This is a genomic window from Rhizobium sp. FKY42, assembly GCF_005222835.1.
Taxonomy (GTDB): Bacteria; Pseudomonadota; Alphaproteobacteria; order Rhizobiales; family Rhizobiaceae; genus Neorhizobium.
This window is the reverse complement of record NZ_STGA01000008.1, coordinates 57517-115061: the sequence shown is the minus strand read 5'-3', so window position 1 is coordinate 115061 and position 57545 is coordinate 57517. Positions and strand designations below refer to the sequence as shown.

Sequence of the window (57545 nt, the reverse complement as noted above, 5' to 3'; positions counted from 1 at the left end):
CCTACAGCGACCAACGCGCTCATTTCGCAAAAACGACCACATCCACGATGCGACTCGATGTTTGTCCTGCGTTGCTATTGAGCAACGCATTGTGGCGAAAATGCAACGAGCCTTGATCCTATGTCAAGCTCGAAGGGCAAGGGCTGCTATACGGTCCGTGAGCTACGATAGACCGAAACGCCCAGTTCGCGGATCTTCTTCCGCAAAGTGTTGCGGTTGAGCCCAAGCAGATCCGCTGCCTTGATCTGGTTTCCTCGTGTTGCCGTGAGTGCGGCAAGAATGAGCGGATATTCCATTTCGGTCAGAACGCGGTCGTAAAGCCCCGGCGGCGGTAATGCTTCCCCGAAGCTTGCGAAATAGGTCCGCATGTTTTCCTCGACCGCCTGGGCAATCGTCATGTTTTCCGGTCGCGCGCCCATTTTCTCGATCGGACTATCGGGTACATCGGACCTGAGTTCCGTATCGATGATCTCACGCGTGATCACTTCCTGTGGATAGAGCGCCATTAACCGGCGCACCAGGTTCTCCAGTTCGCGAACGTTTCCGGGCCACGCATAGGCTTTCATCAGATCCAGCGCTTCCGTGTCAAAGCGTTTGCCATCAAGGCCCTGTTTTTCGGCCTGCTGCATGAAGTGACGAACGAGATCCGGAATATCTTCAGCGCGGTCCCGCAAAGGAGGCAGGCGCAGCGGCACCACATTAAGGCGATAGTAGAGATCCTCTCGGAACAGTCCCTGATTGATGAGCTGCTTGAGATCCTTGTTCGTTGCGGCCACGATCCTGACATCGGTACGGATCGGAGTCCGTCCGCCAACCGTCGTATACTCGCCTTGCTGCAACACGCGCAGCAGGCGTGTCTGGGCGTCCATGGGCATATCGCCGATTTCGTCGAGGAAAAGCGTTCCACCCTCAGCCTGCTCGAAGCGGCCAGTCGAGCGGTTCTGCGCCCCGGTGAATGCACCCTTTTCATGTCCGAAAAGTTCAGATTCGATGAGGTCTCGCGGAATGGCCGCCATGTTGATGGCAACGAAGGGGCCATTGCGGCGCTTGCCATAATCATGAAGCGCCCGTGCCACGAGTTCCTTGCCGGTGCCGGACTCGCCCGTGATCATCAGCGTCAGATCCGTCTGCATAAGGCGGGCCAGAACGCGGTAGATCTCCTGCATCGCAGCCGAGCGACCGACCAGCGGCATGCCGTCCTGCATGTCGTCATCCAGCTTGGCGGGCTTCCGCTTCGGCTCGGAAAGCGCCCGCCCGATAATGGCAATCAGTTCGGTCAGGTCGAACGGCTTGGGAAGATAGTCATAAGCGCCCTTTTCCGATGCCTTGATGGCGGTCATGAATGTGTTCTGTGCACTCATCACCAGAACTGGCAGATCGGGGCGTGACTTCTTGATGCGCGGAAGCAGATCGAAAGCGTTCTCATCCGGCATGACAACGTCTGTCACGACCAGATCACCCTCGCCTGCTGAAATCCAGCGCCACAGCGTGGCCGCGTTCGAGGTGATGCGCACGTCGTAACCGGCACGTGTCAGCGCCTGGTTCAATACGGTCCGGATGGCCGCATCGTCATCTGCGACAAGGATGGTAGCAGTCATTTCAAACTTCCTGTCGTGTTCAGCAGCGACCTTCAAGCCTGAAGGTCATCTCCCTTGTGCATGGGCATAAGTACGCGCAAAACCGTCCGACGCGCCTGGCTGTCGCATTCGACGATACCGCCGTGGCCGCCGATAATCTTTGCGACGAGCGCAAGGCCGAGGCCTGAGCCGTTGGTTTTCGTGGTGATGAATGGATCGAACAGATGGGGTAGAAGATCACTCGGTACGCCCGGTCCGTTGTCGATGACGCAGAACTCCAGCGGCAAAGAAATCTTTTCCCGCGTACCGGCGACTGAGAGGCGGATACCGGGCCGGTATGCAGTTGTCAGCATGATCTCGCCATCCTGCTGGTCGCCAATCGCCTCGGCGGCGTTCTTGATCAGATTGAGAAAGACCTGAACGAGCTGGTCGCGATTTGCATACACGGAGGGCAGCGATGGGTCGTAGTTTTCGCTGATCTTGATATCGCGCGCGAATCCGGCCTTCGCTACGGCCTTTACATGATCGAGCACGGAGTGGATGTTGAGCGGCACGCGGTCCACGGGCCGCTCGTCAGAAAAGACTTCCATACGGTCGACAAGGGATACAATGCGATCTGTCTCATCACAGATCAGCCTCGTCAGCGCACGATCTTCGTCAGCGACCGATGTTTCAAGCAACTGTGCAGCACCACGGATGCCCGAAAGCGGATTCTTGATCTCGTGGGCAAGCATGGATGCAAGGCCGGTCACCGAGCGTGCAGCCGCGCGGTGGGTCAACTGACGGTCGATCTTGTCCGCCATGCTTCTTTCCTGAAACACAACGACAACGCAGCCAGGATCCGTCACCACAGGTGCAACATACAAATCCACCAGCTTTTCCTGGCCAAGACGCGGAGATGAGAGATCAACGCGATATTCGTTGACCGGGGCGCGACGCTCGCGCACCTGATCTATCAGCGCCAGAAGCGGGCTGCCAAAAGGAATGAAAGTCGAGATTTTATTCTTGGCGAGATGCGTAGCGCTGGCACCGAAAAAAGCTTCAGCCTCCCAGTTTGCGAACGCAATCTGTCCTTCCTGGTCGACCATGATCACCGGGTTCTGAACGGAATTCAAAACCGCCATGGCCAGTTTGTCGGTTGCTTGCGGGCTCATGCGGCCTCCCTACGCGCAGGAACCGCGCCTTTGATCATCATATCTTCCAATGCCTTGAGAACCCGCTCGGGATCCCGCTCGGTCATCAGGCTAGCCTTGAGTTCTGCCGGGACGCCGGTTGTGTTGCGATCGAGATACCAGCCGACATGTTTGCGGGCATGGCGCAGACCAGCCTCCTGCCCATAGAACGCAAGCATCATCTCGTAGTGTTCGCAGGCCACCGACGCCTTTTCGCGGACATCGGGCTCCCGAGCACCAGCCAGAACGCCTGCATGCCAAGGACGACCCTGCGTGCCTCGGCCTGTCATGACAGCATCCGCACCGGATGCTGCAACGATATTCTGTACATCGTCAGCCGTCTCGACATCGCCGTTTGCCACAAGTGGAATGGAAAGAACGTCCCGCACCGCGTGAATGGCGGACCAGTCCGCACGACCTTCGTAAAACTGCATTCGTGTACGCCCATGCACGGTAATCATTGCAACCCCTGCGTCCTGCGCTCGCTTGGCGATAAGGGGCGCGTTGAGTGAGTTCTCATCCCAGCCCAAGCGCATCTTGACTGTAACGGGCACGCGAACAGCACGAACCACCGCTTCCACGAGGCTTAGTGCATGGTCTGGATCCCGCATGAGAGCGGAACCGGAATATCCACCGGTCACCTTCTTAGCAGGACAGCCCATATTGATATCGATGAGATTGGCCCCCTCGCCCTCGACAATCCGGCCGGCCTCGGCCATCCAGTGCGCTTCGCGGCCTGCCAGTTGCACCATATGCGGGCGAATGCCGGTGCTTTTCAGCCGCTCCCAGGATTCCCCCTTGTTATGGACAAGCTCCCGGCTAGCGACCATTTCCGTCACGACCAGTCCTGCGCCATAGCGCCAGGCAAGTTGCCTGTACGGGAGATCCGTCACGCCCGACATCGGAGCAAGCACGATCCGGTTCCGGATTTCGACCGGCCCGATGGAGAATGGTGCTGCAGGATTGAATGGACTCAATTGATGATCTTTCGGGCATCGGAAATTTCTGCCCTATTTTTATTCATTGATTTAGGTTTTGCCAAGAGCGTTTTCGCGAATGCGTCATTTTTGGGCGCGAGGCTGGAAAACCGGGTTTTGAAGCTGTAGTTCTGCGCTGTCAATCAGAGGATGAACTGAAAATCAATGCGCGGTGGGCGGCAAACATGAGGATCGGTGTTGTTATTGTGGCAGCAGGCCGTGGAGAGCGTGCCGGCGCGCCTGAGCAAGGACCCAAGCAGTACCGGTCCATAGGCGGGCTGCCAGTCATTCATCATACCTTGAACGCCTTCCTTACCTGGCGGCCAATCCATCAGGTCGTCTCGATTATCGCCGTCATTCATCCAGATGATGCCGACCTGTTCTCGACAGCAATTGATGACCTCAGCGAATCCGATCGCATACGCTGCGTAACGGGCGGTGCGACGCGTCAGATGTCCGTACTGGCCGGCTTGAATGCATTGAAGGGATCAGACGCTACACATGTCATGATTCACGACGCGGCCCGCCCCTTTCTCGAACATCAGTTGCTCAATTCCATCGCAGACATTCTTGCGGAGGGCGCAACAGGCGTTCTTCCCGCAATGGCGGTGACCGACACATTGAAGCGGGCAAATGCGTCGGGCGTTGTTGAGGAAACGGTGGCTCGCGCAAACCTCTATGGCGCCCAAACACCGCAGGCATTTCGCTTCGAAGCCATTCTCGCCGCTCATGAGGCTGCTGCGACGAGTGGCAGGACAGATTTTACCGACGATGCTTCCATCGCAGAATGGGCGGGAATAGCAGTGAGGCTCTGTCCGGGAACATCGAGCAACGTGAAGCTAACCACCGCACAGGATATTGCAATGGCAGATGCCAAGCTGAAAACACAAGAACGATTTCCGGATGTTCGAACAGGAAATGGCTACGACGTACATCAACTCGTGCCGGGCGATGGCGTCACATTATGCGGCGTTTTCATTCCGCATGACCAGAAGCTCAGCGGTCACTCGGATGCGGACGTTGCATTGCATGCCTTGACGGACGCGCTGTTGGCAACCTGCGGCGCGGGCGATATAGGCGACCACTTCCCTCCGTCCGATCCGCAATGGAAAGGAGCTGCATCTCGGATTTTTCTGGCGCACGCGGCAGAAATTGTCCGTGGAAAAGGCGGCATCATCACCAATGCCGACATCTCTTTGATTGCAGAAGCACCAAGAGTCGCTCCGCATCGCGACGCCATGCGTCAGAACCTGTCGGAGATATTGGCAATCTCTATCGATCGGTGCTCTGTAAAGGCGACCACGAACGAGAAAATCGGCTTCATCGGTCGCAAGGAAGGCATTGCGGCAATCGCGACAGCGACCGTGGTTTACGGAGTCGTTGGAGAATGAGCCAGTTTCCGACCGAGATTCTGACGCTTGCAACGAAGGTGATCGAGCTGAATGCTTCCCGCCAGACCAGAGTTGCGACAGCAGAAAGCTGCACGGGCGGGCTGATCGCTGCCGCATTAACGGAAATCGCCGGTTCTTCTGCTGCCGTTGATCGGGGGTTCATTACCTACAGCAACGACGCGAAAATGGAGATGCTGGGGGTTACCGCAGGGACCTTGCAGCAATTCGGCGCCGTTTCGCGCGAAACGGCGTTGCAAATGGCCAGGGGCGCACTCATCCGTTCCAATGCACACCTGTCCGTTGCCGTAACAGGAATTGCCGGACCGGGTGGTGCCACCCCAGGAAAGCCGGTTGGCTTGGTCCACCTCTGTGCAGCCCATTCGGACGGTCGCCTGATCCATAGGGAAATGCAGTACGGCGATATCGGACGAACGGACGTGAGACTGGCGACGGTAACGACCGCACTTCAACTGCTTGCAGAATTGTCGGCCTGATAAACCTTGTCAGCACGTGCTTCGAACGCTTCAGCAAACATGCGGAATGCGCGATCAAACATGGAGCCCATCACAGCGCCGAGAATCCTGCTCTTGAACTCGTAGTCGATCAGGAAATCTACGATGCAGCCCTCCGGCGAATCCCGAAAGCGCCATTGATTGTCCAGATACTTGAATGGACCTTCAATGTATTTCACGTCGATCACCAGCTCGGCCGGATTGAGTAGCACCTGAGTCGTGAAGGTTTCCCGGATCGCCTTATAGCCAACGGTCATATCAGCAATCAGCAATGTCTTACCATCGCGCTCTTTGCGCGAACGCACCGACAAGGCTTCGCAGAGTGGAAGAAACTGCGGATACTTCTCAACGTCTGCGACAAGCGCGAACATATTCTCGGGAGAATGGCGAACGGGGCGATGATTTTCAAACTTGGGCATGTTGTTCAGCTAATATCGGAAACGCGTCAAGACAAGTGACAGTTCGCCGCGACCAGTCGAACCACCACTGGATATCTCTAATTTAGCCATAATCGAAGTCGATCAAGCTACAAGAACTGCGGGCTTGGTGGAAACCTGCGCTTCCCCAACCTCTTCGAAATCGGCGTATGGCAGTATGGATGACACGCTCAGACTGATAAGACATCTCAAAAAGGCTGGCGACATCGCCGAAAAGATAGAAGCACCGATCTTAGCATACCTCATCAGAATGGCTTTGGATGAGGCCAAGACCATAAGGTTGAACGCTTCATCACCATCTGTATCGAACGACCCTACCTAAAGCGCGGCGCACCTTATTGGATTGAGTAGAGCCGCGCTTTCGATCTTTTCTTGCCGCATGTACGTTATCGTTCAATCGAGCACGATTGAACGCGACATACTGTAGCCGTGTCCTACTCCGCAGCGGCAAGCAGTTTTCTTGCCCGCGCTTCCCGAAGACGCGCAAAGTCATCACCAGCGTGATGCGAAGAGCGAGTTAGGGGGCTGGACGAAACCATCAGGAAGCCCTTTGAGTAGGCGACAGTCTCATAGGACTTGAACTCTTCCGGCGTAACGAATTTCTCGACCTTGTGATGTTTCCGGGTCGGCTGGAGATACTGTCCGATGGTCAGGAAATCGACATCCGCTGTGCGCAAGTCATCCATCAACTGCAGCACTTCGTTACGCTCCTCACCGAGACCGACCATGATACCCGATTTGGTAAACATGGTCGGATCAAGCTCCTTCACGCGCTGCAAAAGGCGGATGGAGTGGAAGTAGCGCGCACCGGGGCGGACCGTCAGATAATTGCCCGGAACCGTTTCCAGGTTATGGTTGAATACATCCGGCTTGGCAGCCACGACACGTTCCAAAGCCCCAGGCTTCTTGAGGAAATCTGGCGTCAGGATCTCGATCGTCGTTGACGGAGACGCCTCGCGGATTGCCCAGATGACCTTTTCGAAATGTTCGGCACCACCATCATCCAGATCGTCACGATCCACCGAGGTGATAACGACGTGGCTGAGCCCCATCTGCTTCACGGCCTTTGCGACATTGGCAGGCTCTTCGAGATCAAGCGCATTTGGCTTACCGGTCGCGACGTTGCAAAACGCACAGGCGCGGGTGCAAATCTCACCCATGATCATGAAGGTCGCGTGCTTCTTGTCCCAGCACTCGCCGATATTGGGGCAGCCGGCCTCTTCGCACACTGTCACCAGCTTATGGCTGCGCACAAGATCGCGCGTTTCCTGATAGCCTTTCGACGTTGGCGCCTTGACGCGAATCCATTCCGGCTTACGCATCACCTCGGTGTCGGGGCGGTGCGCCTTCTCTGGATGACGGACGCGTTTGGCATCATCACCAGACATGCGATCAAGGATTGTGACCATGATAAAATTGCTTTCCTAGCAAAGATCTAGCGTCTCACAAGTTTCGCGACGAATAGCAGACCGCAGGCTCCAAGGAAACCACTGACAAGCCCGCCCCAGATGCCGGGTTCCACCCATATGCCGGCCCGCTCAAGAATGGCCGAGGCAAGTGCTGCTCCAACCACACCGATCACGATATTCATGAATACGCCGAAACGCAGATCCATCAGCATGCCCGCCAGCCAACCGGCCAAACCGCCAACAATGATGGTTCCAAATAAACCCATGCCTTCCATGCAGCGCCCTCCTTAACGGACACGATATGGGCGTGGAAACGGGCGGTTACAATGCCGCCCGGTCCGTATTCAAGATCAGGCATTCAGGACCTTGCCATAGGCGTCCAGAACGCTTTCCTTCATCATTTCCGAGAGTGTCGGATGCGGGAAAATCGTGTGCATCAGCTCTTCTTCGGTCGTCTCCAGATTCATGGCAACGACAAAGCCCTGAATGAGTTCTGTCACTTCGGCGCCGACCATATGAGCACCCAGCAACTCGCCGGTCTTCTTGTCGAAGATCGTCTTGATCATTCCCTGATCTTCACCGAGAGCGATGGCCTTGCCGTTTGCCGCAAAGGAATAACGGCCCACGCGAATATCGCGGCCCTGCTCCTTCGCCTTGGCCTCTGTCAGACCAACGGAAGCGACTTGGGGATTACAGTAGGTGCAACCCGGAATCTTGGCCTTGTCCATGGGATGAACGCCCGGAACGCCCGCAATCTTTTCGATGCAGATAACACCTTCATGCTCGGCCTTGTGAGCCAGCATTGGCGGGCCAGCAACGTCACCGATAGCGTAGAGCCCCGGAATGTTTGTCTTGCCGTATCCATCAATGACAATGCAGCCGCGATCGGTTTTCACAGCCAGTGCTTCGAGGCCGAGGTTCTCGATATTGCCCTGCACACCGACCGCAGAGATGAGGCGATCTGCAGTGATCTGTTGAACCTTGCCATCTTTGGTCTCAACATGCGCGGTAATGGAGTTCGCGCCTTTCTCCACCTTGGAAACCTTGGCTTCGGTAATGATCTTCATGCCGCGCTTTTCGAGCTGCTTGCGGGCGAAGGTGGAGATTTCAACATCCTCCACCGGCATGATGTTTGGCATCAGTTCCACGACGGTCACATCCACACCCATGGAGCGATAGAAGGAGGCAAACTCGATTCCGATCGCACCGGAGCCCATGACCACAAGAGACTTCGGCATGAAGTCAGGTTTCATCGCTTCAAAATAGGTCCAGATAAGCTTGCCGTCCGGCTCAATGCCGGGAAGCGCGCGCGGACGCGCACCGGTGGCGACGATGATGTGCTTTGCCGTATAGGTACCCTCACCCAACACGCCCTTTGGAACCGGGTTCTGCGGCTCGACAACCGGCTTCGACATCTTGCCGACAACGATTTCGCCTGGCTTCGAGAGCTTGGCCTCGCCCCAGATGACGTCGATCTTGTTCTTCTTCATGAGGAATGCAACGCCACCGTTGAGGCGGGCGGAAACGCCGCGCGAACGGGCCACGACATCCTTGACATCGGCCGTCATGGTGCCATTCAGCGTGAGGCCGTAGGACTTTGCATGATGGGCGTGATCGAGAATCTCAGCCGAGCGCAGCAGTGCCTTCGTAGGGATACAACCCCAGTTCAAGCAGATACCGCCGAGGTGCTCGCGCTCCACGATTGCCGTCTTCAAACCAAGCTGGGCCGATCTGATGGCTGTTACGTAGCCGCCGGGACCGGAGCCGATGATGATCACGTCATAGGATTGAGCCATGGGCGCTTCCACTCCTTCAGAACCTAACTCCTGCGGGCTTTAGCCCGCGTTGTTCTTTTCCCGGGAGTGGAAGCTTGAGCGGTATCAGGCCTCTTCTTGTTTGGCCAGCGGTTCCGCCCGCATCAACATCCCGTTGATTTCGTCTTTCAGCGCCAAACGGCGCTTTCTAAGGTCCGCCATATGGAAATCATCGCAGGGTTCGATGTCTGTCTCGCCCAGATGAATCCGATGATTGACCTCATCATATTCCTTAGAGATCCGGTGAAAATGCCCATCCGTCTCTCGCAAATGGCGCATCTTGACGAGATGCTCCGGGAATTCTTCTGCAAGCTGGTGTGGCGTATGTGTCATGGCAACCTCCGTCTGATGACTTCGATTCCCATGCTACAGAACGCCTTTTCCTACTCCTTGACCGTGATCAAACGTGGCTAGACCTTTACAGGCCGAGCATCATTCGCACGATTGGCTCAAGTCCACGTCCAATGGCACGCGTGTTCTCCGCGTCCAGATGGATACCATCAAGCGGCGTCGTAACGGCCACGGACCCCGCATCGAAGAAACCACACCCTGTTTCATCCGCCAGATCCCGATACAGGGTTGCAAGCATGGCCGATTCTTCTAGCGAGCCGCGAAACATAGCCGCGAAATGCGCATTCGCAGTTTCGCAGGTCTTCGGAGGTGAAACCAGCAGGATATCCGGGGCATCATAGTCGAAGCCCCAGATGTGGTGATGCACAAGATCAACGAGGCGCTTCATGCCGCTCGCGGCCAGATTGGCCGAGCCGGCAATACCGCGCTTCATGTCGTTGGTGCCCAACATGATGATCACAAGGTCAATCGGCTTGTGGGTAGCCAAGACGCTTGGCAGCATCTTGGCCCCGTTCCGCTCGCAATCGGCCAGATGATCATCATAGGCGGTGGTGCGACCGTTCAAGCCTTCGGCAATGACCCGAACGCCATGACCGAGCGACTTTTGCAATACGCTCGTCCAGCGATCTTCATAGGCATGACGACCCAGATTCACCGGATCGTATCCCCATGTCAGGCTATCACCGTATGCGAGAACGGATTTCATACCGCCGCCTTTCCGGCCTTACACCAGCATACCCATCGGGTTTTCGATGTAGCGTTTGAAGGCACCCAGCAGTTCCGCGCCCAATGCACCGTCCACAGCGCGGTGATCGGTCGAGAGAGTGACCGTCATGACATTGGCAACCTTCATCTCGCCTTTTTTCACGACGACACGTTCTTCACCGGCACCAACCGCCAGAATGGTCGCATGCGGCGGGTTAACGACGGCGGCGAAATTCTTCACGCCCATCATACCCATGTTGGAAACAGCCGTCGTCCCGCCCTGATATTCCTCGGGCTTCAGCTTCCGCTCCTTGGCGCGCTTGCCATAATCCTTCATCTCGTTCGAGATGGCAGAAAGGCTCTTTGTTTCCGCCTTGCGGATGATCGGCGTGATCAGGCCACCCGGAATGGAAACGGCAACGCCGACATCCGAATGCTTGTGCTTGACCATCGCGCTGTCGGTCCAGGACACGTTGGCATCCGGAACATCACGCAGAGCCAGCGCAAGAGCCTTGATCACCATGTCGTTGACCGAAAGCTTATAGACAGGCTTGCCATCCTTTTCCGGCGCAGCTGCATTCAGCTGGGCACGCAGAGCGAGGAGAGCATCCAATTCGCAATCGACCGATACATAAAAGTGCGGAATGGTCTGCTTGGACTCCTGCAGGCGCTTGGCGATCGTCTTGCGCATGCCGTCATGTGGAACCAGGTCGTAAGACCCCTGCTCGAACAGCTTGAGAACGGCTTCGTCAGACGGCCCCTTGGCCAGAATCGGTGCAGGCGCGGCAGCAGGAGCCGGAGCGGCAGCGGGTGCAGCCTTGGCGGAGCCACCGGCAACGGCCTTCTCGACATCCGACTTCACGACGCGGCCCTTCGGACCGGACCCCGAAACCTTCGACAGATCAAGTCCAGCTTCTTTCGCCAGACGACGCGCGAGTGGCGATGAGAAGATGCGTTCTACTGACATAGCGGTTGAAGGCGCGGCATCTATCTTCGGCGCCGGAGTTGCAGCAGGTGCCGCCTCTGCCTTCGGAGCAGGTGTAGCTTCCGCCTTGGCAGCTGGAGCAGCAGAAGCGCCACCAGATGCTGCTGCGGAAACATCCTCGCCTTCCTCGGCAAGGATAGCGATCAGGGCATTGACCTTCACGCCTTCCGTGCCAGCAGGCACGACGATCTTGGCGACCACGCCCTCATCGACGGCTTCCACTTCCATAGTTGCCTTGTCGGTCTCGATCTCGGCGATGACATCACCGGACTTGATCTTGTCGCCTTCCTTCACAAGCCACTTGGCGAGGTTGCCCTCTTCCATGGTTGGCGAGAGGGCAGGCATCGTGATGTTGATCGGCATGAGCCTACCCTCCTCTTATTTGTAGCAGACAGCTTTGACGGCCTGGACCACTTCGCCGACATTCGGCAGCGCCAGCTTTTCAAGGTTGGCCGCGTAAGGCATCGGAACATCCTTGCCAGCGATCGTCAGAACCGGCGCATCGAGATAATCGAATGCTTCGCGCTGAACAGAGTTCGCAATGAAGTCACCAACAGACGACTGCGGGAAACCTTCCTCGATCGTCACAAGGCGACCGGTCTTCTTGACCGATTCGATCACGGTCGGAAGGTCCATCGGGCGGATCGTGCGCAGGTCAATCAGTTCGACATCGATGCCGGCCTTTTCCAGTTCGGCAACAGCCTTGACCGCATAGGTCATGCCAATACCCCAGGAAACCAGCGTCACATCCTTGCCCTTGCGATGAATGCGTGCCTTGCCGATCGGCAGAACGAAGTCATCCAGCTTCGGCACGTCGAAGGACTGACCGTACAGGATTTCGTTCTCGAGGAAGATCACCGGGTTCGGATCACGGATCGCAGCCTTCAACAAGCCCTTCGCATCTGCAGCCGTGTAAGGAACAACAACCTTGAGACCCGGGATATGGCTGTACCATGCCGCGTAATCCTGGCTGTGCTGGGCAGCGACGCGCGCTGCTGCACCGTTCGGACCACGGAACACCATCGGAGCGCCCATCTGACCGCCGGACATGTAGAGCGTCTTGGCAGCAGAGTTGATGATCTGGTCAATCGCCTGCATGGCGAAGTTGAAAGTCATGAACTCGACGATTGGCTTCAGGCCAGCCATGGCGGCACCAACACCAACACCGGCGAAACCGTGCTCGGTGATCGGCGTATCAATGACGCGGCTCGAACCGAATTCCTGCAGCAGGCCCTGCGTGACCTTGTAGGCACCCTGGTACTCGGCGACTTCTTCACCCATGACGAAAACGTCAGGGTCGCGGCGCATTTCTTCCGCCATGGCATCGCGGAGAGCTTCACGCACAGTCGTCGACACCATCTCGGTGCCAGCCGGAATGTCCGGATCAGCGGCAACGTCCACCTTCGGCTGCGCCGGAACCTTGCTGTCAGCCGATGAGGTCGGCTCTTCAGCACTCTCGCGCGCCTTGCCGCCAGCCGCATCCGCTGTTGCAGCAGGCGTATCAGCATCCGCCTTCGGAGCAGAAGAGATCGCGTCCGCGCTCTCACCATCCTGCAGCAACACAGCGATTGGCGTGTTGACCTTGACGTTCTCGGTACCGGCGGCAATCAAAAGCTTGCCGATGACGCCTTCATCAACGGCTTCCACTTCCATTGTCGCCTTGTCGGTCTCGATTTCAGCAATGACATCACCGGAGGTGACCTTGTCACCTTCGTTCTTAAGCCACTTGGAAAGAGTGCCTTCTTCCATGGTCGGAGAGAGGGCGGGCATCAGGATATTGATAGGCATAGGTTCCCTCCCCGATTAGAGCAGAATGTCAGTGTAGAGCTCGGATACATCCGGCTCCGGATCGTTCTGGGCGAAATCGGCGCTGTCAGCGACAATGTCACGGACGTCCTTGTCGATCGCCTTCAGCTCATCCTCGGTCGCCCATCCCTTTTCAAGGAGACGCGCACGCACCTGCTCAATCGGATCATGTTCGGAACGCATCTTCTGAACTTCGTCCTTGGAGCGATACTTCGCCGGGTCAGACATGGAGTGACCACGATAACGATAGGTCAGCATTTCCAATATGATCGGACCCTTGCCCGAGCGGCAATGTTCCATGGCCTCGTCGGCAGCGGCCTTGACGGCGCGCACATCCATGCCATCCACCTGATAGCCGGGAATACCGAAGGAAGCGCCACGCTGCGAGAAGTCCGTCTGGGCAGACGCACGGGCAACAGACGTACCCATGGCGTAACGGTTGTTCTCGATCACGTAGATGACCGGCAACTTCCACAAGTTGGCCATGTTGAAGCTTTCATAGACCTGACCCTGGTTGGCTGCACCATCACCAAAGTAGGCGATCGAGACATTGTCGTTACCGCGATACTTGTTGGCGAAACCAAGACCGGTTCCGAGCGAGACCTGCGCACCGACGATACCGTGGCCGCCGTAGAAGTGCTTCTCCTTGGAGAACATGTGCATGGAGCCGCCCTTCCCCTTGGAATAGCCGCCCCGGCGTCCCGTCAATTCCGCCATCACGCCGCGCGCCGTCATGCCGGTTGCCAGCATGTGGCCGTGATCGCGATAGCCGGTGATCACCTGATCACCCTGCTTCATCGCCATCTGCATGCCGATGACGACAGCTTCCTGACCGATGTAAAGGTGACAGAAGCCGCCAATGAAGCCCATGCCGTAAAGCTGACCGGCCTTCTCCTCAAAGCGGCGAATGAGAAGCATCTCGCGGTAGGCGCTCAGCTCATCATTCTTGGTGAAATCGGCAATCGTGCCGCCGTTGAAGTCTTTCTTTGCAGGCTTCGCAGCCGTCTTGCGGACGGGTGCGGACGCGGATTGCTTCGGCGCCATTCATAACCTCCCTGCGCGTTTGTTTGGTTGCGCGTACCATAGGGAAGAATTGCCGCCACAGCAATGCCATAAATGCATGGCTCACATGTTAATCAACCGATTGAAATGATTGAGAAAACGTTGATTTAACCACAATACGGTTAAATTAGAAATAGTTGCGAAAAACGGTGATCTCGTCTTTGCGAGAAACATTGAGCTGGTAGCGCGCAATCTCGTCCAGCATGTCCTTTTCAAGCGAACCGTCGCTGAGCAGGCGAACCTGCCGCTCCAAAGCCTCCCGCTTTTTTACAAGCTTCTCCAGCGCCGCCGCCCTCTCCACACGGTTGCGCTCGAATTTTTCCGTAGCAATCAATCCGAGATCGCCATGAATGGAATGATAACCGAAATAGGAGACGAAAGCGATTGTAATAGCAGGAAGGACCAACCGTCCCAGTTTTCGTTCTTTATGATGCTTCGTCCACATACCGGTTTCCTAACACGCATTACGATCTGCAAGCTGCCAGAGTTTGCTTAATCAATCGTTGACCATATGCGCAGGCCGGCCTGCCGGCACAAAAAAGGCGGCAACCGCAACCGGTTACCGCCTTTGAAATCAGCCTTCTAGAGCATTGCCGGTGCAAAACGGGATCACCGAAAATGCTCTATCTCTTTGCTTTTACGCAGTCCGGACGCAAAACCGCTGACGCACTTTTGCTGGACGTGCTCTAGCCGAATTATGCGCGCAGGATCGAGCGTCCCGCATAAGCAGCCTGCGGACCCAGCATTTCTTCGATGCGAATCAGCTGGTTGTACTTCGCGAGCCGGTCTGAGCGCGCCAACGAACCGGTCTTGATCTGACCGCAGTTCAGTGCAACGGCGAGGTCAGCGATGGTCGAGTCTTCAGTCTCGCCAGAGCGATGCGACATAACGGCTGTATAGCGGGCCTTATGTGCCGTTTCGACCGCATCCAGCGTTTCAGAGAGCGAGCCGATCTGGTTGACCTTGACGAGGATCGAGTTGGCGACACCCATCTTGATGCCATCACGCAGGCGCGCGGAGTTCGTCACGAACAGATCATCGCCGACCAGTTGCACCTTGGAGCCGATCTTGTCGGTAAGAGCCTTCCAACCCGCCCAGTCGTCTTCTGCCATGCCGTCTTCGATCGAAATGATCGGATACTTGGCAGCAAGCTCAGCGAGGTACTCAGCCATGGCTTCCGGCTCGAGCGTACGGCCTTCGCCTTCCAGCACGTATTTTCCGTCCTTGAAGAACTCGGTGGAAGCACAATCCAGTGCAACGAACATATCGTCGCCAGGCTTGTAGCCAGCCTTCTCGATAGACTTCATGATGAAGTCCAGCGCAGCGGGCGCACTCTCGAGGCCCGGAGCAAAACCGCCTTCATCGCCCACGTTCGTGTTATGGCCCTGTGCCGCCAGTTCCTTCTTGAGAACATGGAACACTTCAGAACCCATGCGCACGGCTTCACGGATGTTCTCCGCGCCGACCGGCATGATCATGAATTCCTGGAAATCGATCGGGTTGTCGGCATGCGCTCCGCCGTTGATGATATTCATCATCGGGACCGGCAGGAGACGGGCATTCGGGCCGCCGACATAGCGGAACAGCGGAAGACCGGAAGCTTCAGCGGCGGCCTTCGCAACGGCAAGCGAAACGCCAAGAATCGCATTTGCACCAAGGCGAGACTTGTTGGGCGTGCCATCCAGTTCGCGCATCAGGTTGTCGATGAGAATCTGGTTTTCCGCGTCGTGACCACCAACGGCATCGAAAATTTCACCGTTGACGGCTTCAACAGCCTTCTCAACGCCCTTTCCGAGGTAGCGCTTGCCGCCATCACGAAGCTCAACGGCTTCGTGGGCGCCCGTAGATGCACCCGACGGAACGGCCGCGCGGCCCATGCTGCCATCTTCGAGGTGGACATCGACTTCAACGGTCGGGTTGCCACGGCTGTCGAGAATCTCGCGCGCGATAATGTCCGTAATAGCTGTCATAAGCTCATCCTGTAGTGTGCGGTGAAAGTATGTGCCTGTCTTACCCAACAAGGCGGAAAATACAATGGCACGAGTATGACAGCTCGATTTTCGAGCCGTCGCGTCCTCCCATCAGGTGCCACGCTTCGCTACGCGATCGAAGGCCATCAATGTCTCCAGCAAACGCGGAAGGTCCTGCAGCTTGACCATGTTCGGTCCATCAGAAGGCGCATTATCCGGATCCTGATGGCTTTCGATGAAAACGCCAGCAACACCAACGGCCACAGCGGCGCGCGCCAGTGTCTCGACAAATTCGCGCTGTCCGCCAGTGGAGCCACCCTGCCCGCCAGGCTGCTGAACGGAGTGCGTTGCATCGAAGATGACCGGCGAGCCCATGGCAGCCATGATGGGCAACGAACGCATGTCGGATACAAGCGTGTTATAGCCAAACGATGCGCCCCGTTCGCACAGCATGACGTTCGGATTACCACTCTCCGTGAACTTGGCTTGCACATTTTTCATGTCCCAAGGGGCGAGAAACTGGCCTTTCTTCACGTTGATCGCCCGACCGGTCTTGGCCGCAGCAACAAGTAGGTCCGTCTGCCTGCACAGAAAGGCGGGTATCTGCAGAACATCGACGACCGGCGCGACCTCTGCACACTGCTCTTCGGTATGGATATCGGTCAGGACCGGAAAACCGAACTCTTTCTTCAGGTCGCTGAAGACCTCCAGCGCTTTCTCCAATCCGATACCCCGCTTGCCGGAAAGTGACGTCCGATTGGCCTTGTCAAAAGAGCTCTTGTAGACGAGCCCGATACCCAGCTTGTCGGTGATCTCCTTGATCAAACCTGCCATCATGAAGGCGTGGTCGCGACTCTCCATCTGGCACGGCCCGCAAATGAGTGACAGAGGCTTTCCATTCGAAAACTCGACTCGGGATTTGCCTTCGCCTACGGCAACCACGGAATTCGCGACAACACTCATAAGCTTATCCTTCCCGGCGTCAGCCGCTTGCTCGGCTTGAGGCGTCGGCAAATTGCTGGACGCATACTGAAAGCTTCAAGCCTTTTCGATTCGTGCATCGTGCAGTCCAGTTATCACCCAAGAGTGGCACCGATGCGCCCGCGCGGTGAATAACAGTCGAGGGTGGAACTGTCACCATTGGAAATGGATGTCCCTCTCACCTCGTTCGATCGAGCAGCAAATGGTGGGTATAGGTCTCGATAACAAAGGCGAAGGGCGTCGAATCCGGCTTGTACAGGACCGCGTGGTGTCGAAGAACGAAGTGCGGCATGGGTTCTGGAGGGCACCACAGGATTTGGCTCTGCAAAGTTCTCCGTGTGAACTGCAAAGCCTGAACGACCCGGCCAAACGGGGCATTTGTTTGAGCCAAACGCTCTTTCATCTTGATGGTCAACGCATTTGGTCGATACCAGTTTTCAGCCTCGGAAAGAACCAGCCCCTCCCGCATCAACTGAACCTGGCGATACTCGATTTCTTCGCCGTCGCTTAAACCGAGAGCAGCATGTACCGTCTTGGGTGGTGACGCTGATTTTGAGTCAACTCGCTTCGCATGGGTCTTCTCACGCCGTTGGAAACCTCGCAAATCGCACCAAACATCGAGCGCCTGTGTTGCGCTCTCGTACCGTAAGAGATGCTGATCTAGTTTTTCAACGCGTAGGAGCGATACACCCTTCCCGGCCACGGTCGTCGATGTTGGACGCGGCTTGGCTTTTGCAAGGTTCATTTCGCTGCGGCCTCGCATTTCGCACACATTAGGCCTGAACGAATTCTACGATACATCTCTGTCCTTGTGCCGGCGAGATGATCAGGCAATCACCGCTGCTCTGATGCAGAATGGATGCTTCGTGTAGCGCGGCGCGGGTCTCGGCAATGTTCCTGACTCGGAAGCGGATGCCTATCCCACGCAGATCTGCGGGAAGCGTCCGGGTTCTGTCCGACTCGCGGGCCATCTCCATCGCGACTTCGACGTCACAATTACGCAGCTGGAACACATGCCCGTGATCCGTTTTCTGCGCGCGAACGCCAAGCATCGTCGCCAAATTTTCAATCCCTGCAGGCTCTTCTGTTGAGAGGAAGATAGCATCAAGTCCGAGCACACCGTTTGGATGTTCCACAGACGGCCCCACAGTGGGCAGCGCTGCATTAACCCGCTGGCAGGTGAAAGCAAAGAAGCGCGAGGAACCCAGATGGGCGAAGGCCAGTCGAAAGCTGGCAACAGAAGCACTCCCAATCTCATCGACGACGGTGCGCGAAAAGTCCAGGCGATTCCCGGCGCTTATCCCGGATTGCCGGAAGCGATCATCATCCGTCACCGCATCCGTCGAACGCAAAACGAAAGCCGAAAAACCTTCACGAGCCTCGGCTTGCCGGAACGCGCTATCCCTTTCGACGAAGCAGTTTCCTGCACCAATACTCTGGTGTAAGAGCGCCTCATCATGAACGGCAAGTGGCTCAAGATAGGTTCCGTCACTGAAAAAAATACAGGCATTGGACGTTCCGAAGGGATGGAACGCATCTGGAGCCACCGTAAAGCCAAGCTCCCGCCAACGCTTCCGGGCGACAACCAGCGATTCGACCGGCAAGACCAGATGATCGATGTTCGGAGAAGTCAAAAAGAAGCTCCTGTCACTAACCAGGCTTGCAACCCACCATTATCCATGTGTTTCTGCAAGCTATATTTGCCGTGAACCTCTTGCGGAACACATATGGAACAGATAGTGTCTGTTCTGGATTTGTTTCCCAACAGGATGACGACGGATGTTGACACGTAAACAGCAGGAACTGCTTCTTTTCATTCACGCACGGATGAAGGAGTCAGGCGTGCCGCCGTCGTTCGACGAGATGAAGGATGCCCTGGATCTCGCCTCCAAATCGGGAATACATCGCCTGATCACTGCACTCGAAGAAAGAGGCTTCATCCGTCGGCTCCCCAACCGTGCGCGGGCGCTGGAGGTTATCAAGTTGCCGGAGCCGTTTGGTTTTGCTCCACCTGTTCCAAAGCGTGGCTTTTCGCCAAGTGTCATCGAGGGATCGCTCGGCAAAATTCAGCCGCCCCCGCCTGCTCCGGTTCGGTCTAAGGCCGCGGAAGATGATAGCCAGTCCGCATCGGTTCCTGTCATGGGGCGAATCGCAGCCGGTGTGCCGATTTCGGCCATTCAGAACAATACCCATTCCATCAGCGTTCCTTTGGAAATGCTTGGCCCCGGAGAACACTACGCGCTTGAGGTCAAGGGTGATTCGATGATTGAGGCCGGTATCCTGGATGGGGACACGGTGATCATTCGAAACGGCAATACGGCCAGCCCCGGCGATATCGTCGTAGCCCTTGTAGACGACGAAGAGGCGACTTTGAAGCGTTTCCGGCGCAAAGGCGCATCGATTGCGCTGGAAGCTGCGAACCCCGCCTATGAGACACGTATTTTCCCGCCAGATCGTGTCAAGGTGCAAGGTAAGCTGGTGGGCCTCATTCGGCGTTATCACTGAACCCGAATTCGACCGATGGTTTCACGTCCAAGGGCTGGAATGTATCGGTTCGCCAGTCATAAAGACGGTGCAACTGCCAAGGCCTTTTGTTGCTCTGAAGCGCAGACTTCATTGTCCAGGAAGAGGACTGAGGCTGACCGTTGAACCACATTTCAATTGAGCCTGTCTGCTTCAGCTTTGCTCCCGTCAGGAGAAGAGCACCGGAGCGGCATTGCGTAAATGGCGAGCCAGACACGATGACAAGATCCGCCCGGTCACACGCGTATCCTGTGAGCCGCATGTCACTCACGATTGCGATCTTGACACCTGATTGGCTGCGTCCCATGCAAATCAGATTTTTGACGCAAGAGAATCGCGGCATTTGAAGTGGCTGCAACTTATCTATTGTCAACGCTTTGTCGATGATCGAGATCTCTTTGCTCGTCAATGCATGACGCGGCGTCTTCCCTGAAACCGTTCCTGATTCTGACCCCTTTGACTCTGGTGCCGCCTTACGCTTACCCACATCCACACTTGTCACGGCCGGCGGCACGACCTCCTCAAGGCCCAGCGCGTTTTTCCATTGTTTAAATACAAACTCGGATGGTTTTTCCGTAGTGATGGAGGCTGACGTCCCACTCAAGAGCGCTGCCATTCTCCCATCCTCTGCAATCACAAGATCGGCTCGCGGCCTTTCTACCGATGCGTTGACACAAACCGAAGCCACGAGAATAAAGAGACCAAACCATCGCAGTCGTGTCCTTAAGAGCGAGAAGATGATGAGACCGGCGGTGGCAACAGGCAATAGCCAGCTCGCAGCACGGCCTGTTTCCGTATTTCCGCCCCAAGAGGCCACCTCCATCGCGACGGCAATCACCAGCTTCAACCCAAGAGACATGATCATGAAGAACGGTTGATCGAACCCGAACGGCATCAACAGCATTCCGATCAGGCCAAATGGCATCACGATCAGCGATATAATGGGCATTGTCGCAAGATTGGCAGCAAGCCCATAGGCCGTCAGCTGGTTGAAATGCGCAATCGAAAAGACCGCAGTTGCCAATCCTCCAATCAGAGATGTCATCAAAGTTCCGGCCAGCAACCGAGATGCGCTGGATAAAAGGCTGCGAAAGGAAATGCCCGGAACGAGTGCCTGATCCTGCTCATGGGAGCGGTCAGCCCAAAGCCGATAGCAAGCAAGCAGAGCAGCAGTCGCGGCAAACGACATCTGGAAACTGGCGCCCATGACGCTGGATGGGTGAAGGACAATGATTACCAACGCCGCCAGGGCGATGTTGTACATACTCAACGAAGGGCGGTTGAAGAGGATGGCAATCAGAAGGATCGCCATCATGATGTATGCCCGCTCGGCTGATACGCCGAAACCGGAGATACAGTAATAGGCCGTCACCATCAGAAGCGCACCGAATGCGCTGACTTTTTTGACAGGTACGTGCGCTGAAACGCCCGGCAGCATCACGAGCACGGTTCGTAGACCGACAAAAAAGATTCCAGCCGCAAGCGCCATGTTCAAGCCGGATATCGCGACGATATGCGCCAGACCGGATGCCCTGAGAGCCTCCACAACCGGTGGCGATATAGCTCGACGCTCATCCGTTACGATTGCTGCCGCAAATGCGCCCTCATCACCGGGATTGAGTTGCCGAATTCGATCGCCGACATAGCTGCGCAATGCGAAAGCGAACTGCACGGCCTGTTGCCAAACCCCTTTTACTTCCTGAGCACCCAATATCTCGGGGCGACCGTAGAAAAAGCCGGTTGCACCAATACCGTCGAAATAGGCTGGGAAGCCAAAATCGCTCAAACCGGGCAGCGCCGGCCCGGACGGCGGTGTCAATCGCGCGCGTCCGCGCACGATAGCGCCAGTCTGCAAGGGGTCTGTCTTGCCGCGCACGATGAGCGTCACGCGTCCAGGCGCGCGCTTCAGCTTCGGTTCGGAGGTCTCTAAGATGTTCAGGACGTAGCGCCAACGCTGGTCACCAACAGCCTCGCGACGCTCGACAACACCAGTCACGCTCGTCGTGACCGGGCTATCAAGAATGATTGTCGCAAGTCGGTCGGATTCGAATCTGGCGAGCAGCATCCCCCCTGCTAGAAGGCCAGGAATGGCAGCAGCGACTGACAGCGTCTGATAGCCCGCTCTCCCCGCCAGACATGCCGCAGCAAGAAGAAGACCGGCGAACCAGAAATGGACCGGGGAAGGTTCGAACGGCAGTGTAAACCAGATTGCCGCACCGCTGCCCAAAACGACCGGCAGAAACAGGAAAACGTGCCCAAAAGACACCTCTTCCTCCCATACGCGCCGGAACCACCGCTTCTCGCTGTCAACAACAGGCTGTGGCTCGGAGTGGCTGTTTGATGATGGGCACGTCAAAGGTTGTAACGAAGGGTTATTCTCCCGAGATGCATCGGCCAAGTGCATCCAGATCTGAGTCGCCTCCTTAGGCCGCCAAAAACATAGTATTGCACGCCCCACGAGTGCCCGATCCACTATATGCTGCCTTAAAAATCGCTTGCTAAGTTAAATATGAGGGGCAGACTGCCTGTGGTGAACGAGCGCGTCAATCGGCGTCAAACCAAACTTCTTGGCTAAATCTGTATTGGATCGATTTAATTCAACATATTCGCGGGACAGCCTCTTTACTGTCTCGCCATGAGGTCGTTAAGCCCTACTTTCGCGGTGCACAAAACATCATGTCGAGCGCTTGGCAGGGGCAGCGAGATCATATAGCTAATTGCACAGCTTCAGTTTTTCCTGGCGCGTCCTGCGCCGTTCCGCCCATCGGAGGATCAGTATGACGGACACAAATGCACATCTTGGACTAGGCGATAAGAAGGTTGACCTTCCGGTGCGCAAGGGCACGATCGGGCCGGACGTTCTGGACATCGGCGCGCTCTATAAGAACACTGGCACCTTCACCTACGATCCCGGCTTTACATCGACTGCATCCTGCGAATCCAAGATCACCTTCATCGATGGCGATGAAGGCGTACTTCTGCATCGCGGCTATCCAATCGAACAGCTCGCAGAGCATGGCGACTTCCTGGAAACTTGCTACCTGCTGCTCTACGGCGAACTGCCGACAGCTGCACAGAAAAAGGACTTCGACCATCGTGTAACACATCACACGATGGTGCATGAGCAGATGAGCCGTTTCTTCACAGGCTTCCGTCGTGACGCTCACCCGATGGCAGTCATGGTCGGCACTGTTGGTGCCCTCTCCGCCTTCTATCACGACTCGACGGATATCACTGATCCGCATCAGCGCATGGTTGCGTCATTGCGCATGATCGCGAAGATGCCAACGATCGCTGCAATGGCCTATAAGTACCACATCGGCCAGCCCTTCGTGTATCCACAGAACAATCTCGATTACGCCTCGAACTTCCTGCGCATGTGCTTTGCCGTACCGTGCGAGGAATACAAGGTTAATCCTGTTCTCGCGCGCGCCATGGACCGGATTTTCATCCTTCATGCCGATCACGAGCAGAACGCCTCGACCTCGACGGTTCGCCTCGCAGGTTCGTCTGGCGCCAATCCGTTCGCCTGTATCGCTGCTGGCATTGCCTGCCTCTGGGGCCCGGCGCACGGTGGCGCGAACGAGGCAGCTCTCAACATGCTGCAGGAAATCGGCACTCCGGACCGTATTCCCGAATTCATCGCTCGCGCGAAAGACAAGAACGACCCGTTCCGCCTGATGGGCTTTGGCCACCGCGTGTACAAGAACTACGATCCGCGCGCAAAAATCATGCAGAAGACCACGCATGAAGTGCTTGCAGAACTTGGCCATTCGGACGATCCGCTGCTGCAGGTCGCGATGGAACTGGAAAAGATCGCGCTGACGGACGAGTATTTCATCGAGAAGAAGCTCTACCCGAACATCGATTTCTATTCCGGCATCACTCTGAAGGCCATGGGCTTCCCAACCACCATGTTCACGGTGCTCTTTGCACTTGCCCGTACAGTCGGCTGGATCGCTCAGTGGGCGGAAATGATCGAAGATCCGCAGCAGCGTATCGGTCGTCCGCGCCAGCTCTACACCGGCGCGCCGAAGCGAGATTACCTCCCGCTATCCAAACGCTGAACTGCGTTTCGAACATGAGAAAGAGCCCGTCATTCAATGGAATGGCGGGCTTTATCGTGTCAATGGAACTGACGATCTGGGGAACTGACGATCTGGAATTCGCGCCGAACTTAGGCTCGGAACATGTTCAACCAGGAAGCTTGTTTTGCTCTGAGAGCAGATCGAGTACAACCCTGGCTCCAGCCAGACCTGGAGGAGTATCGGTGGCGAGCTTTGCCCAAACTTCGTCAAAGCCACTCTGCATTGCGCGCAATTGAGGCGTCTCGCGCGACAGCACCTCCGCCCAGCGCGCAAAGTAGCCAGGGCGCAAAAGATCGTTAAGGTGTTCCGGAATGACAGGTTTGTCCGCAATGAGATTGGGCAAGGCCGCTGACCACACCTTGATCCGTGACAGAAACAGCCTCATCAACAGATCTGTCTTGTACATGGACACGGTTGGAACACCGCACAGTGCAAGTTCCAGCGTCACTGTTCCAGAAGCGGCAAGAGCCATATCCGCCTTGGCAAAAGCGTCCCATTTTTCCTGCGGAGTCCGGGTGACCGTTGGCTTTACGCTCCAGTCCGCAAGCAGCGATTCAACGAGAGCATGTTGACGCGAAACCGTTGGCAGCAGAAAGGTTGCCGACGGATTGCGACTGCGGATGAGATCCGCCGTGTCCTTGAGAATCGGCATCAGGCCCTTGATCTCGGTTGACCGCGACCCCGGCAAAAGCAGAACACATGGACCGGAGCGACGACCGATGACCTGGCTCTCTACCAAAGTCTGACGCTGCTCACGCACGCGCTTCACGTTCGGATCCGCGGTTAATCGATGGCCGATAAACGTTGTTGTCGGCCCACCCAGGCGCACCATCTCCGGTGGTTCAAAGGGCAAGACAGCCAGCACGTGATCGACATATCCCAGCATGGCCTTGGCACGGTATTCTTTCCAGGCCCACACGCTCGGACACACATAATTCACAATGGGCAGGCCAGGCAGTTTCGCGCGGACATGTTTCGCGACACGATGGGTGAAGTCTGGACTATCGACAATGACAAGCAGGTCAGGCCTGGCTTCAACAATTCTGTCGGCAGTCTGCCGTACACGGCGCAGAAGCTGCGGCAACCGCTTCAGAACCTGCGTTATTCCCATGATGGAAAGTTCAGAATAGTCAAAGAAGGACCTGAGCCCCTGTGCCTCCAGCGCATCCCCGCCAACCCCGACGAGCTTGATGGTGCCGCCAAATTCTGCTCGCAGGTAGTGCACGAGATCGGCAGCAAGAAGATCTCCAGACACTTCTCCCGCAACCACTGCGACCTTGAGTTCTTTTCCGTTCACGGCAACCCCAACCCATCCAGTCCCAGATCAACGCCAGCGATGAAAAGACCATGTTGCTCAGCAAACTCTCCAGCCGCTTTTTGTTCGACAATCAATGAGCGGCCGGCCTCAACGGCCACACCTGCCAGACCCGCGGCAGAGAGAGCTACAATTGTCGACGGACCGATCGTCGGGAGATCCGCGCGCAGATCCTGCTGAGGCTTACAGAGTTTGACAAGCACACCCTTTTTCCGTTGGGATATCCGTCCTGATCGACGCAGGTCAGCGACACGGGCAAGCATGGAATCCGTGCCTTCGGGGCCCTCCAAGGCGATGATGCGGCCACCGACGCAAACAGCTCCCTGCCCAATATCTAGGCGACCAAGAACCCTTGCGGCTTCCACTCCAGCCTTGATGTCTATCCGATCCTGATCCGTCAAAGCTGGACCGTATAACAGTCCGGTTTGCGCGAGAAGGTCCGGGGCAATTTCATGGACGCCGCAAACACGGCAACCCATACCCTCAAAAATGCCGATAACCATTCGCAGGACAGCGTCATCTCCACCGTTGATCAGCGTCTTCACAATAGAAGGCAATCGAAAAACCACGCGTAATGTCGGATGAATACTGCCCCAATCTGGCCTCTTGTGAACACCGCCAGACATGACAACGCGGCTGATCCCTTCACGCCGGACGATCTGCTCAATCAAACGCGCATCGCCGATGCCCGCAACTTGAGCGGAAAAGCCGGAAAAGTCAGCATCCGCTTCGTTGCTAAGCGCGATGATATAGGGCTCATCCTGAGCTCGCCGCGCTGCCTGGGCCACATACAGAGGGAGGAAACCACGCCCTGCTATGATGGCGAGCCTACCAGTTTGGCCTCCACCACCTACCAGAGACACCGGCTCAAGCCTTCCCGCGATACGGGGAAGATATGGCTCGATCACTCTCGGCACAAATGAAGTCGATCACCTCGAGCGCCTCAGGGCAGTCCAGGTAATCGTTCCGCAACGCGGCGGCATTGCTGCGAACGGAGCCCTCGGCCTCGAAGATATCCTTGTAAGCTCGCCGGACCTTGTGAATGATAGCCCGCTCTATGCCGGCGCGTGTCATCCCAACAACGTTAAGGCCACCAAGAATGCCGGGATTGCCGTTCAGCATGCCATATGGAATCACGTCGTAATTGACTGCCGAGAGGCCACCAATGAATGCCTGTCGACCTATTCTCGTGAATTGATGCACAGCACATCCACCACTCAGGATAGCACGATCCCCCACAATGACGTGCCCAGCAAGCATGACATTGTTGGACAGGATGATATTGTTGCCCAGACGGCAATCGTGGGCGACATGTGAATTGGCGAGAAACAGGCAATCATCTCCGACGCTAGTTACTCCCCCACCCCCCACAGTACCAGAATTCATCGTCACGCCTTCACGAATTGTGCAACGCGCGCCGATGATAAGCTTCGAATCATCACCTGCCTCATGCAGGCTCTGCGAAACACCACCGATGACGGCCATCGGATGAATCTGGCACTGCGCGCCGACTTCCGTAAATCCGTCGACCACAGCATTCGAAATGATATGAACGCCATCTTTTAGGACAACGCGGGAGCCCACCCTTGAAAAAGGACCGACAACAACGTTTTCACCAATGACAGCGCCATCTTCGACGATGGCGAGCGGGTGAATACGTGCACTTGCAGCTATCGAACTCATTCAGCTTCCTTCGGGCGCATCATGGCGCCGATATCTGCTTCGGCGACCAGCACATCGTCAACCAGAGCATCGCAGTGGAACTTCCAGATGTTACCACGCTGTTTCTGCTTCCGAACCCGAATTTCAACGCGGTCGCCAGGAACAACCGGCTTACGGAAGCGAGCATTGTCAATTGTCATGAAGTACACAAGGTTGCCACCAGCACCCTGCTTCCGCGCACAGATGGCGCCAGCCGTTTGGGCCATCGCTTCCACAATCAAAACGCCGGGCATTATGGGTTGAGTCGGAAAATGGCCCTGAAAATGTGGCTCGTTGACCGTTACATTCTTGATACCAACTGCGCTCTCGTCGCCATTGATATCAACGATCTTGTCAACGAGGAGAAACGGATAGCGATGAGGCAACAGCTCCATCAGCTCCATGATGTCGACTGAATCCAGCACTTGCTGCGACTCATCAGCCATTATTTTCACCCTTCTTCTTCAAGCGACCTTCGGCACGCACCATGATTTCAGCCGATTCTCGCAAAAAATCGCCCAAGGGGCGCGCAGGCATTCCACCATATTTCGCTCCGGCAGGAACTGGTGTAATCACGCCGCTCATTCCCGCGATCTGGGCACCATCACCAATGGAAATATGTCCGTTGACCCCGGCAGCGCCGCCTATTTGTACTCCACTGCCGATTACCGTTGATCCCGCTACGCCGACACCGCTCGCCATGGCTGTATGCCGGCCGACCCGCACATTATGACCGATCTGAACGAGATTATCGATCTTGGTACCCTCGCCAATGACGGTATCATCCATGGCGCCACGATCGATCGTTGTGTTAGCGCCGATTTCGACATTGTCCTGAATGATCACACGCCCAATCTGAACGATCTTCACCATGCCGGTCGCACTGGGCGCAAAGCCGAATCCGTCCTGTCCAATGCGAGCACCGGAGTGAATGATCACGTTATTGCCAATAAAAGTGCAGGCAAGCGTGACATTCGACGCAACAGAACAGCCCCGGCCAATCTTGACGCCAGGCCCAATGGTCACGCTAGAACCAATATGAGTGCCAGCTCCGATCTCGACGCCAGCACCAATGACGGCAAACGGCTCAATGGTAACATCCGCCTCAAGGCGCGCGGTCGGATCGACATGGGCAGATGGCGAAATGCCGGATGCTTGAACCTGCATCGGCCGCAATGCAGCCGGATACAAAAGAGAGGCCATCAACGCGAATGAGGTTTGGGGCGATGCGGCACGCAGAATAGAGATTCCAGCTGGCACATAACCTTCGAGTCCGGACCCGCAGATGATAGCGGTGGCAGCACAGGTTTCTAGTTCGACTCGGTACTTCCTGGATGCAATGTAGCAAACATCGCCTTCCTTGGCACGATAAACAGGTGAGACCCCCCTGATCATCGAACTACCGGTACCTTCATCCACGAGTTCAGCCTGGCATCGGTTCGCGAGTTCGCGCAAACTGATCGCCTGGGAAGGCGGAAAGAAAGAATTTCTGTCCATGAAGTCAAGCTCCTGAAGAGCAATCGGCCCTCTTTCGAGGGCCGAGAAGATCAGAACTGGTTCGCCATGCTGAAGCGGAAGCGCTGTTCCTGATCGTAGTCTTCCTTCACAACCGGAACCGCGTAATCGAAGCGAAGAGCTCCGAACGGAGAAGCCCAAGTGATGCCTGCGCCCACGGATGCGCGCCATGCCGAACTCGTACCCTGGATACCAGCTGTATTGGCCACTTCGTTGCCATAGAGCGTACCCGCATCTGCAAAAAATGCTGCGCGAAGACCAAAGTCTTCCGGAACAACCGGCAGCGGAGCGGTTACTTCCGCAGAAGCGGTGAAGTAGGTCGTGCCACCGATCGTGTCACCATTACGCATGCGAGGACCGATACCATCGTTCTCGAAACCACGAACCTGACGTCCGCCTAGCGTAAACTGATCGAACACATTCAGCTTGTCGCCTGTCGCAACAACGTGGCCCGCACCAACAGACAACTGACCGATGAGGTCCATTTCGTCCGAAAGCGTGTGGAAGTAGCGAGCGCGCCCGTAGATCTTGTAGAACTCGGAATCGCCACCGAGACCGGCATATTCATGCGTAACCGTTGCATAAATGCCCTGACGCGGGAGCGTCATGCTGTCCAACGTATTGTAGGTCAACGTCTGCGAAACGGACGACTGTAGATAGGTACCACCGTTCACGAGATCCAGATACGGACGCGAAAGGCTCGTCTTCCAGTCGCCATCACCGCTATACTGAATTTCCTTATAGTTATACCGGAATGTCGTCGCCAGTTCTTCCGTGATCGGCGCCGTCACACGTAGCGTAAAGCCCTGCTCTTCGTAGGTATAATAGTCGTTCGAAGAGGTCTGGCTCTTGAAAACGTCAAAGCCAGCAGCAAGGCGATAGCCAAGGAAATAAGGCTCGGTGAAATTCAAGGAGTAGGTGCGCGAACTATCCTGACCACCACCGGCAGCAACACGAATGTACTGACCACGACCCAGGAAGTTCTTTTCCTCGACAGAAGCTTCCAGAACTACACCGTCGTTGGCCGCATAACCTGCACCAATACCAAACGAACCGGTCGCCTGATCCTCAACGTCAACCACAATCACGACGCGGTCAGGAGACGAGCCCTGCTGCGTAGAAATATTGACCTTGCCGAAGTAACCAAGGGCTTCCAGGCGGCGCTTGGCACGCGTGATCATCGTCTGGTTGAAGGCATCACCTTCGCTAAGGTCGAATTCACGACGAATAACATAGTCGCGCGTACGTGTGTTGCCGCGAATATCGATACGCTCAACGTATGCGCGCTCCCCCTGATCCACCAGGTAGGTCACGCCAACGGTGTTGGTCTGGAAATTACGATCACCGCGCGGCGTAACACGTGCGAACGGATAACCTGCGCTAGCGACCTTTTTGGAGATCGCCTCCATTGTCTTCTGGATTTCCTTGGCGTTGTAGGTGTTGCCGCTCTTGGTCTGCACCAGACCCTGCAACTCCTCGCCGCTAATTCCGCTGACAGTTGATTCGACAGCCACATTGCCGAAATTATAGCGTGCGCCTTCTTCGACCGTAAACGTGATTGTGTACTCGTTCTTCGACTCGTCGAGCACCGCATTGGAGGAAACGACGCGAAAGTCCGGGTAGCCGTGATTATAGTAGAACTGGCGAAGCGCCTCTTCGTCAGCACGCAGCTTATCATCGGAATAGACATCCTTGCGCGTGATGAACGACAGCGGACCGCTTTCCTTGGTAACCAGTACGTCGTGCAGACGACGATCACCGTAAGCCTGATTGCCGACGAAGTTGATCGAGGAGATCTTCGTGCGCTCACCCTCGTTGATCACGAAAGCCAGGTTTACCCGACCCTGCCCGACCGGAGCCGTCTGGGTCGTGATCTGAACATCGCTTCGACCGATCGACGTATAGGCTTCCTTGAGGCGCTGAATATCCGCCTGAATGATTGCATCTGAGTATGGTCCGAGCGGCTGCGTCTGAACAACAGACTGGAGCTTGTCATCCTTGATCTTGCGGTTACCGTTGAAAACAACCTGATTGACCAGGCGGCTCTCATTGACGGAAACCACCAGGGTCCCGCCCGAAACGGAAATCTTCACGTCAGAGAAATAGCCGGTTGCGTACAGGCGCTTGACCGACTCATCAATGTCCGAATTGGAAAACGCTACCCCTGGGCGAATGGTAAGATTTGAACGGACAGCCTCCTGGCCGGTACGCTGGGCGCCCCGCACATCAATGCGCTGAATCACAGCGGCTTCAGCCGCCAAAGGCGATGCAAGCACAACAACGCTTGCGCCCGACACGACAACACCAGCAGACAGCGCAAACGCCGACACTGCGTTCAAAAACTTTGAACCAGCTTTCATTTCAATTCTTACCTTTTCCCGTTGTCCCTCGGCGGGCGGTAACCCGACTCCGGCCACGTGTGTCGTTTTACCTGCTTTTACCCTACAAGCAAGGTTTCCCGTTAATTTCTATTTACTTCCTTGCAAGCAGTGTCCCAATCGACACGGCGACTTGCAAACAAGGTAAACAGACCCTTTCCTCGAACGTCCTCAGCCTATTAGATTGCTGATATCGTTCCACGTTGCAAATACCATCAGGCTCAGAACCATAGCCAGTCCGATACGAAACGCAATCTCTTGTGCACCCGCCCCAAGTGGTTTTCCACGAATGGCCTCAATGGCATAGAACACAAGATGGCCACCATCAAGTACCGGAACCGGCATCAGATTGAGCAAACCGATCGAAACGGACAGGACGGCTGCGAGTTGTATCACTGCGGCAATTCCGAGAGTTGCCATCTGCCCGGATGCCTGTGCCACCCGCACCGGCCCACCCAGTTGATCTGCCTTCATGCGACCCGTAACAAGATTTCCGATATAGCGGAACGTGCCGGAAATGATCTGTCCCGTTTCGATCACGCCTTCTTTCACCGCCTCGATCGGCGTGTACTGTACGCGACGGAAGTTACCGCTCTGCTCGTTTGTAACGACGCCAATCAAACCCATTTCGACCTTGTTGCCGAACTGATCGGTAAGTTCGGTCCGCTTCGGCACCAGAGGAATGTCTTGGCGCTGGCCGTTTCGCTCAATGGTCACAGTAACGAGCGTTTCCGGGCGGATACTGACGTAGCGGCGAACATCATCGAATGTCTTGATTGCAGATCCATCCAGCGCGACCAGACGATCTCCCGGCAAGATGCCTGCGGCCGCGGCAGCACTGTCCGCGCGCACTTCCGAAACAACGGGATCAGAGACAGATCGTCCATACACGCCGAAAAGGACTGCAAAAATGACGATTGCCAAGAGAAAATTCGCAATCGGACCGGCAGCAACGGTGGCAGCACGCTTCCAGAGCTTCGCGCCGCCAAGTGTCTGGGCGCGCTCCGCCTCTGTCAGATGACCAAGACCGTCGAAATCGGGTCGGCTCGATGCATCCTCATCGCCCCAGAACTTGACATAGCCGCCCAGTGGGATCGCGGAAATTTTCCATCGGGTGCCGTGCTTGTCGTTGAAGCCGATAAGCTCCGGGCCAAAGCCGATGGAAAACGCAGTGACTCGGATACCGCTCCAGCGACCGACAAGATAGTGCCCCATCTCATGGACGAAGACGAGCAACGACAGCACAAGAATGAACGGAATCAAATAGCCTGTAATGAAGCCAAAGATGGCCATTTCTTCCTCCGCGCGCGATCCGGCTTTATTTACAAGCCAAATACGAAAGCTGCAACTGATGTACCACCTGCGTCAGACCACGCCGCATGGATCACCGCAAGAAGAAAAGCTGTGAAACCGGCGAAAACGAGGCCGTCAACCCGGTCCATCACCCCACCGTGACCAGGAATGAGATGACTGGAATCCTTTACGCCGAAACGACGCTTGATGAACGATTCGAAAAGGTCACCGATTTGACTCGCGATGGACAACAGGAGCGCGAGGCCCAGCGTCCGGAAGCTCAACTGCGGAAAGAAGGAGAACGATACAGCGCCTCCGGCAATCACCCCGGATATCGTCCCACCAATGGCACCGGACCAGGTTTTCCCCGGCGAAATGCGCGGTGCCAGTTTCTTCCCGCCAATGGCGCGTCCCACAAAGAACGCAAGAATGTCGGTCGCCCAAACAATCGCGAAGACATAGATCATGGCAACTAAACCTGAGGCATCATTCCCACGAATTGCCGCCAGGGAAATGCCACTGAGGCCTGCGTAGAAGATACCCCCCGGAAACCAACCGCTGCAATCTCTCAGATAGAGCAATATCAATCCGGTTACGGTGAGACCGGCCAGCAGAGGAACGCCGAGAGCCGGATCGCCAGCGATCAAATTCAACGAGAGGAGAGCAATCGCAAACCAACCGAAGGCGTATGAAGGATAATGCCGCGCCGACAGCCCGGTCATCGTCGACCATTCATAATAGATCGAAACCATGATCGCAGCCGACAGGATATCGAAGGCCAAGCCGCCCATCCATGTCGCCCACAACGAACCGACCGCCAAAACGATGGCCGAAACGATTCGCTTCTTCAACTCAGACGACATCACCCTACCACCGCCGTTGTGCTTTCGGAAAGGCCGCCAAAGCGACGATCGCGCGTAGCGAAGATTCGCAGGGCCTCATCGAACATCTCGCGCCCGAAATCAGGCCAATAGCCTGGCAGGAAAACCAATTCGGCATATGCAGCCTGCCAGAGCAAAAAGTTTGAGAGACGCTCCTCGCCGCTGGTTCGAATGATAAGGTCAGGGTCCGGAATTCCCACCGTATCCAACTGCGATGCAAGGTGGTTTTCAGTGATATCCTGTGATGCCAGTTCTCCCGCTTCAACCATAGACGCCAGACGGCGCGCTGCACGCATGAGTTCGTCGCGCGCACCATAATTGAATGCAATGATCAACGTGAGGCCGGAATTGCCACGAGTGGTATCCTCGGCCTCGAGCAAAAGCGGCAGAATATCGCCCTTCAGGTTCTCGCGATCGCCGATGACCTTGATCCGAACATTGGATTTATGCAGCTCGGCGAGATCGCGTCGGATGAACCGTCTCAGAAGCCCGAGAAGGTCAGAAACCTCTGCTTCCGGACGACTCCAGTTTTCTGACGAAAATGCGAACAAGGTCAAATAGCGTATGCCATATCCACCGGCCACTTCGACTGCACGACGAACGGCTTCCACGCCTTTGGTATGTCCCACGGTCCGTGGCAAGCCCCTCTCCTTGGCCCAGCGCCCGTTGCCATCCATAATGATGGCAACATGCTTCGGCACATTCGGCGTCGAACCACTAATCATGGAATATCCGTTCATTTCGTGCCGATTCAACCGGTGAGCGCAGCAGGGGATTTAAACCTGCATGATTTCCTTTTCCTTGTCAGCAAGCAAGCGATCGACTTCGGAAATCGTATCATCCGTCATCTTCTGTACTTTTTCAGACTGTGCACGGCTGTCGTCCTGGCCGATGACTCCGTCCTTCTCGGCCTTCTTCAGGGCTTCCATCCCATCGCGGCGTACGTGGCGAGCGGCAACTTTTGCCTTTTCGGCGTAGTCATGCGCCACCTTCACGAGTGACTTGCGCCGCTCTTCATTGAGTTCCGGCAGCGGAATGCGCAGTGTCTGGCCGTCGACGATCGGGTTAAGACCAAGGTGGGATTCGCGGATCGCACGGTCGACAGCCCCGACCATCGTCTTGTCCCAGATGGAAACCGAAAGCATACGCGGCTCTGGAACGCTGATGTTGGCGACCTGATTCAACGGAACGCGCGAACCATAGGCCTCCACCGTGACCGGATCCAGGATGTTTGCCGAAGCACGGCCTGTTCTCAAGGAAGCAATATCGCTCTTGAATGCTGCAATGGCGCCGTCCATACGACGCTTGAGATCGTTGAGATCCGTTCCGCTCATCATACACTCCATTTTTCTTGCTGTCGCGGCATCCTGACCGCGCCTGATGTCAGTTATCGGTTACGATGGTCTTCAGGCCACCACCCGTCAAGATTTGGCCGAAACCACCCTTCTCGTGTATCGAGAACACGATGATTGGAATACTGTTCTCACGCGCTAGCGCCACGGCAGCAACGTCCATGACGGCCAGCCCCTTCTCCAGCACTTCGCTATGCGTAAGGCTGTCGAAACGGGAAGCATTCGGGTCCTTTTTCGGATCGGCAGAATAGATACCATCCACCTGCGTTCCCTTGAAAATGGCCTGTGCACCGATTTCGGCGGCTCTGAGCGCGCCAGCCGAATCGGTCGTAAAGAAGGGGTTGCCCGTTCCGCCGGCAAAGATCACCACACGGCCCTGTTCCAGATGATGAAGCGTGCGCCGCTGTGAGAAACTTTCACAGATTTCCGGCATCGCAATCGCAGAGAGAACGACCGTCTCGATGTTGAGTTTGCGCAGCGACGTCGCCAGCGCCAGTGCATTGATCACTGTTGCCAACATGCCCATGTGGTCGCCAGTGACGCGATCTCCACCCTTGGACGCAACAGCCACGCCGCGGAAAATGTTTCCTCCGCCAACGACCACGCCGACTTCCACACCCATGGAAACGGCCTCGGCAATGTCGGCGGCAATACGATCGGCGACAGTGACATCGATGCCAAAGCCCTGACTGCCCATCAGCGCCTCACCAGAGACCTTCAGCAGTACACGTTTATAGACGGGTTGGGTGGAAGACATGGAAACTCCTTCGAGGATCGCACCGAAAGCCGGATACACGAAGGGCATCGCATTGTCACGCGATGCCCCAGGCTTTTACAGGTTTTAGAACGAAAGCTTAGTGCTTAACGGCCGCTGCAACTTCTGCAGCGAAATCGGTCTCTTCCTTCTCGACGCCTTCGCCGAGCAGCAGACGAACAATGCCCGTGACTTCGATCGGAGCGCCAGCATCCTTTTCCGCTTCCTTAAGAGCAGCGGCAACAGTCAGGTCGGGATTGATCACGAATGCCTGCGAGAGAAGCGCGACTTCTTCAAAGAACTTGCGCATGCGGCCTTCAACCATCTTTTCGATGATCGCGTCTGGCTTGCCGGAGGCGCGGGACTGCTCGATGAAGACGTTGCGCTCGCGCTCGGCAACAGCAGCGTCGACTTCCTCGGCGCGAACCGCCAGCGGGTTGGTGGCGGCAACGTGCATGGCAACCTGACGGCCGATAGCTGTCAGAACGTCCTTGTTACCGGTCGACTTGAGAGCAACCAGCACGCCCAGCTTGCCAAGCGAATCAGCAGCTGCGTTGTGGATGTAGGTCGCAACCACACCGTCTTCGACCGAAAGCTTTGCAGAACGACGAAGCGTCATATTTTCGCCGATGGTGGCGATTGCGTCCTTGATCGTATCAGTGACGGACTTGCCAGTCGCCGGGTAGGTCGCAGCCGAAACAGCCTCAACGGAACCATCCGTCGTCAGCGCAACCGCCGCAACGCCACGAACGAGATCCTGGAACGCATCGTTACGAGCAACGAAGTCGGTTTCGGAGTTGAGTTCGACAACAACGGCGCTGGTACCAGCGCTGGCAATGCCGACGAGACCTTCTGCAGCAGTACGGCCAGACTTCTTGTCAGCCTTGGCGATACCCTTGGCACGCAGCCAGTCGATCGCGGCTTCCATGTCGCCATTGGTTTCGGCGAGCGCCTTCTTGCAGTCCATCATGCCTGCGCCGCTCTTCTCGCGCAGTTCCTTGACCATTGCGGCTGTGATTTCGCTCATTTTCGCCTCTTATCGATTTGTCGGATGCGCCTGCTGGAATCGGAAACCGGCGCCAATTTGGAGCACGAATGTACTCGGGACTATAACAGCGTTATGAATGGCACTCCGGCGCATCAAGCTATCAACAGCGTGCACTTGGCCACGGAGCGTCTACATTCGAATGAAGGCCGCCACAGGGGCGACCTTCAAATCATGGAACGAAGAGCCGAAGCTCCCCAGTGAATTAAGCCTGAGCTTCGTCAGCCAGAGCCGGCTCGATCGGTGCATCGGCAGATGCGCCGATATCGCGACCGGAAGCGCCCTGCTGGCGAGCCAAACCGTCGATCGCGGCGCGAGCAACGAGGTCGCAATAAAGCGAAATTGCGCGTGAAGCGTCGTCGTTACCTGGAATCGGGTAGTCGATGAGGTCCGGATCGCAGTTCGAGTCGATGATAGCGACAACCGGGATACCCAGGCGCTTGGCTTCGTCGATAGCGATCTTTTCCTTGTTGGTATCGATGATGAACATCAGGTCCGGCGTGCCGCCCATGTCACGGATACCGCCGAGAGCCTTCTCCAGCTTCTCGCGCTCGCGCTCAAGGTTCAGACGCTCCTTCTTCGTGAAGCCCTGGGCTTCGGAGTTCAGGATTTCGTCGAGCTTGCGCAGGCGCTGAATCGAATTGGAGATGGTCTTCCAGTTCGTCATCATGCCGCCGAGCCAACGGGAGTTGACGTAGTACTGGGCAGAACGCTTGGCAGAGTCGGCGATCAGTTCAGAAGCCTGACGCTTGGTGCCAACGAACAGGACGCGACCGCCACGAGCAACCGTGTCGGAAATCACCTGCAGGGCGCGCGACAGCATAGGAACGGTCTGCGCCAGGTCGATAATGTGAATGTTATTACGATCGCCGAAGATGTACGGCTTCATCTTCGGGTTCCAGCGATGTGTCTGGTGACCGAAGTGGACGCCAGCTTCCAAAAGCTGACGCATGCTGAAATCAGGCAATGCCATGCCTTATACTCCTAGTTTCCGGTTTAACCCCCGCGAAACGAACAGCTGCATAAACAGCCACCGGCGGAACAGACCGGATTTCTCCCGGCCAATCCCAAGCTTCGCGTGTGGAATGACGGTGCGCATAACCGCCTTGTCATCCAATTGCAAGACCCGGAGTGTTATTTTAACTTCCCGGCTCTGGAGATTGCTTCTCCTACACAGACATAAAGTCTGGAATTTTGCAGGCTTCTTAAAAGCTGACTGGGGAGTGTTGAATGAACAAACCTGCAATTGTTCTGGGTTTTGTATCTCTGTTTGCAGCATCGACTGCCCATGCCTCGGATCCCGGTTGCCCCGGTCGTGCATCGGATCCGCTGCTTTCCATAGAGCTGTTCGATGGTCTGGTGGCAGATAATGTGGTGCTCGCGCCAGACCAGTCATCAGGAAGTGCGACCAGAGGAAAAGCGGTCTGGCAAGTGAGTTCCGTCTACAAGGAAGGCCGAACGCTCACCATAGCGTGCCGCTATCGATCATCAGAAAAACCTCTGATGATCGAAATCAAGCAGAAAGTATCGACCTGCACTCAGCAACTCGACATGAAGACGGGCGGCACCTTCACCTGCAAGTAAGATATGCAGCCCGCCTGCCTCAGATCTCAGTTGCATTTTTCCTGCGATGGCTTCCCCAGAACTTCAAGCTTCGAAAGCGTCCCGGAAAGCACGAAATCTCCATAATCCATGGTCAGGTCGCGCGTGATGCCGTTGTCGTAGAGCTTGAACGACATACGGTAGACAGGTGTAGAATCGGATCGGGCATCCTCGTTGTAATAGGCAATCGTGACCGGCCAGTACGGTGTTTTGGCAAATTCGCCGGCAAGCTGTGCTTCCTCGTCATCGGCCTTCGGCTGCTGCTGCGCGCCGACAATCGTGGACGTCAGCAGGCTCTTGTCGCCGTCTTCGGAGCCGTCAAAAACCCGCGCCTCGAAAAACCGCTTGCCCTGCTTGGCATGGTCGATGACCTCCAGCATGTGCTCCGTCGGAAACTGCGAAGGCGTCAGCGTCACATCCCGCTTGTCCGGCTTGGCAAGTGAGATCGCAAGATTGGTTTTCGCGTCAGTCGCCTCGCCGGTCACCTGCTTGTCCAGTTTTTCATCCGTGAAAGACTTGGTGTCGAAGCGGAATTGACGCGTTTTGATGTTCTCGAAGGTTGTCGTCTGCTGATCGGTAACGCGTTGCTCCTCGCCCGTGTCGATCTTGGTGACGAAGCGGAAATTGGTCGTGAACCCGCTGCAGGCCGAGCCCGTGAACTCGTAGACCATGCGCCCGAACATGCCTTCAATGCCGGATCGATCGGACAAGTCCTTCAGCTTCAGATCATAAACGGCACGATGGGGAACGAGCGAAAGTGCAGTTTCGACGCCAGCGTGAGCTGCCCCGGAAGCAAAGAGCAGGGTCGAGGCGTAAAAAACACCAGCGAGGTCGTAACGGTTCATCCACAATCTCCTATGGGACTCAGCCCACGATGTTATATGTACGCCACGATAGCAGTGCGTCTTTCATGTGTGACGGAATCGCGTCAATTTTACAATCAAACAGGAGAATGAAATGTCCGCAGCCATCGAAACACGGCTCAAGGATTTGGGAGTCGAATTGCCCGTAGCAGCCGCGCCAGCTGCGAACTACGTGCCATTCACGATAAGCGGCAACACTCTCTACATCTCGGGCCAATTGCCAATTGAAGGCGGAAAAATTGCAATAACCGGGCTTGTTGGCACTGAAGTTGACGTGCCGACAGCCCAGCGTGCGGCTGAACTTTGCGCTATCAACATTCTTGCCCAAGCCAAAGCCGCCTTGGGTGGAGATTTGAGCCGTATCCGGCAAGTGCTCAAGCTGAACGGCTTCATAGCCTCCGCGCCTGGCTTTGTTGAACAACATATCGTGATGAACGGCGCCTCCAATCTCATCGCCAACGTTCTGGGCGCGCCAGGCAAACATGCTCGGGCCGCCGTCGGCATGGCCGCCCTTCCCTTCAACGCCGCGGTCGAAATCGATGCCATCGTGGAAATTGAAGCATGAGCATGAACTCTGATTGGATCAAAGATATCCCTGTCGCCCATCGCGGGTTTCATGATCAGAACAGAAAAGTCTGGGAAAACACCCTGTCCGCATTCTCACGGGCGGTTGAAGCCAGTTTCGCCATTGAGTGCGATATCCAACTGTCTTCAGACAGCGTGCCTATGGTCTTTCATGACCACACGCTTGAACGCCTCTGCGGCATTTCAGGAGACGTGCGAGAAAAATCCGCGGCTGAGCTCGGTCTGTTGTCTGTTGGGGGAACCGGCGACAAGATTCCAAGACTGCGCCAGATGCTGGATCTCGTGAAGGGCAAAGTTCCCCTGGTTATTGAGCTGAAGGGTCGCACGGAAGAAGATGACGATGGATTTGCCGAAGCCGTTCTAGAGGTTTTGGAAGGCTATCAGGGCAAAGTGGCGTTGATGAGCTTCGATCATCATCTGCTTTTCGCGCTGAAACGCGCAGGATCCTCCTATCCGGTCGGCCTGACAGCGGAAGGGAATGATCCGGACAAGTTCTTCGAACATGATGAAGCCATGCAGGCTGGTCTGGACTTTATTTCCTACCATTGGTCACACTTGCCGAACAGTTTCGTTGATGCTCAACGAAGCCGCGGAATTCCCGTCATCACCTGGACGGTCAGGGATGAAAACGCGCGGGCGCATACCTATACTCATGCAGACCAGATGACATTCGAGGGTTTCGACCCACGAGAAAGCTGAAACGCTGCGTAAATGACTGAAGAAATCACCATCCGCGTCGAACGATCTTTCCAGAACATCGCTAGTGAGCAGTGGTCGCATTTGACAGGCGCTCGACGCGGAGGTGGCTCACCCTATAATCCATTCCTGTCTCACGCTTATCTCTCTTCCCTGGAAGAGTCTGGTTCGGCCACCGCAAAGACTGGCTGGCAGGGTCACCATCTGCTCCTCGAAGACGAGGCGGGAGTACTGCTAGGGGCGGTCCCTGCCTATCTGAAAAGCCATAGTCAGGGAGAATACGTATTCGATCACGGCTGGGCAGATGCCTTTGAGCGCGCCGGTGGTCGCTACTATCCCAAGCTCCAGTGTTCCATACCCTTCACCCCGGCCACCGGACCTCGCCTGTTGGCTCGCGACGGATCGTCAGCGGATGAGGTGCGATCCGCACTTGCTCAGGGTGTCGCTGCGGCCGCTCTGCAAACGGGGCTTTCTTCCGCCCATATCACGTTTCTGAGTGAGCGAGAGTTGCCATTCCTGGAGCAAGCCCGCTTTTTGCACAGGACCGATCAGCAATTTCACTTCATCAATCGTGGCTATTCAAATCACGATGAATTCCTGAATGAACTCTCGTCATCGAAGCGGAAGAACCTGCGCAAGGAACGCCGCGCTGCCGTGGAAAACGGCATCACCATCGAATGGTTGACGGGCTCGGATCTGACCGAAAATATTTGGGATCAGTTCTTCGCGTTCTACATGGATACCGGCAGCCGCAAATGGGGTCGGCCCTATCTTACGCGGCAGTTCTATTCGCTGATCGGTGAGCGAATGCCGGATTACATCCTGCTCGTCATGGCAAAACGGAATGGCCGCTATATCGCAGGTGCGATCAACTTTATTGGCGAGGACGCACTGTACGGTCGTCATTGGGGCTGCATCGAGGATCATCCGTTTCTGCATTTTGAAGTCTGCTATCACCAAGCGATCGATTTCGCTCTTGCCAAGGGATTGCAGCGGGTCGAGGCGGGTGCACAGGGAGAACACAAGCTTGCCCGCGGTTATCTGCCGGTTACCACGCATTCCTGCCACTTCATCGCCCATGCGGGTCTCAGACGCGCGATCGAAGACTATCTTGAAAGGGAGCGGCGCGAAGTGCAGTACGCTGGCGAGTATCTCAGTGAGCACAGCCCTTTCCGGAAGGGCGACCAATCTGAAAACAACCGCATAAACATCGGAAAGACAGACATAGATGACGTATGATCCAGACAACATCTTCAGCAAGATCATTGCCGGAACCATCCCCTCCCACAAGGTTTATGAGGACGACGATACGCTGGCTTTTATGGACGTCATGCCGCAGGCTCCGGGGCATCTTTTGGTGATCCCGAAGTCGGGCTCACGCAACCTGCTGGACGCAGACCCGGCAACGCTTTCCAAACTGGTTACGGTCGTTCAAAAGCTTGCCGTTGCTGCGAAAGAAGCTTTTGACGCAGACGGTGTGTTCATCGCGCAATTCAATGAGCCAGCTGCAGGACAAACGGTCTTTCACCTGCACTTTCACGTTATTCCCCGACATGAAGGGCAACCTTTGAAGCCACATACAGGCAAGATGGAGGACCAGGCGATTCTAGCAGACCACGCCGCCCGGATCCGTGCTGCGCTGAATAGCTGATTGCTCATGCTCGGGTCGTGCAAGGCGTTGCCCGAGCATACCGCATCACAGTCGACGGAATCCGAAATTTCGTCGAAACTTGTGCTCTTTGCCTTGATTGCTGTCCGTGTTCAGACGATCAACAGTCCGCTGACAAGACAAAAAAGCGCCACCACCACACAGACGATAACCCGCTGGCCTGCTATTAGAAAAGCAACGAAGCCAATTGCCACTGCCCCTGCCCGGAGCCAAAGCGGTGCATCAGCAATTGTGCCGGTGGGGAAGACAACCAGTTTTGCGGTCACCGCCATCACCAACGCGGTTGCAACGGCCCGTACCCATTGCAGGCCCTCGGAGTCTTCATCGAGCCGGTTTCCAACGACAACGCCGAGCCAGCGCCAGATATCCGTGGCCAGCCATCCAGCAACTGCGATAACGAGAAATGCCCACCACCAGTTCTCGGTCATGGCAGCTCCTCCCTTGGGTCCGCCTTTGAGGACTTGAACCTTCGATGCCTGATAAAGTAGCGATCAATTAGGTAAGCTGCCGTTCCTCCACCTATGCCCACATACAGAATGTCAAAGCGGGGCTCGATCATCGCCATCAGCGGTCCGCCAATGACACCGACAACAAAGGCGAGCTTGACGACAGAATGACGAGCGCTGGCCCAAATCGACGCGAAGAAATAAATCGGTGTCAGCATGAACAACGCGCCGGCCACAATGGGCGGAAATTGGGCGACAATTCCATAACAGACACCGACGATCACGCCGTTCAGTAGCGTCAGCGTTATTGCAAAGCCTCCGAAATAGGAGAGCCTGCGGTCTCGAGGTACGCTTTGCATGTGCTGCATGGCAAAGACCCACGAGGTTATCGCAACAAAATGCGACAGAAATAGAAGCAACCAGGTTGGACTTCGCTCATTGCGCATTTCCGGCATGATGGAGGCCACCATGGGCATCATACGGATGGAAGAGAGCGTCACCGCCAGGAAGCTTGCAGCAACGGGTGCACCGCTTGTCATCGTCCCGATCAAGATCATCTTGGCCGGTAACGCCCAGACAGACAGCGTCATGAATACAGCCTGCGTACGGCTAATCCCGGACTCCAGAGCGAAAGCACTGAAACCGACAAACGAAGTCATCAGGATCATGGCCGGGATGGAAAATATTCCGCGCATGCCAGTCACAAACCAGGCGGCATTGGAGCGGTACTCAATCGGGGAAGCTTGCATCAATCGTTTCCAGCGCTACGCCAGCAGAACCAAAGAGTGCTGGCGTAGGAATTGTGTCGACGCGGGGTGTCTAACACAACCCGCACGATTAGGTGATGCTGAAATTGAAAATGCCGGGGAAAATCCCCGGCATCGATAAACCTGTCGGATCACTTCTTTTTCGGAACCCTTGGCACCGTACTTCCTTTGCGCGGCTTGGAAGGTTCGTCCGTTATGACATCACCATCCTGCAGCTTTGGCTTTACCATCTTTTCCTTGCTGTCGGCTTTTGTGGATGCCTTGGCTTTTGCAGCTTTCTGCTTAGACGAGCCGCTGTCTTCAGTGGCCTCAACCTCCACTTCAGGCTTTGGCTTCACCGGCACGGCTTCAGGAATGGATTTGAGAACCAGACCATCCTTGCCGTCTTCCTTCTTGCCAACGGTGACTTCCACTACCCCGCCCTTGCGCAGAGCACCGAAGAGAATTTCATTCGCAAGCGGCTTTTTGATATGCTCCTGAATGACGCGAGATAGTGGGCGCGCACCCATGCGTTCGTCGTAGCCTTTCTCCGCCAGCCAAGCGATTGCGTCTTGATGCAGATCGAAGGTGACATTGCGCTCGGAAAGCTGACTTTCCAATTGCATGACGAACTTCTGAACGACCTGATGGATGACTTCCGTTGGCAGCGGCGCAAACGGTATGGTCGCATCGAGACGATTGCGGAATTCCGGCGTGAACAGTCGGTTTAGAGCTTCCTCATCCTCTCCGGTCCGCTTTGAAGAACCGAAACCGATCGCCGCTTTCGCCATTTCCGACGCGCCAGCGTTCGTCGTCATGATCAAAATCACATTGCGGAAGTCGATCTTCTTGCCGTTATGATCGGTCAGGGAACCGTGATCCATCACCTGCAACAGGATGTTGTAGATATCTGGATGCGCCTTTTCGATCTCATCCAGCAGGACGACCGAATGCGGGTGCTGATCGACCTGATCCGTCAACAGACCACCCTGATCGAAACCGACATAGCCGGGAGGCGCCCCAAGCAGGCGCGAAACCGTGTGGCGCTCCATATATTCCGACATATCGAAGCGGAGCAGTTCCACGCCGAGAGAAGCCGCCAACTGCTTGGCTACCTCCGTCTTGCCGACGCCTGTCGGGCCGGAAAAGACATAGGAACCAATCGGCTTGTTCGGCTCGCGCAAGCCCGCCCGCGCCAACTTGATTGCGGTTGCTAGCGCCTCGATCGCATTGTCCTGACCATAGACGACAGATCGCAACTCTTTCTCAAGGTTGGCAAGAACCGCCTCGTCATCCTTGGATACGGTCTTGGGCGGGATACGAGCCATCGTAGCAACGGTGGCCTCGATCTCCTTTTCCGTAATCAATTTGCGACGTTTCGATGCAGGCAGCAGCATTTGAGCTGCTCCAGTTTCATCAATAACGTCGATGGCCTTGTCCGGAAGCTTCCGGTCCGAGATGTAGCGAGCCGAAAGTTCAACCGCAGATTTAATCGCGTCGTTCGAATACCGGAGCTTGTGATACTCCTCGAAATAGGGCTTCAAGCCCTTCATGATCTCGATCGCATCCTCGATTGAGGGCTCATTGACATCAATCTTCTGGAAGCGCCGCACAAGCGCCCGATCTTTTTCAAAGAACTGCCGATATTCCTTGTAGGTCGTCGAGCCGATGCAGCGAATCGCACCCGAAGACAGGGCTGGCTTCAGCAGGTTGGAAGCATCCATAGCGCCGCCGGAGGTCGCACCGGCTCCGATTACCGTGTGGATCTCGTCGATAAACAACACGGCACCCGGATACTCTTCCAGTTCCTTGACGACCTGCTTCAATCTCTCTTCAAAATCACCACGGTAACGTGTGCCGGCAAGCAGCGTGCCCATATCCAGAGAGAATATGGTCGCATCAGCCAGAGCTTCAGGCACCTTACCTTCAACGATGCGCTTAGCCAGACCTTCCGCAATAGCAGTCTTGCCGACACCGGGATCGCCTACGTAAAGCGGGTTGTTTTTGGAACGGCGGCACAGAACCTGGATTGTACGGTTTACTTCCGAATGACGCCCGATCAACGGATCGATCCGGCCATTCTTTGCTTTTTCGTTTAAGTTGACGCAGTAGGCGGTTAGAGCATCCTGCGCCTTCTTTGCATTTCCCTCGTCCTGTTCACGACCGGGCTTAGCTTCCGCTTCCCCTTCTTCAGCGCCGCGAGGCGTGCGAACTTGAGATGATCCCGGACGCTTTCCTATCCCGTGGGAAATGTAGTTAACGGCATCATAGCGCGTCATCTCCTGCTCTTGCAGGAAGTACGCGGCATGGCTTTCCCGTTCAGCGAAAATCGCGACCAGCACGTTGGCGCCTGTCACTTCTTCACGGCCAGAGGATTGCACGTGAATGACGGCTCGCTGGATGACCCGCTGAAAGCCGGAGGTCGGCTTGGAGTCCTCATCATAGCCGGTTACGAGGTTTGCAAGATCGTTATCGATGTAGTCGGAGACGGTTTTGCGCAGAACGTCGAGGTTGACGTTGCAAGCACCCATAACGGCCGCCGCATCGGCATCATCGATCAACGCCAGCAACAGATGCTCCAGCGTTGCATATTCGTGGTGCCGCTCATTGGCGAAAGTCAGTGCCTGATGCAGCGCCTTTTCAAGACTAGGCGAAAAAGTTGGCACGTGGGTTCCTCATTTCTTTTCCATGACACATTGCAGCGGGTGCTGGTGCTGGCGGGCAAAATCCATGACTTGGCTTACCTTCGTCTCAGCAACCTCATATGTAAAGACACCACATTCGCCCACACCGTGATTGTGAACATGCAGCATGATGCGAGTGGCCGCTTCACGGTCTTTCTGGAAAAATCGCTCCAGAATGTGGATGACGAAATCCATTGGCGTGTAATCGTCATTCAGCAATAGAACGCGGTACAGATTGGGACGCTTCGTTTTGGGTTGGGTACGCGTGATAACAGACGTGCCGCGATTGGCCCGATTACCGTCTTCGTTTCCATCGTCCTGCATCAAGATCGGCTTTGCGATCATCTTTCATTCTTCCCCATTGTCTGGCGAATTCAGGCGTATCGTTCATCGAAACCAGACATCAGTCTTACATATTTAGTTCGCCGTGTCGGGATTTTAAGCCCCCTGAAATCCCATGCAATCACTATTCCTCGACCCGATCTGTGCACTATTCCAAAACTGGCTTGCCCAGACCTGAGCACAAACGAAAAAGCCGCCGCGAAGTGTCGCGACGGCCATAATAGGTATGATTCACTCGATCCGATTACAGGGTCGACTTTGTAAAGACGGATGTTGATTGGCTTGCCACCGCTTCCAATGGCTTTACGAGTGTCTTGCCCAGTTCGGAATAGAGTTCAGCCAACTTGCTGGTTTGCGCTACAGCCGTCTCATAGGAGGACTTCGCGAAGTTGGTCTGCAACTCGAGAGCTGCTTCGATGGTGCGGACGCCGATCAACTGCTCAAAATAGGATGTCGCGTCCTGCACGTATTTGCGCGAAAACTCGCCCGTCTCCGTCGCGATCGCCTGCCAACCCTTCGCAACCTCGGAATAGCTCTTCAAAACGCCATCGACAGCTTCCTTGCTCTTACGATTGGCTTCTTCGATATTCAACATTTCCCACCTCCTTCAATGAATTGAGCCCAAAGTGAATTATTCTGCACTGCAAAAGTCAAGGCAAAACTCTTCGCAGATGCGAAATGAGAGCCCTAAGAGCAAAAAAAGAGCGGGCATTGATGCCCGCCGCAGTCTCCACCTAGGATAAGTATGACTAGAAATTAAATTCAACCCAGGGACGGGAAGCAATTTGGTCCTCAGTCAAACTCGAATCAACGCCGCATCAAAGATCGACGTCGAGGATCGCCATCGAGAAATTATAGGAGCGGTCATCGTCTTCATCATCGACATAGACCACACCAAGAAACTCGTCACCCGCATAGACTTCAGCTGAGTCATCCTTGCGCGGGCGCGCCTTGACCGACATGGAGGGGTTGAAGACCCGCTTGAAGTAGGCGTCGAGTTTCTTGATTTCGTCAGCTTTCACCGGTCATTCTCCGTCGTGTTCATTAAGGCTGCGGGCTTTTGGCACGGGAAACCGACGAAAGTAAAGACAGTTCCGTTCACCGGCAGAGATCCTAGTCCTCACCAGATAGCATCTGGTTCATCACTCGGGACGGTTCGGAGCAACCCGCCTCCCCCACCACCTTGGCAGGCACGCCAGCGACGGTAGAATTGGCCGGAACCGATTTCAGAACGACTGATCCCGCAGCGACACGAGAGCAATTCCCGACCTCGATATTGCCGAGGATTTTTGCGCCTGCGCCAATCAGAACGCCGTGCCGGATCTTTGGATGGCGGTCCGCACCTTCCTTCCCCGTTCCACCCAGCGTCACCCCGTGAAGGATCGAGACATTGTCGCCGATCACAGCAGTCTCGCCGACCACAAGCCCCGTGGCATGATCAAGGAAAATTCCCTTGCCGATGCGCGCGGCCGGGTTGATATCAGTCTGGAAAATACTGGAAGCCCGGCTCTGGAGGTAAAGCGCGAAGTCGCGACGGTCTCGCCTCAACAACCAATGCGCCAGCCTGTGGGTCTGGATCGCATGAAATCCTTTGAAATAGAGAACCGGCTCAAGAAACCGCGTGCACGCCGGATCTCGATCGTAATAGGCTTGAATATCGACGCGCACGATGGAGCCCCATTCAGGCCAATCCAGCATCATTTCCTCGAAGGTCTGACGCAGAAGAACGGCCTTGACGTCGGCATGGTCCAGCCGCTCGCAGATGCGGTGAATAACGCATTCTTCCAGCGTGCGGTGGTTCAGCACGGTCGAATAAATAAAGGCCGCCAGAAGAGGGTCACGCTCCGCCGCGATGGCTGCTTCAGACTTCAGGGTGTCCCAGATGGGATCTACCGAGGCGACCTGGTCGTTTGAGCGGATTTCAGTGAGAGCAACCATGTGAGCCAACCCCTATCGATGGATCTACTATATAGAATATCGGGTAAGAAAACCACCCAAGGCCATTACGGCCTTCACCCGATCTCTTTATAGAAATCAAGCACCGCAGCTTTGAAGATGCGGTCGCCGACGGCAAGCATATGATCCCGGTTGGGAATATCGAGCGCCCGCGCATTCGGCATCAGATCGGCTAGCTCGTGTGGCGAACCGGCAATATCATCCTTGGTCCCCACCCCGATGAGCGTTGGCACCTTGATCGACGCCACGGCGGCCCTATCGACAAGGTCTCGCGATCCTCTGATACAGGAAGCAAGCGCTGTTCGGTCACTCTTTGTCTGATCGGCAAACGCACGAAACATCTTACCACGTTCATGCGTGATCGCATCGGGTTCGGGCGCAAGCAATGCATCGGCAATGGGATCCCAATCTCCCACGCCATCCGTTAATCCGATCCCGAGGCCGCCAAGCACCAGGGATTTCAGTCTCGGCTGATGATTAAGCGCAGCGAAGGTCGAGATCCGGGCACCCATCGAATAGCCCATGAAATGAGCCGCTTCGATTTCGAGGTGATCAAGAAGAGCAACCGCATCAGTCGCCATGATCCAGGGGCGATAGGCCTCCGGATCGAGCGGCTTGTCACTGGCGCCATGGCCGCGATTGTCCAGTGCGATCACTCGGTAGCCCGCCTCCTCGAGGGTCTTCAGCCATCCAGGATAAACCCAGTTCACATTCGCACTCGAAGCAAAGCCATGAATGAGAATCACGGTCTCCGCATCATGCGGCCCCTCATCGAAATAGGCTATCGAAAGACCGTCATGCGAAAAGCGGGTAAAGCTGGGTGTATTGAGGTTCATCAAGAAATTTCCTATTGGGGCCGGAACATAGGCGCAAATACCTGTCAATTCCAAGAGAGGACACAGGAATTTAAGCTCAATAAGGCTTTCCCTCTACACAATCTGCTGCGGCATGGATAATGTCCCGGCAACAGAAAGACGTTGGAGACTATCATGGCCGGTCACGGTATCCCTCATTTCCAGAACGACGGCGGGCATCGGGTCATTGAAGTGGGCGTGAAGGAATTCATGTGCACGGGCGCTAATGTGCCGTTCGATCATCCGCATATCTATATCGACATGGGCGATGAGAACGAAAAGGTATGTTCGTATTGTTCTACACTTTATCGCTATAACTCGTCCCTGAAATCCGGCGAAACGATCCCCGCTGGCTGCGTGTTCCACGTCAAGGCAGCCTGACTTTAGCAGAACCCATGACTATAAAGACCGCCGCAATCATTGGTGCTGGCATGGCTGGCCTGACTGCGGCGCTCGCGCTTGCACGGCGCGGCGTTCATGTACACGTGCTTGAACAGGCACCATATCTGGCAGAAGTTGGAGCCGGGCTTCAGATATCGCCGAACGCATCGCGCATACTGGATCGGCTGGGTATCTTGCCGGAACTGGAAACGGTGTGGACTGAGCCGGATCGAGTGTCGCTGAACTCCGGAAAGACATTGAGATTGCTGGGGCAGGTCCCCGTCGGTCAATCCGCTCGTCAGAGATGGAAGGCGCCTTATGGCGTGTTGCATCGATCCACCTTGCAGAATGCTCTTCGCGATGCCTGCAATGCTCAGGAAAACTGCACAATCTACCTCGGCAACCGCATTGATGGAGCCGTTGCGAAACAAATATGCGATGTGATTGGAATGAATGCCGATCTCATTATCGGCGCTGATGGCGTCTGGTCTGCTGTGCGCGATACGATCGACAAATCGCCGGAGCCAGACTTTTCCGGCAATATCGCGTGGCGCTTTACCATTCCCTACTCAGAAGCACCGGATTTTATCGACAAGAGAAGCGTGCAGGCTTTCCTTGGGCGTTCGGCTCATGCCGTATGCTATCCGCTTCGTGAGGTTCAGCAGTTCAACATTGTTGCCATTGCCGCTGGCGTCTCGCCTGGTCACACCTGGAGCGCTCACTCAACGCCCGATCAAAAGAAGCTTTTGTTGGCAGAGTTCAAGGAGTGGCATCCAGCTTTCCGGCACCTTTTGACAACAGCAGAAGATCCACGTTTCTGGCCCCTCTATCAACTGGGCGACGGCGCTTGGACCGATCACGTCTCGAAAGTTCTGATCGGTGATGCGGCGCACGCGATGATGCCGTTTGCGGCGCAAGGCGCTGCCATGGCCATCGAAGATGCGTGGGAACTGGCGCAAGCGGCGACAACGCTGCCGCTTGCATCAGCCCTGAGCCAATTCGAGGGTTCCCGCAAGCGACGTGCTGCGAAAGTAAAGGCACGGGGTGACTTCAATCGTTTCGTCTACCATGCCAGCGGACCGATTCGGCTTGGACGGGACCTGGTCCTGTCGTTGCGTCCGCCGCAATCACTGGCGGCAGACCTTGATTGGCTTTACGGCTACGGCGCCTGATCAAACCGCCGCTGCGGCTCTGAACCCCACTTCCAGGTCCCTCTTCAGATCTTCGATGTTTTCAAGGCCTATCTGAAGACGAATCACAGGTCCGGCCGAAGGCGCTTTTCGGATTGTCCGGTCGTTGAGATTCACATGCAGCGCCAGGCTCTCGTAACCTCCCCAGGAATAGCCAAGACCGAACAGGGACAAGGCATTCAGAAAAGCATGGGCTTTTGGCTTGAACCGATCGGGCGTGGCCGCCTTCAGCACAAAGGAAAAGACACCGGACGCCCCCTTGAAATCACGCTTCCAGATCTCGTGTCCCGGAAAACTTTCGAGACCAGGATGCAGAACGCATTCGACTGCATCCATGCTTTCAAGCCAACGTGCAACAGAAAGCGCGCTGTTCTGATGGTGGTCGAGCCTGACCGCCATGGAGCGCAAGCCCCGCAGAATCAGATAGGAATCTTCAGGTGCGCCGCAGATGCCGAGTGTGGTCTGCGCCTCCAGGAGCCGAGGCCAGGCGGCTGCATTTGCAGATACAGAACCCATCACGATATCGGAATGACCAGACGGATATTTGGTCGTCGCATGAATTGACACATCGACCCCAAAATCCAGCGGACGGAAATAGAGCGGCGTTGCCCATGTATTGTCCATCGTCACGATGCAATGATGCCGATGGGCAGAATCCGAAATCGCGCGAATGTCTTGCATCTCGAAGGTGTTCGAGGCTGGAGCCTCCGTATGCACCAGGCGCGTGTTCGGTCGAATAAGCCCTTCAATGCCGGCGCCGATTTCAGGATCGTAATATTCAACCTCGATACCCAGACGCTTCAGCATCGTGTCGCAGAAATGACGGCACGGTCCATAGACGGAATCGACAATGAGCGCATGATCTCCCGCAGAGAGAAATGCAAGGAAAGGAACGGTGATCGCCGCGAGGCCAGAGGCAACGAGAACCGTCCCGGCAGCCCCTTCCAACGCGTTCAACGCCTCGCATAGAGCGTCAGTCGTCGGAGTTCCACGGGTTCCGTACGTGTACTTCTGGTTGCGACTCTCCATCGTCGCGCAGTCAGGAAACAGCACTGTCGACCCGCGAACGATCGGCGGATTAACGAAGCCGTGAAAACTGTGCGGGTCATTTCCGAGATGAACCAGCCGGGTACTAATACCCAATGTGTCAGATTCTGCTTTATTTCTACTCATGAAACCTGAAGCTTTCTAATATGATAGCCACATCATTGTCGCTATCCACAGGTGCCACGTCAACATACGAATACGCTTACTGAAGTCATGCAAAATTGCGATGGATGCTGGCCGAATAAGAGGCAGTGCCTGCGCAAAAACGCACAACCAGCCTAATATATCAGCAGCCCAGCGAAATTTGTCGAATTTTAGGCGCTAATATAAAGTGTGAGACTTGACCCTCGCGAAGATTTCCGACTGTGATAGGCGCGGCTCGCTTCGGGAGGCCTTACGAGCCGATCCTGCGCTCTGGCACGGGATAAATATGCTAAAAAACAAACAGACAAAGGTTGGGAAAATGAAAAAGACAATTCTGTCAGCCGCGATTGGCGCGGCAGTCCTGGGCGCTGCCTCGGCTGCATCCGCTGCCACGCTCGCCGATGTGAAGGCCAAGGGCTTTGTAACCTGCGGCGGTAGCCAGGGTATCCCGGGCTTCTCCAGCCCGAACGACAAGGGTGAATGGTCGGGTATCGATATTGACTACTGCAAAGGCATTGCCGCTGCCGTTTTCGGCGATGCAACAAAGTTCAAGATCGTTGCTCTCTCCAGTAAGGACCGTTTCCCTGCGCTGCAGTCGGGCGAAGTTGATGTGCTGACTCGCAACACGACATGGACGATCAGCCGCGACTCGTCGCTCGGCTTCAACTTCCGCACCGTCAACTACTATGACGGCCAGGGTTTCCTCGCTAAGAAGAGCCTGAACGTAAAGTCTGCACTCGAACTGTCCGGCGCCGCTGTTTGCGTGCAACAGGGTACAACAACCGAATTGAACCTCGCCGATTACTTCAAGGCCAACAACCTGAAGTACAACCCCGTTGTTTTCGAAAAGGAAGCTGACGCAACCAGCGCCTACGACTCCGGCCGTTGCGACGTCTACACGACCGACCAGTCCGGCCTGTACGCTATCCGCCTGAAGCTGAAGAACCCGGATGAAAACGAAGTTCTTCCAGAAGTTATTTCGAAGGAGCCCCTCGGTCCGGCTGTGCGCCAGGGTGATGATCAGTGGTTCGACGTCGTTTCCTGGGTTCACTACGCAATGGTGAGCGCTGAAGAATTCGGCATCACGTCCAAGAACGTCGACGACATGAAGAAGTCCGGCGGACCTGACATCAAGCGTCTGCTTGGCGCAGAAGAAGGCTCCAAGATTGGTACGGATCTGGGTCTTACCAACGATTGGGCTTACAACATCATCAAGCAGGTTGGTAACTACGGCGAAGTCTTCGAACGCAACGTCGGCCCGACCAGCCCGCTCAAGATCAAGCGCGGCATTAATGCGCTCTGGACGAAGGGCGGTCTCCAGTACGCACCGCCGATTCGCTAGTTGGCACAAAAATTGAAACAAATACCGAAGGCGGGGTCATCTCCGCCTTCGGCTTAAACAATTCCCGTAAAGGGCAAAAAGCTCAAAAGAGCATGTAAGAGGGAAAATACCCATGGCAGGCGACGCGCTCAGCTCAGGGAAACCTCGAAAGAGTTTTTCTTCGCTGATTTATGACCCGCAAGCGCGCGGAATATTTTACCAGGTCGTAACAGTGGCATCTGTTGCCCTGTTCGTTTGGATTATCACCCAGAACACGATCAACAATCTCGAAAAAGCCAATATTGCATCTGGTTTCGGCTTCCTGCAGGGGCGAGCAGGTTTCGACATCGGGCAGCAGGCTATCCAATACAACAGCGACTCGACGTACGGTCGTGCCCTACTGGTGGGTCTGCTGAATACGCTGCAAGTAGCGTTCTTCGGTATCATCACCGCGACAATTCTCGGCTTCCTGATTGGTATCGCACGCTTGTCCCACAACTGGCTTTTGGCGAAGCTGGCTCAGACCTACGTGGAGATCTTTCGCAATCTTCCACCCCTTCTGGTCATCTTCTTTTGGTACAAGGGGGTTATCACAATTCTACCGCAGGCGCGTGATTCCGTTGCGCTGCCACTCGGCGGTTTCCTCAACAATCGTGGCCTGTTCTTCCCGAAGGCTATCTGGGGCGAAGGCTCATGGATGATTGTTGCGGCCCTCGGTGTTGCGATCGTCGCTTCCATCGCTATTGTCAAATGGGCACGTGCGCGACAGGCAAGTACCGGTCAGCAGTTCAGGTCGGGATGGACCTCTCTTGGCCTCATCATCCTGCTCCCGGTCGCTACCTTCCTTGCTATTGGCGCGCCGTTGACTTTCGACTACCCCGTTGCTGGTCGCTTCAATTTGTCTGGCGGCACCAGTATCGGACCTGAATTCATCTCGCTCTATCTGGCTTTGTCCTTCTACACAGCCTCGTTCATTGCAGAAATCGTTCGCGGCGGCATAAAGGCGGTACCGAAGGGTCAGACAGAAGCTGCCAACGCTCTTGGTCTGCGTGCCAACATCATTACGCGCCTTGTCGTTGTTCCGCAGGCGATGCGGATCATCATTCCGCCACTGACAAGCCAATTCCTGAACCTTACTAAAAACTCGTCGCTGGCTGTTGCGGTTGGTTTCGCTGACATCGTTGCGGTTGGTGGGACCATGCTGAACCAGACAGGTCAGGCGGTTGAAATCGTCGCGATCTGGCTGGTGATCTATCTGTCACTCTCGCTGACGACAGCGCTGTTCATGAACTGGTTCAACGCCAAGATGGCATTGGTGGAGAGATAAGATGGCGAATGTCGATTTTACCTACGTTCGTAAGGAAATGGTCGCCGCGCGCGAAGCGCCATCGAATGCAAAAGGCATTGGCCATTGGCTGAAGGTCAATCTGTTCGCGACTCCCCGCGATATCATCTTCTCCATTGTTGCTATTGCATTACTGGCCTACATTCTTCCTTCCATTTTCCGCTTCGTCTTCATCGATGCGGTCTGGACCGGCGAAAACCGTACAGCCTGCACGACAGTGTCGCAGGGCGGTGCTTTGCCAGATGGTCAATATGGTGCCTGCTGGGCTTTCGTTTCGGCGAAGTTCGAGCAGTTTATCTTCGGTCGCTATCCGCTTGAGGAACGCTGGCGTCCAATCACCGTTATGGTTGCCTTCACGCTTCTCCTGATCCCGATGCTTATCCCCAAAGCACCTTTCAAGGGTTGGAATGCGTTGGCGCTGTTCATCATTCTGCCAACCGTATCATTCTTCCTTCTGACGGGCGGATTTGGTCTGCCTTATGTCGAAACGCAACTGTGGGGCGGCCTCATGGTCACCCTGATACTGTCGTTCTTCGGGATAACGGTATCCCTGCCCTTTGGTATTCTTCTGGCTCTGGGAAGACGGTCGAACCTACCGGCCATCAAGATGCTTTGCATCCTGTTCATCGAGGTCGTTCGTGGCATACCGTTGATCACGGTTCTGTTCTTTGCCAGCGTTATGCTGCCATTGTTCCTGCCGGATGGCTGGACATTCGACAAGCTGCTCCGCGCCTTGATCGGTGTTTCGATCTTCGCATCAGCCTACATGGCGGAAGTGGTGCGTGGGGGTCTGCAGGCTATGCCACGCGGACAATATGAGGGTGCCGACTCGCTCGGCCTGAGCTACTGGCAGAAGACACGCCTTGTCATCCTGCCGCAGGCTCTGAAGCTGGTCATCCCGGGCATCGTCAACACTTTCATCGGCCTGTTCAAGGACACATCGCTGGTTTCCATCATCGGCATGTTCGACTTGCTCGGCATCGTAAACCTCAACCAGTCTGACCCGAATTGGGCAACACCTGTGACGCCTGTGACCGGTTATCTGTTTGCTGGCTTCGTGTTCTGGATCTTCTGCTTCGGGATGTCTCGCTATTCGCTCTTCATGGAGCGTCATCTCGATACCGGTCACAAGCGTTAATAGGAGAATTTCATGTCCGCACAAAACACCAAGAACGCGACCATGGCGGTCTCTGATACCGACGTCGCAATCCAGATCAGCAACATGAACAAGTGGTATGGAGACTTCCACGTTCTCCGAGATGTTAATTTGAAGGTCATGCGTGGAGAACGTATCGTCATCGCAGGCCCTTCCGGTTCCGGTAAGTCTACGATGATCCGGTGCATCAATCGTCTGGAAGAACACCAATCCGGCCAGATCGTCGTTGACGGCATCGAATTGACGAATGATCTCAAGAAGATTGATGAGGTTCGTCGCGAAGTTGGAATGGTCTTCCAGCATTTCAACCTCTTTCCGCATCTGACAATCCTTGAGAATTGCACGCTTGCCCCAATTTGGGTCCGCAAGATGCCCAAGAAGGAAGCGGAAGAAATTGCGATGCACTACCTCAAGCGCGTCAAGATTCCGGAACAGGCTCACAAATATCCGGGACAGCTTTCCGGCGGCCAGCAGCAGCGCGTTGCTATTGCTCGCTCACTCTGCATGAAGCCGAAGATCATGCTGTTCGACGAGCCGACATCGGCGCTCGACCCGGAAATGGTCAAGGAAGTTCTGGATACTATGGTCAGCCTCGCAGAAGAGGGTATGACCATGCTCTGCGTCACGCACGAGATGGGCTTCGCCCGTCAGGTGGCAAACCGGGTTATCTTCATGGACCAGGGTCAAATTGTCGAGCAGAACTCACCGGCAGAGTTCTTCGATAATCCACAGCACGAGCGGACCAAGCTCTTCCTGAGCCAGATTCTTCACTAGCGCACTCTACCAAAACTGCTTCAGCGGTTTTGCATGAGGGTACATGATGTGAGTCGAAAGCGTTTCAGGTAATCCAGCTTTTTACTCGAAATGCTCCCAAGTGGATCGGAGGCATTCGAAAATGCCTCTTCATGAAGTCAAAACACGTAAGGCCGCGCACCTGACTCGGGGGCGCGGCCATTATCGTTTTGGAAGCCTGCAGCGACGGAGACACTGGGGCGCTTGTTGCCTGGTTCGGACAGAACGCTGATATAGCTTTCAAAGCGACAGCCAAGGTACGCAATCAGCAAAGGTGGCGCATCCGGTAACGGATGTACCCCACCATCGGATCGAATAGCGTCCCCATACCGCAGCATTCGGCTGTGTGCTCGTTATATTGGAAAGTGTACCAACGACTTTCAAATGCGATGAAAACCGCTTCTCGACGGTGACTGCCGGTCAAAGCTTTCTCAAGCCCGGCTCCGCTGATACCTGCAGACCAAAAGCTGCATCGGTAGGAACGTGGGTTAGCTTAAGTGATTGCTCCAGGTCCGAAAAATCAACATGGTTGTCGGTTCGGTCATATTGAAGAGTAAGGCATCGTCTGACCTCAATATCGAGCCTCTTGGTTAGGATCTGTTTGACCTGTTGAGAAATTGCCAAGTCTGCCACGCCGGTCTCGGTCGCATAACCGAAATTCACCTCACGGGCGGCTTTGCTTGCCGCAAAGTTGGATGGCTGGTCAACGATCCGCGCCCAAAACGCGACAGGCGCACGAACCCGTCCGCCGGGGGTTTCGCTCTCAAGTCCAATCTGTACTCGCCAGTCAAATCGCTCCACTGGGGAGCAGCAAGCCCAATCCTTGCCTCGTATGATGTGTTGGAAAGCTGCGACGGTTTCCATATCAGCCCACTTCCGCAGCTGCGCTCATATTCTGGAGCAGGCCCACAAGAGACATTACAATGAAACCGAGTAGGTTCGTAGGCCGATGGAGAGTGACATGATGGACGAGCGGCATCACGCCGCCGTTTTGGTGAGATGAACTGCGTATTCGCGGGTACGCAGCACTTGACGCTGCTCCTGCCGATCGGAATGGACACCCTTGGAGTATTTCATTTCAAACACATTTTTCCTAGCTTCACTCAGCTGGTTACATCTGCGAGAGCCAGCAAGACATTCGGGACCTTGGAAGGGCAATGTGGCAGGATATCGCCAAGTGCTGATTGTGGGTGAATGATGCATGGATGCGGCGTGGTTACGAAAGGAATGCCTAGATGAAACACCTGACCATCCTCCTAGTTCTCGCCGGATGCTCGATATGACCGATTCACTAAAGCCATTTCCCGACAGCCTCACTATGGGGTCGGTCACCAATCGTGAATGCACCTGTCGGAAGTTCGTTTAGCTATGATGTCCGGGACGAGTTTGGTGACCGGTATCAGGAGCTTTATGTGGTCAAAGCGGATCACGCAGTAAGATTGGTAACACGCTTCAAATATTCCCGATCATTCTTAACCACTGGAAACCAGCAGAACGCACGTTTGTTAAGTTTCTGAACATATTTGAGAAAGTGGTGAGAGCACAGGGATTCGAACCCTGGACCTACTGATTAAAAGTCAGTTGCTCTACCGGCTGAGCTATGCTCTCTCACCAACAGCGCCTGGCGCCTTGAAAGTGGGCGGAACATAGGCAGATGCCCCTCTGCGGTCAACCCGCAAAGGGCAAAAAATTGGATTGTGGACAATAATCTTTCTCAATGAATGCCTTTACC

Annotated in this window: 58 protein-coding genes and 1 tRNA gene (1 of these 59 running past the window's edge); 15 read left to right on the top strand and 44 right to left on the bottom strand. The window is 55.5% G+C overall.

The window, feature by feature from the left end; translation table 11 throughout:
• Positions 1–146 precede the first annotated feature (146 nt).
• From ntrC to dusB, 3 genes are read right to left on the bottom strand one after another with little or no spacing between them, the layout of a single operon-like run.
• On the bottom strand, positions 147–1598 hold the full coding sequence (gene ntrC / locus E8M78_RS04665; RefSeq protein ID WP_137133949.1) for a nitrogen regulation protein NR(I): 1452 nt from the start codon (positions 1596–1598) through the stop codon (positions 147–149).
• Between the two features lie 32 nt (positions 1599–1630).
• Positions 1631–2731, bottom strand: a complete 1101-nt coding sequence (locus tag E8M78_RS04660; RefSeq protein WP_137133948.1) for a nitrogen regulation protein NR(II) — start codon at positions 2729–2731, stop codon at positions 1631–1633.
• On the bottom strand, positions 2728–3726 hold the full coding sequence (dusB, locus tag E8M78_RS04655) for a tRNA dihydrouridine synthase DusB (protein ID WP_137133947.1): 999 nt from the start codon (positions 3724–3726) through the stop codon (positions 2728–2730). Before dusB ends, E8M78_RS04660 begins: the two co-directional genes overlap by 4 nt.
• Before the next feature lie 185 nt (positions 3727–3911).
• On the opposite strand from dusB, the gene E8M78_RS04650 reads away from it, so the two are divergent.
• A complete protein-coding gene (locus E8M78_RS04650) occupies positions 3912–5117 on the top strand; it encodes a bifunctional 2-C-methyl-D-erythritol 4-phosphate cytidylyltransferase/2-C-methyl-D-erythritol 2,4-cyclodiphosphate synthase (protein WP_137133946.1) in 1206 nt (401 codons plus the stop codon).
• Positions 5114–5611 carry a CinA family protein gene (locus tag E8M78_RS04645; protein ID WP_137133945.1) on the top strand — a complete coding sequence of 166 codons (498 nt, stop codon included), beginning with the start codon at positions 5114–5116 and terminating at the stop codon, positions 5609–5611. The genes E8M78_RS04650 and E8M78_RS04645 overlap by 4 nt, the downstream gene beginning before the upstream one ends.
• Here the strand turns inward: E8M78_RS04645 and E8M78_RS04640 are convergent.
• From E8M78_RS04640 to E8M78_RS04575, 14 genes are all read right to left on the bottom strand, one after another.
• The gene (locus E8M78_RS04640) at positions 5584–6048 is read right to left on the bottom strand and encodes a type II toxin-antitoxin system RatA family toxin (RefSeq protein WP_137133944.1); all 465 of its coding nucleotides are present in this window, start codon (positions 6046–6048) and stop codon (positions 5584–5586) included. The two genes, E8M78_RS04645 and E8M78_RS04640, sit on opposite strands and share 28 nt — an antisense overlap.
• A gap of 452 nt (positions 6049–6500) precedes the next feature.
• Complete coding sequence (gene lipA, locus E8M78_RS04635) at positions 6501–7475, bottom strand: lipoyl synthase (protein WP_137133943.1); 975 nt, start codon at positions 7473–7475, stop codon at positions 6501–6503.
• Positions 7476–7501: 26 nt separating this feature from the next.
• Positions 7502–7750 (bottom strand): GlsB/YeaQ/YmgE family stress response membrane protein, encoded by a 249-nt coding sequence (locus tag E8M78_RS04630; RefSeq protein ID WP_137133942.1) that lies wholly within the window; start codon positions 7748–7750, stop codon positions 7502–7504.
• Between the two features lie 75 nt (positions 7751–7825).
• Entirely contained in the window at positions 7826–9271 is a 1446-nt protein-coding gene (gene lpdA / locus E8M78_RS04625) for a dihydrolipoyl dehydrogenase (RefSeq protein WP_137133941.1), read from the bottom strand.
• An 84-nt stretch (positions 9272–9355) separates the two neighbouring features.
• The gene (locus tag E8M78_RS04620; RefSeq protein ID WP_137133940.1) at positions 9356–9622 is read right to left on the bottom strand and encodes a DUF465 domain-containing protein; all 267 of its coding nucleotides are present in this window, start codon (positions 9620–9622) and stop codon (positions 9356–9358) included.
• An 85-nt stretch (positions 9623–9707) separates the two neighbouring features.
• Entirely contained in the window at positions 9708–10346 is a 639-nt protein-coding gene (locus tag E8M78_RS04615; protein WP_137133939.1) for an SGNH/GDSL hydrolase family protein, read from the bottom strand.
• Positions 10347–10364: 18 nt separating this feature from the next.
• The gene (locus E8M78_RS04610; RefSeq protein ID WP_137133938.1) at positions 10365–11693 is read right to left on the bottom strand and encodes a pyruvate dehydrogenase complex dihydrolipoamide acetyltransferase; all 1329 of its coding nucleotides are present in this window, start codon (positions 11691–11693) and stop codon (positions 10365–10367) included.
• A gap of 15 nt (positions 11694–11708) precedes the next feature.
• Complete coding sequence (locus E8M78_RS04605; protein ID WP_137133937.1) at positions 11709–13118, bottom strand: pyruvate dehydrogenase complex E1 component subunit beta; 1410 nt, start codon at positions 13116–13118, stop codon at positions 11709–11711.
• Between the two features lie 15 nt (positions 13119–13133).
• A complete protein-coding gene (gene pdhA / locus E8M78_RS04600) occupies positions 13134–14180 on the bottom strand; it encodes a pyruvate dehydrogenase (acetyl-transferring) E1 component subunit alpha (RefSeq protein WP_137133936.1) in 1047 nt (348 codons plus the stop codon).
• A 145-nt stretch (positions 14181–14325) separates the two neighbouring features.
• Positions 14326–14643: a septum formation initiator family protein gene (locus E8M78_RS04595; RefSeq protein ID WP_137133935.1), complete on the bottom strand. Its 318-nt coding sequence runs from the start codon at positions 14641–14643 to the stop codon at positions 14326–14328.
• 250 nt (positions 14644–14893) lie between these two features.
• Positions 14894–16168, bottom strand: coding sequence for a phosphopyruvate hydratase (eno, locus tag E8M78_RS04590; RefSeq protein ID WP_137133934.1), 1275 nt, complete (start codon positions 16166–16168; stop codon positions 14894–14896).
• 111 nt (positions 16169–16279) lie between these two features.
• Complete coding sequence (kdsA, locus tag E8M78_RS04585; protein WP_137133933.1) at positions 16280–17131, bottom strand: 3-deoxy-8-phosphooctulonate synthase; 852 nt, start codon at positions 17129–17131, stop codon at positions 16280–16282.
• A 196-nt stretch (positions 17132–17327) separates the two neighbouring features.
• The gene (locus tag E8M78_RS04580) at positions 17328–17894 is read right to left on the bottom strand and encodes a hypothetical protein (RefSeq protein WP_137133932.1); all 567 of its coding nucleotides are present in this window, start codon (positions 17892–17894) and stop codon (positions 17328–17330) included.
• A gap of 28 nt (positions 17895–17922) precedes the next feature.
• Positions 17923–18783 (bottom strand): VOC family protein, encoded by an 861-nt coding sequence (locus tag E8M78_RS04575; RefSeq protein WP_246658224.1) that lies wholly within the window; start codon positions 18781–18783, stop codon positions 17923–17925.
• A 145-nt stretch (positions 18784–18928) separates the two neighbouring features.
• Between E8M78_RS04575 and lexA the strand changes: the two genes are divergently transcribed.
• Entirely contained in the window at positions 18929–19654 is a 726-nt protein-coding gene (gene lexA / locus E8M78_RS04570) for a transcriptional repressor LexA (protein WP_137133930.1), read from the top strand.
• Here lexA and E8M78_RS04565 read toward each other — a convergent pair.
• Positions 19635–21938, bottom strand: coding sequence for a ComEC/Rec2 family competence protein (locus tag E8M78_RS04565; protein ID WP_246658223.1), 2304 nt, complete (start codon positions 21936–21938; stop codon positions 19635–19637). The two genes, lexA and E8M78_RS04565, sit on opposite strands and share 20 nt — an antisense overlap.
• Positions 21939–22449: 511 nt before the next feature.
• On the opposite strand from E8M78_RS04565, the gene gltA reads away from it, so the two are divergent.
• Positions 22450–23739, top strand: coding sequence for a citrate synthase (gltA, locus tag E8M78_RS04560; protein ID WP_062554384.1), 1290 nt, complete (start codon positions 22450–22452; stop codon positions 23737–23739).
• A 127-nt stretch (positions 23740–23866) separates the two neighbouring features.
• Here the strand turns inward: gltA and lpxB are convergent, their stop codons facing one another.
• The 13 genes from lpxB to rpsB form a co-directional block, all read right to left on the bottom strand.
• Complete coding sequence (gene lpxB / locus E8M78_RS04555) at positions 23867–25057, bottom strand: lipid-A-disaccharide synthase (protein WP_137133928.1); 1191 nt, start codon at positions 25055–25057, stop codon at positions 23867–23869.
• Positions 25054–25938, bottom strand: coding sequence for a UDP-2,3-diacylglucosamine diphosphatase LpxI (lpxI, locus tag E8M78_RS04550; protein ID WP_246658222.1), 885 nt, complete (start codon positions 25936–25938; stop codon positions 25054–25056). Before lpxI ends, lpxB begins: the two co-directional genes overlap by 4 nt.
• A 4-nt stretch (positions 25939–25942) precedes the next feature.
• Entirely contained in the window at positions 25943–26758 is an 816-nt protein-coding gene (lpxA, locus tag E8M78_RS04545; protein WP_137133927.1) for an acyl-ACP--UDP-N-acetylglucosamine O-acyltransferase, read from the bottom strand.
• Entirely contained in the window at positions 26755–27222 is a 468-nt protein-coding gene (gene fabZ, locus E8M78_RS04540) for a 3-hydroxyacyl-ACP dehydratase FabZ (protein WP_137133926.1), read from the bottom strand. The genes lpxA and fabZ overlap by 4 nt, the downstream gene beginning before the upstream one ends.
• Positions 27215–28273, bottom strand: a complete 1059-nt coding sequence (gene lpxD, locus E8M78_RS04535) for a UDP-3-O-(3-hydroxymyristoyl)glucosamine N-acyltransferase (RefSeq protein WP_137133925.1) — start codon at positions 28271–28273, stop codon at positions 27215–27217. The genes fabZ and lpxD overlap by 8 nt, the downstream gene beginning before the upstream one ends.
• A gap of 50 nt (positions 28274–28323) precedes the next feature.
• Complete coding sequence (gene bamA, locus E8M78_RS04530; RefSeq protein WP_137133924.1) at positions 28324–30651, bottom strand: outer membrane protein assembly factor BamA; 2328 nt, start codon at positions 30649–30651, stop codon at positions 28324–28326.
• 189 nt (positions 30652–30840) lie between these two features.
• Positions 30841–31962, bottom strand: a complete 1122-nt coding sequence (rseP, locus tag E8M78_RS04525; RefSeq protein WP_137133923.1) for an RIP metalloprotease RseP — start codon at positions 31960–31962, stop codon at positions 30841–30843.
• Positions 31963–31991: 29 nt separating this feature from the next.
• Complete coding sequence (locus tag E8M78_RS04520) at positions 31992–32825, bottom strand: phosphatidate cytidylyltransferase (protein WP_137133922.1); 834 nt, start codon at positions 32823–32825, stop codon at positions 31992–31994.
• Positions 32825–33568 (bottom strand): isoprenyl transferase, encoded by a 744-nt coding sequence (locus E8M78_RS04515; RefSeq protein ID WP_246658221.1) that lies wholly within the window; start codon positions 33566–33568, stop codon positions 32825–32827. The genes E8M78_RS04520 and E8M78_RS04515 overlap by 1 nt, the downstream gene beginning before the upstream one ends.
• A 51-nt stretch (positions 33569–33619) precedes the next feature.
• Positions 33620–34177: a ribosome recycling factor gene (gene frr, locus E8M78_RS04510; protein WP_170973316.1), complete on the bottom strand. Its 558-nt coding sequence runs from the start codon at positions 34175–34177 to the stop codon at positions 33620–33622.
• A 49-nt stretch (positions 34178–34226) separates the two neighbouring features.
• Positions 34227–34952: a UMP kinase gene (gene pyrH, locus E8M78_RS04505; protein WP_137133919.1), complete on the bottom strand. Its 726-nt coding sequence runs from the start codon at positions 34950–34952 to the stop codon at positions 34227–34229.
• Between the two features lie 97 nt (positions 34953–35049).
• Positions 35050–35976 (bottom strand): translation elongation factor Ts, encoded by a 927-nt coding sequence (gene tsf, locus E8M78_RS04500; protein ID WP_137133918.1) that lies wholly within the window; start codon positions 35974–35976, stop codon positions 35050–35052.
• A 223-nt stretch (positions 35977–36199) separates the two neighbouring features.
• On the bottom strand, positions 36200–36967 hold the full coding sequence (gene rpsB, locus E8M78_RS04495) for a 30S ribosomal protein S2 (RefSeq protein WP_137133917.1): 768 nt from the start codon (positions 36965–36967) through the stop codon (positions 36200–36202).
• A gap of 257 nt (positions 36968–37224) precedes the next feature.
• Between rpsB and E8M78_RS04490 the strand changes: the two genes are divergently transcribed.
• On the top strand, positions 37225–37578 hold the full coding sequence (locus E8M78_RS04490; RefSeq protein ID WP_137133916.1) for an STY0301 family protein: 354 nt from the start codon (positions 37225–37227) through the stop codon (positions 37576–37578).
• Positions 37579–37604: 26 nt separating this feature from the next.
• Here E8M78_RS04490 and E8M78_RS04485 read toward each other — a convergent pair whose 3' ends face one another.
• Complete coding sequence (locus E8M78_RS04485) at positions 37605–38441, bottom strand: cell envelope integrity EipB family protein (protein WP_137133915.1); 837 nt, start codon at positions 38439–38441, stop codon at positions 37605–37607.
• Between the two features lie 112 nt (positions 38442–38553).
• Between E8M78_RS04485 and E8M78_RS04480 the strand changes: the two genes are divergently transcribed.
• From E8M78_RS04480 to E8M78_RS04465, 4 genes are read left to right on the top strand one after another with little or no spacing between them, the layout of a single operon-like run.
• Positions 38554–39024, top strand: coding sequence for a RidA family protein (locus E8M78_RS04480; protein ID WP_137133914.1), 471 nt, complete (start codon positions 38554–38556; stop codon positions 39022–39024).
• 2 nt (positions 39025–39026) lie between these two features.
• Complete coding sequence (locus tag E8M78_RS04475) at positions 39027–39743, top strand: glycerophosphodiester phosphodiesterase (RefSeq protein ID WP_137134008.1); 717 nt, start codon at positions 39027–39029, stop codon at positions 39741–39743.
• A gap of 12 nt (positions 39744–39755) precedes the next feature.
• Complete coding sequence (locus tag E8M78_RS04470; RefSeq protein WP_137133913.1) at positions 39756–40979, top strand: GNAT family N-acetyltransferase; 1224 nt, start codon at positions 39756–39758, stop codon at positions 40977–40979.
• Entirely contained in the window at positions 40969–41391 is a 423-nt protein-coding gene (locus tag E8M78_RS04465; protein WP_137133912.1) for an HIT family protein, read from the top strand. Before E8M78_RS04470 ends, E8M78_RS04465 begins: the two co-directional genes overlap by 11 nt.
• A gap of 110 nt (positions 41392–41501) precedes the next feature.
• On the opposite strand, the gene E8M78_RS04460 is transcribed toward E8M78_RS04465, so the two are convergent.
• The 8 genes from E8M78_RS04460 to E8M78_RS04425 all read right to left on the bottom strand — a co-directional run bounded on the left by E8M78_RS04460 (position 41502) and on the right by E8M78_RS04425 (position 48419).
• On the bottom strand, positions 41502–41837 hold the full coding sequence (locus tag E8M78_RS04460) for an AzlD domain-containing protein (protein WP_137133911.1): 336 nt from the start codon (positions 41835–41837) through the stop codon (positions 41502–41504).
• Positions 41834–42604 (bottom strand): AzlC family ABC transporter permease, encoded by a 771-nt coding sequence (locus tag E8M78_RS04455; RefSeq protein ID WP_137133910.1) that lies wholly within the window; start codon positions 42602–42604, stop codon positions 41834–41836. The genes E8M78_RS04460 and E8M78_RS04455 overlap by 4 nt, the downstream gene beginning before the upstream one ends.
• A 149-nt stretch (positions 42605–42753) precedes the next feature.
• Positions 42754–45267, bottom strand: a complete 2514-nt coding sequence (gene clpA / locus E8M78_RS04450; RefSeq protein ID WP_137133909.1) for an ATP-dependent Clp protease ATP-binding subunit ClpA — start codon at positions 45265–45267, stop codon at positions 42754–42756.
• 9 nt (positions 45268–45276) lie between these two features.
• Positions 45277–45630, bottom strand: a complete 354-nt coding sequence (gene clpS, locus E8M78_RS04445) for an ATP-dependent Clp protease adapter ClpS (protein ID WP_137133908.1) — start codon at positions 45628–45630, stop codon at positions 45277–45279.
• A 241-nt stretch (positions 45631–45871) separates the two neighbouring features.
• A complete protein-coding gene (locus tag E8M78_RS04440; RefSeq protein ID WP_137133907.1) occupies positions 45872–46222 on the bottom strand; it encodes a phasin family protein in 351 nt (116 codons plus the stop codon).
• A gap of 223 nt (positions 46223–46445) precedes the next feature.
• Positions 46446–46649 carry a DUF3126 family protein gene (locus tag E8M78_RS04435; protein ID WP_062554361.1) on the bottom strand — a complete coding sequence of 68 codons (204 nt, stop codon included), beginning with the start codon at positions 46647–46649 and terminating at the stop codon, positions 46446–46448.
• Positions 46650–46740: 91 nt separating this feature from the next.
• Entirely contained in the window at positions 46741–47565 is an 825-nt protein-coding gene (gene cysE, locus E8M78_RS04430; protein WP_137133906.1) for a serine O-acetyltransferase, read from the bottom strand.
• Between the two features lie 74 nt (positions 47566–47639).
• On the bottom strand, positions 47640–48419 hold the full coding sequence (locus E8M78_RS04425) for an alpha/beta fold hydrolase (RefSeq protein ID WP_137133905.1): 780 nt from the start codon (positions 48417–48419) through the stop codon (positions 47640–47642).
• Between the two features lie 153 nt (positions 48420–48572).
• Here E8M78_RS04425 and E8M78_RS04420 point away from each other — a divergent pair, with 153 nt between their 5' ends.
• Together E8M78_RS04420 and E8M78_RS04415 are read left to right on the top strand one after the other, a co-directional pair.
• On the top strand, positions 48573–48818 hold the full coding sequence (locus E8M78_RS04420) for a zinc-finger domain-containing protein (RefSeq protein ID WP_137133904.1): 246 nt from the start codon (positions 48573–48575) through the stop codon (positions 48816–48818).
• Positions 48819–48832: 14 nt separating this feature from the next.
• Positions 48833–49990, top strand: coding sequence for an FAD-dependent oxidoreductase (locus E8M78_RS04415; RefSeq protein ID WP_137133903.1), 1158 nt, complete (start codon positions 48833–48835; stop codon positions 49988–49990).
• On the opposite strand, the gene E8M78_RS04410 is transcribed toward E8M78_RS04415, so the two are convergent.
• Positions 49991–51181, bottom strand: coding sequence for a cystathionine beta-lyase (locus tag E8M78_RS04410; RefSeq protein ID WP_137133902.1), 1191 nt, complete (start codon positions 51179–51181; stop codon positions 49991–49993). It abuts the gene before it with no gap.
• 337 nt (positions 51182–51518) lie between these two features.
• On the opposite strand from E8M78_RS04410, the gene E8M78_RS04405 reads away from it, so the two are divergent.
• The 4 genes from E8M78_RS04405 to E8M78_RS04390 all read left to right on the top strand — a co-directional run bounded on the left by E8M78_RS04405 (position 51519) and on the right by E8M78_RS04390 (position 55795).
• The gene (locus tag E8M78_RS04405) at positions 51519–52541 is read left to right on the top strand and encodes an amino acid ABC transporter substrate-binding protein (RefSeq protein WP_170973315.1); all 1023 of its coding nucleotides are present in this window, start codon (positions 51519–51521) and stop codon (positions 52539–52541) included.
• A 112-nt stretch (positions 52542–52653) separates the two neighbouring features.
• On the top strand, positions 52654–53847 hold the full coding sequence (locus tag E8M78_RS04400) for an amino acid ABC transporter permease (protein ID WP_137133901.1): 1194 nt from the start codon (positions 52654–52656) through the stop codon (positions 53845–53847).
• Position 53848: 1 nt separating this feature from the next.
• Entirely contained in the window at positions 53849–55003 is a 1155-nt protein-coding gene (locus E8M78_RS04395) for an amino acid ABC transporter permease (RefSeq protein WP_137133900.1), read from the top strand.
• Positions 55004–55015: 12 nt separating this feature from the next.
• Complete coding sequence (locus E8M78_RS04390) at positions 55016–55795, top strand: amino acid ABC transporter ATP-binding protein (protein ID WP_281405051.1); 780 nt, start codon at positions 55016–55018, stop codon at positions 55793–55795.
• A 438-nt stretch (positions 55796–56233) separates the two neighbouring features.
• Here the strand turns inward: E8M78_RS04390 and E8M78_RS04385 are convergent, their stop codons facing one another.
• The 3 genes from E8M78_RS04385 to E8M78_RS04375 form a co-directional block, all read right to left on the bottom strand.
• The gene (locus tag E8M78_RS04385; protein ID WP_137133899.1) at positions 56234–56677 is read right to left on the bottom strand and encodes a hypothetical protein; all 444 of its coding nucleotides are present in this window, start codon (positions 56675–56677) and stop codon (positions 56234–56236) included.
• A gap of 668 nt (positions 56678–57345) precedes the next feature.
• Positions 57346–57421 (bottom strand) — tRNA-Lys (locus E8M78_RS04380).
• 106 nt (positions 57422–57527) lie between these two features.
• A protein-coding gene (locus E8M78_RS04375; RefSeq protein WP_137134005.1) for a DUF2171 domain-containing protein crosses the window boundary here: on the bottom strand, positions 57528–57545 show its end. 171 nt of this gene lie beyond the right edge of the window; 18 of the gene's 189 nt are visible here — the last part of the coding sequence; its start codon lies beyond the right edge, outside the window — the gene reads right to left on this strand; its stop codon occupies positions 57528–57530.

Coding starts and splice junctions, on each gene's coding strand:
- E8M78_RS04475 (WP_137134008.1), top strand. CDS start 39,027: ATGAACTCTGATTGGATCAAAGATATCCCTGTCGCCCATCGCGGGTTT.
- E8M78_RS04650 (WP_137133946.1), top strand. CDS start 3,912: ATGAGGATCGGTGTTGTTATTGTGGCAGCAGGCCGTGGAGAGCGTGCC.
- lexA (WP_137133930.1), top strand. CDS start 18,929: ATGTTGACACGTAAACAGCAGGAACTGCTTCTTTTCATTCACGCACGG.
- rseP (WP_137133923.1), bottom strand. CDS start 31,962: ATGGCCATCTTTGGCTTCATTACAGGCTATTTGATTCCGTTCATTCTT.
- E8M78_RS04480 (WP_137133914.1), top strand. CDS start 38,554: ATGTCCGCAGCCATCGAAACACGGCTCAAGGATTTGGGAGTCGAATTG.
- E8M78_RS04620 (WP_137133940.1), bottom strand. CDS start 9,622: ATGACACATACGCCACACCAGCTTGCAGAAGAATTCCCGGAGCATCTC.
- E8M78_RS04580 (WP_137133932.1), bottom strand. CDS start 17,894: ATGAACCTTGCAAAAGCCAAGCCGCGTCCAACATCGACGACCGTGGCC.
- E8M78_RS04410 (WP_137133902.1), bottom strand. CDS start 51,181: ATGAGTAGAAATAAAGCAGAATCTGACACATTGGGTATTAGTACCCGG.
- E8M78_RS04385 (WP_137133899.1), bottom strand. CDS start 56,677: ATGGAAACCGTCGCAGCTTTCCAACACATCATACGAGGCAAGGATTGG.
- fabZ (WP_137133926.1), bottom strand. CDS start 27,222: ATGGCTGATGAGTCGCAGCAAGTGCTGGATTCAGTCGACATCATGGAG.
- E8M78_RS04610 (WP_137133938.1), bottom strand. CDS start 11,693: ATGCCGATCAACATCACGATGCCTGCCCTCTCGCCAACCATGGAAGAG.
- E8M78_RS04660 (WP_137133948.1), bottom strand. CDS start 2,731: ATGAGCCCGCAAGCAACCGACAAACTGGCCATGGCGGTTTTGAATTCC.
- lipA (WP_137133943.1), bottom strand. CDS start 7,475: ATGGTCACAATCCTTGATCGCATGTCTGGTGATGATGCCAAACGCGTC.
- rpsB (WP_137133917.1), bottom strand. CDS start 36,967: ATGGCATTGCCTGATTTCAGCATGCGTCAGCTTTTGGAAGCTGGCGTC.
- pyrH (WP_137133919.1), bottom strand. CDS start 34,952: ATGTCTTCCACCCAACCCGTCTATAAACGTGTACTGCTGAAGGTCTCT.
- E8M78_RS04485 (WP_137133915.1), bottom strand. CDS start 38,441: ATGAACCGTTACGACCTCGCTGGTGTTTTTTACGCCTCGACCCTGCTC.
- E8M78_RS04605 (WP_137133937.1), bottom strand. CDS start 13,118: ATGCCTATCAATATCCTGATGCCCGCCCTCTCTCCGACCATGGAAGAA.
- gltA (WP_062554384.1), top strand. CDS start 22,450: ATGACGGACACAAATGCACATCTTGGACTAGGCGATAAGAAGGTTGAC.
- E8M78_RS04645 (WP_137133945.1), top strand. CDS start 5,114: ATGAGCCAGTTTCCGACCGAGATTCTGACGCTTGCAACGAAGGTGATC.
- tsf (WP_137133918.1), bottom strand. CDS start 35,976: ATGAGCGAAATCACAGCCGCAATGGTCAAGGAACTGCGCGAGAAGAGC.
- E8M78_RS04415 (WP_137133903.1), top strand. CDS start 48,833: ATGACTATAAAGACCGCCGCAATCATTGGTGCTGGCATGGCTGGCCTG.
- clpS (WP_137133908.1), bottom strand. CDS start 45,630: ATGATCGCAAAGCCGATCTTGATGCAGGACGATGGAAACGAAGACGGT.
- E8M78_RS04400 (WP_137133901.1), top strand. CDS start 52,654: ATGGCAGGCGACGCGCTCAGCTCAGGGAAACCTCGAAAGAGTTTTTCT.
- E8M78_RS04420 (WP_137133904.1), top strand. CDS start 48,573: ATGGCCGGTCACGGTATCCCTCATTTCCAGAACGACGGCGGGCATCGG.
- E8M78_RS04630 (WP_137133942.1), bottom strand. CDS start 7,750: ATGGAAGGCATGGGTTTATTTGGAACCATCATTGTTGGCGGTTTGGCC.
- E8M78_RS04470 (WP_137133913.1), top strand. CDS start 39,756: ATGACTGAAGAAATCACCATCCGCGTCGAACGATCTTTCCAGAACATC.
- lpxA (WP_137133927.1), bottom strand. CDS start 26,758: ATGAGTTCGATAGCTGCAAGTGCACGTATTCACCCGCTCGCCATCGTC.
- E8M78_RS04515 (WP_246658221.1), bottom strand. CDS start 33,568: ATGATTAGTGGTTCGACGCCGAATGTGCCGAAGCATGTTGCCATCATT.
- E8M78_RS04440 (WP_137133907.1), bottom strand. CDS start 46,222: ATGTTGAATATCGAAGAAGCCAATCGTAAGAGCAAGGAAGCTGTCGAT.
- E8M78_RS04595 (WP_137133935.1), bottom strand. CDS start 14,643: ATGTGGACGAAGCATCATAAAGAACGAAAACTGGGACGGTTGGTCCTT.
- pdhA (WP_137133936.1), bottom strand. CDS start 14,180: ATGGCGCCGAAGCAATCCGCGTCCGCACCCGTCCGCAAGACGGCTGCG.
- eno (WP_137133934.1), bottom strand. CDS start 16,168: ATGACAGCTATTACGGACATTATCGCGCGCGAGATTCTCGACAGCCGT.
- lpxD (WP_137133925.1), bottom strand. CDS start 28,273: ATGGACAGAAATTCTTTCTTTCCGCCTTCCCAGGCGATCAGTTTGCGC.
- E8M78_RS04490 (WP_137133916.1), top strand. CDS start 37,225: ATGAACAAACCTGCAATTGTTCTGGGTTTTGTATCTCTGTTTGCAGCA.
- E8M78_RS04425 (WP_137133905.1), bottom strand. CDS start 48,419: ATGAACCTCAATACACCCAGCTTTACCCGCTTTTCGCATGACGGTCTT.
- E8M78_RS04520 (WP_137133922.1), bottom strand. CDS start 32,825: ATGTCGTCTGAGTTGAAGAAGCGAATCGTTTCGGCCATCGTTTTGGCG.
- ntrC (WP_137133949.1), bottom strand. CDS start 1,598: ATGACTGCTACCATCCTTGTCGCAGATGACGATGCGGCCATCCGGACC.
- E8M78_RS04390 (WP_281405051.1), top strand. CDS start 55,016: ATGTCCGCACAAAACACCAAGAACGCGACCATGGCGGTCTCTGATACC.
- E8M78_RS04465 (WP_137133912.1), top strand. CDS start 40,969: ATGACGTATGATCCAGACAACATCTTCAGCAAGATCATTGCCGGAACC.
- E8M78_RS04455 (WP_137133910.1), bottom strand. CDS start 42,604: ATGCAAGCTTCCCCGATTGAGTACCGCTCCAATGCCGCCTGGTTTGTG.
- E8M78_RS04405 (WP_170973315.1), top strand. CDS start 51,519: ATGAAAAAGACAATTCTGTCAGCCGCGATTGGCGCGGCAGTCCTGGGC.
- kdsA (WP_137133933.1), bottom strand. CDS start 17,131: ATGAGTGTTGTCGCGAATTCCGTGGTTGCCGTAGGCGAAGGCAAATCC.
- lpdA (WP_137133941.1), bottom strand. CDS start 9,271: ATGGCTCAATCCTATGACGTGATCATCATCGGCTCCGGTCCCGGCGGC.
- E8M78_RS04615 (WP_137133939.1), bottom strand. CDS start 10,346: ATGAAATCCGTTCTCGCATACGGTGATAGCCTGACATGGGGATACGAT.
- bamA (WP_137133924.1), bottom strand. CDS start 30,651: ATGAAAGCTGGTTCAAAGTTTTTGAACGCAGTGTCGGCGTTTGCGCTG.
- E8M78_RS04395 (WP_137133900.1), top strand. CDS start 53,849: ATGGCGAATGTCGATTTTACCTACGTTCGTAAGGAAATGGTCGCCGCG.
- E8M78_RS04640 (WP_137133944.1), bottom strand. CDS start 6,048: ATGCCCAAGTTTGAAAATCATCGCCCCGTTCGCCATTCTCCCGAGAAT.
- frr (WP_170973316.1), bottom strand. CDS start 34,177: ATGAGCGGAACGGATCTCAACGATCTCAAGCGTCGTATGGACGGCGCC.
- E8M78_RS04460 (WP_137133911.1), bottom strand. CDS start 41,837: ATGACCGAGAACTGGTGGTGGGCATTTCTCGTTATCGCAGTTGCTGGA.
- cysE (WP_137133906.1), bottom strand. CDS start 47,565: ATGGTTGCTCTCACTGAAATCCGCTCAAACGACCAGGTCGCCTCGGTA.